The 55,839-nt window shown below is 70.9% G+C and carries 51 protein-coding genes (1 of these 51 only partly in view); 34 read left to right on the top strand and 17 right to left on the bottom strand.

What is annotated here, in order from left to right:
* On the bottom strand, positions 1–790 hold the 5' portion of the coding sequence (locus tag FV242_RS11545) for a phosphoserine transaminase (RefSeq protein ID WP_147939017.1). 377 nt of this gene lie to the left of the window's left edge; only the first 790 of its 1,167 coding nucleotides appear in the window; its start codon is at positions 788–790; its stop codon lies off the left edge, out of view.
* 353 nt (positions 791–1,143) lie between these two features.
* A complete protein-coding gene (trmD, locus tag FV242_RS11535; RefSeq protein WP_147939016.1) occupies positions 1,144–1,872 on the bottom strand; it encodes a tRNA (guanosine(37)-N1)-methyltransferase TrmD in 729 nt (242 codons plus the stop codon).
* Between the two features lie 74 nt (positions 1,873–1,946).
* Between trmD and FV242_RS11530 the strand changes: the two genes are divergently transcribed.
* Positions 1,947–2,684 (top strand): class I SAM-dependent methyltransferase, encoded by a 738-nt coding sequence (locus FV242_RS11530; RefSeq protein WP_147939015.1) that lies wholly within the window; start codon positions 1,947–1,949, stop codon positions 2,682–2,684.
* An 18-nt stretch (positions 2,685–2,702) separates the two neighbouring features.
* Here FV242_RS11530 and FV242_RS11525 read toward each other — a convergent pair whose 3' ends face one another.
* On the bottom strand, positions 2,703–3,509 hold the full coding sequence (locus tag FV242_RS11525) for an NAD(P)H-dependent oxidoreductase (protein ID WP_147939014.1): 807 nt from the start codon (positions 3,507–3,509) through the stop codon (positions 2,703–2,705).
* A 92-nt stretch (positions 3,510–3,601) separates the two neighbouring features.
* On the opposite strand from FV242_RS11525, the gene FV242_RS11520 reads away from it, so the two are divergent.
* Positions 3,602–4,522, top strand: coding sequence for a LysR family transcriptional regulator (locus FV242_RS11520; protein WP_147906389.1), 921 nt, complete (start codon positions 3,602–3,604; stop codon positions 4,520–4,522).
* 49 nt (positions 4,523–4,571) lie between these two features.
* Here FV242_RS11520 and rimM read toward each other — a convergent pair whose 3' ends face one another.
* From rimM to FV242_RS11495, 5 genes are read right to left on the bottom strand one after another with little or no spacing between them, the layout of a single operon-like run.
* Positions 4,572–5,267: a ribosome maturation factor RimM gene (gene rimM / locus FV242_RS11515; RefSeq protein WP_147939013.1), complete on the bottom strand. Its 696-nt coding sequence runs from the start codon at positions 5,265–5,267 to the stop codon at positions 4,572–4,574.
* 11 nt (positions 5,268–5,278) lie between these two features.
* Positions 5,279–5,641, bottom strand: coding sequence for a 30S ribosomal protein S16 (gene rpsP / locus FV242_RS11510; RefSeq protein WP_007559476.1), 363 nt, complete (start codon positions 5,639–5,641; stop codon positions 5,279–5,281).
* Between the two features lie 4 nt (positions 5,642–5,645).
* Positions 5,646–5,981, bottom strand: a complete 336-nt coding sequence (locus FV242_RS11505; RefSeq protein ID WP_147906391.1) for a chorismate mutase — start codon at positions 5,979–5,981, stop codon at positions 5,646–5,648.
* Positions 5,978–7,564 (bottom strand): signal recognition particle protein, encoded by a 1,587-nt coding sequence (ffh, locus tag FV242_RS11500; protein WP_147906392.1) that lies wholly within the window; start codon positions 7,562–7,564, stop codon positions 5,978–5,980. Before ffh ends, FV242_RS11505 begins: the two co-directional genes overlap by 4 nt.
* A gap of 18 nt (positions 7,565–7,582) precedes the next feature.
* The gene (locus FV242_RS11495; protein ID WP_147906393.1) at positions 7,583–7,810 is read right to left on the bottom strand and encodes a glutathione S-transferase; all 228 of its coding nucleotides are present in this window, start codon (positions 7,808–7,810) and stop codon (positions 7,583–7,585) included.
* Between the two features lie 299 nt (positions 7,811–8,109).
* Here FV242_RS11495 and FV242_RS11490 point away from each other — a divergent pair, with 299 nt between their 5' ends.
* From FV242_RS11490 to FV242_RS11455, 9 genes are all read left to right on the top strand, one after another.
* Positions 8,110–8,739, top strand: a complete 630-nt coding sequence (locus FV242_RS11490; protein WP_147939012.1) for an ATPase — start codon at positions 8,110–8,112, stop codon at positions 8,737–8,739.
* Between the two features lie 400 nt (positions 8,740–9,139).
* The gene (locus FV242_RS11485) at positions 9,140–10,165 is read left to right on the top strand and encodes an aromatic ring-hydroxylating dioxygenase subunit alpha (protein WP_147939027.1); all 1,026 of its coding nucleotides are present in this window, start codon (positions 9,140–9,142) and stop codon (positions 10,163–10,165) included.
* Positions 10,166–10,270: 105 nt separating this feature from the next.
* Positions 10,271–10,507, top strand: a complete 237-nt coding sequence (locus tag FV242_RS11480; RefSeq protein WP_147856934.1) for a hypothetical protein — start codon at positions 10,271–10,273, stop codon at positions 10,505–10,507.
* A gap of 76 nt (positions 10,508–10,583) precedes the next feature.
* Complete coding sequence (locus FV242_RS11475; protein WP_147906395.1) at positions 10,584–11,645, top strand: MBL fold metallo-hydrolase; 1,062 nt, start codon at positions 10,584–10,586, stop codon at positions 11,643–11,645.
* A gap of 132 nt (positions 11,646–11,777) precedes the next feature.
* The gene (locus FV242_RS11470) at positions 11,778–13,397 is read left to right on the top strand and encodes an ABC transporter substrate-binding protein (RefSeq protein WP_147939011.1); all 1,620 of its coding nucleotides are present in this window, start codon (positions 11,778–11,780) and stop codon (positions 13,395–13,397) included.
* A gap of 100 nt (positions 13,398–13,497) precedes the next feature.
* Positions 13,498–13,749 carry a hypothetical protein gene (locus FV242_RS11465; protein WP_147906397.1) on the top strand — a complete coding sequence of 84 codons (252 nt, stop codon included), beginning with the start codon at positions 13,498–13,500 and terminating at the stop codon, positions 13,747–13,749.
* Between the two features lie 183 nt (positions 13,750–13,932).
* Complete coding sequence (locus FV242_RS11460; protein ID WP_147906398.1) at positions 13,933–14,346, top strand: EF-hand domain-containing protein; 414 nt, start codon at positions 13,933–13,935, stop codon at positions 14,344–14,346.
* 98 nt (positions 14,347–14,444) lie between these two features.
* Entirely contained in the window at positions 14,445–14,597 is a 153-nt protein-coding gene (locus FV242_RS34490) for a hypothetical protein (RefSeq protein WP_187278395.1), read from the top strand.
* 109 nt (positions 14,598–14,706) lie between these two features.
* Positions 14,707–14,991 carry a hypothetical protein gene (locus tag FV242_RS11455; protein WP_147939010.1) on the top strand — a complete coding sequence of 95 codons (285 nt, stop codon included), beginning with the start codon at positions 14,707–14,709 and terminating at the stop codon, positions 14,989–14,991.
* Positions 14,992–15,033: 42 nt separating this feature from the next.
* Here the strand turns inward: FV242_RS11455 and pcaD are convergent, their stop codons facing one another.
* Positions 15,034–15,834: a 3-oxoadipate enol-lactonase gene (gene pcaD / locus FV242_RS11450; protein WP_147939009.1), complete on the bottom strand. Its 801-nt coding sequence runs from the start codon at positions 15,832–15,834 to the stop codon at positions 15,034–15,036.
* Between the two features lie 276 nt (positions 15,835–16,110).
* On the opposite strand from pcaD, the gene FV242_RS11445 reads away from it, so the two are divergent.
* Entirely contained in the window at positions 16,111–16,539 is a 429-nt protein-coding gene (locus tag FV242_RS11445; RefSeq protein WP_147939026.1) for a DUF1810 domain-containing protein, read from the top strand.
* Positions 16,540–16,543: 4 nt separating this feature from the next.
* On the opposite strand, the gene FV242_RS11440 is transcribed toward FV242_RS11445, so the two are convergent.
* Both FV242_RS11440 and FV242_RS11435 read right to left on the bottom strand, forming a co-directional pair.
* A complete protein-coding gene (locus FV242_RS11440) occupies positions 16,544–19,030 on the bottom strand; it encodes a PBP1A family penicillin-binding protein (protein ID WP_147939008.1) in 2,487 nt (828 codons plus the stop codon).
* Between the two features lie 143 nt (positions 19,031–19,173).
* Complete coding sequence (locus FV242_RS11435) at positions 19,174–19,833, bottom strand: HdeD family acid-resistance protein (protein ID WP_147939007.1); 660 nt, start codon at positions 19,831–19,833, stop codon at positions 19,174–19,176.
* A gap of 197 nt (positions 19,834–20,030) precedes the next feature.
* On the opposite strand from FV242_RS11435, the gene FV242_RS11430 reads away from it, so the two are divergent.
* Entirely contained in the window at positions 20,031–21,296 is a 1,266-nt protein-coding gene (locus tag FV242_RS11430; protein ID WP_147939006.1) for an HlyD family secretion protein, read from the top strand.
* On the opposite strand, the gene FV242_RS35420 is transcribed toward FV242_RS11430, so the two are convergent.
* On the bottom strand, positions 21,283–21,453 hold the full coding sequence (locus tag FV242_RS35420) for a hypothetical protein (protein ID WP_246692170.1): 171 nt from the start codon (positions 21,451–21,453) through the stop codon (positions 21,283–21,285). The two genes, FV242_RS11430 and FV242_RS35420, sit on opposite strands and share 14 nt — an antisense overlap.
* Here FV242_RS35420 and FV242_RS11425 point away from each other — a divergent pair.
* Positions 21,452–22,966 carry a DHA2 family efflux MFS transporter permease subunit gene (locus FV242_RS11425; protein WP_246692672.1) on the top strand — a complete coding sequence of 505 codons (1,515 nt, stop codon included), beginning with the start codon at positions 21,452–21,454 and terminating at the stop codon, positions 22,964–22,966. The genes FV242_RS35420 and FV242_RS11425 overlap by 2 nt on opposite strands.
* Before the next feature lie 12 nt (positions 22,967–22,978).
* Here FV242_RS11425 and FV242_RS11420 read toward each other — a convergent pair whose 3' ends face one another.
* Positions 22,979–24,253, bottom strand: a complete 1,275-nt coding sequence (locus FV242_RS11420; RefSeq protein WP_147939004.1) for a transglycosylase SLT domain-containing protein — start codon at positions 24,251–24,253, stop codon at positions 22,979–22,981.
* Between the two features lie 324 nt (positions 24,254–24,577).
* Between FV242_RS11420 and FV242_RS11415 the strand changes: the two genes are divergently transcribed.
* From FV242_RS11415 to FV242_RS11365, 11 genes are all read left to right on the top strand, one after another.
* Positions 24,578–25,768 carry an inositol-3-phosphate synthase gene (locus tag FV242_RS11415; protein ID WP_147906406.1) on the top strand — a complete coding sequence of 397 codons (1,191 nt, stop codon included), beginning with the start codon at positions 24,578–24,580 and terminating at the stop codon, positions 25,766–25,768.
* Positions 25,768–26,673 (top strand): HD domain-containing protein, encoded by a 906-nt coding sequence (locus FV242_RS11410; protein WP_147939003.1) that lies wholly within the window; start codon positions 25,768–25,770, stop codon positions 26,671–26,673. The genes FV242_RS11415 and FV242_RS11410 overlap by 1 nt, the downstream gene beginning before the upstream one ends.
* Positions 26,674–26,735: 62 nt before the next feature.
* A complete protein-coding gene (locus tag FV242_RS11405; protein ID WP_147939002.1) occupies positions 26,736–27,917 on the top strand; it encodes a bifunctional 2-polyprenyl-6-hydroxyphenol methylase/3-demethylubiquinol 3-O-methyltransferase UbiG in 1,182 nt (393 codons plus the stop codon).
* Positions 27,917–28,912, top strand: coding sequence for a Gfo/Idh/MocA family protein (locus tag FV242_RS11400; RefSeq protein WP_147939001.1), 996 nt, complete (start codon positions 27,917–27,919; stop codon positions 28,910–28,912). Before FV242_RS11405 ends, FV242_RS11400 begins: the two co-directional genes overlap by 1 nt.
* A 150-nt stretch (positions 28,913–29,062) precedes the next feature.
* Positions 29,063–30,664 carry a YcaO-like family protein gene (locus FV242_RS11395; RefSeq protein ID WP_147939000.1) on the top strand — a complete coding sequence of 534 codons (1,602 nt, stop codon included), beginning with the start codon at positions 29,063–29,065 and terminating at the stop codon, positions 30,662–30,664.
* Complete coding sequence (locus tag FV242_RS11390) at positions 30,661–31,533, top strand: sugar phosphate isomerase/epimerase (protein ID WP_147938999.1); 873 nt, start codon at positions 30,661–30,663, stop codon at positions 31,531–31,533. Before FV242_RS11395 ends, FV242_RS11390 begins: the two co-directional genes overlap by 4 nt.
* 148 nt (positions 31,534–31,681) lie before the next feature.
* Positions 31,682–32,920 carry a glycosyltransferase family 4 protein gene (locus FV242_RS11385; RefSeq protein WP_147906411.1) on the top strand — a complete coding sequence of 413 codons (1,239 nt, stop codon included), beginning with the start codon at positions 31,682–31,684 and terminating at the stop codon, positions 32,918–32,920.
* Between the two features lie 18 nt (positions 32,921–32,938).
* Positions 32,939–33,697, top strand: a complete 759-nt coding sequence (locus FV242_RS11380) for a PIG-L deacetylase family protein (RefSeq protein ID WP_147938998.1) — start codon at positions 32,939–32,941, stop codon at positions 33,695–33,697.
* Positions 33,687–34,316: a uracil-DNA glycosylase gene (locus FV242_RS11375; protein ID WP_147938997.1), complete on the top strand. Its 630-nt coding sequence runs from the start codon at positions 33,687–33,689 to the stop codon at positions 34,314–34,316. The genes FV242_RS11380 and FV242_RS11375 overlap by 11 nt, the downstream gene beginning before the upstream one ends.
* Before the next feature lie 151 nt (positions 34,317–34,467).
* A complete protein-coding gene (locus FV242_RS11370) occupies positions 34,468–35,556 on the top strand; it encodes a lysylphosphatidylglycerol synthase domain-containing protein (RefSeq protein WP_147906425.1) in 1,089 nt (362 codons plus the stop codon).
* 22 nt (positions 35,557–35,578) lie between these two features.
* Positions 35,579–36,853 carry an ATP-binding protein gene (locus FV242_RS11365; protein ID WP_147938996.1) on the top strand — a complete coding sequence of 425 codons (1,275 nt, stop codon included), beginning with the start codon at positions 35,579–35,581 and terminating at the stop codon, positions 36,851–36,853.
* Here the strand turns inward: FV242_RS11365 and FV242_RS11360 are convergent.
* Positions 36,835–37,446, bottom strand: coding sequence for a glutathione S-transferase family protein (locus FV242_RS11360; RefSeq protein ID WP_147938995.1), 612 nt, complete (start codon positions 37,444–37,446; stop codon positions 36,835–36,837). The genes FV242_RS11365 and FV242_RS11360 overlap by 19 nt on opposite strands.
* Before the next feature lie 194 nt (positions 37,447–37,640).
* Between FV242_RS11360 and FV242_RS11355 the strand changes: the two genes are divergently transcribed.
* From FV242_RS11355 to chrA, 4 genes are all read left to right on the top strand, one after another.
* Positions 37,641–40,160, top strand: coding sequence for a heavy metal translocating P-type ATPase (locus FV242_RS11355; protein WP_147938994.1), 2,520 nt, complete (start codon positions 37,641–37,643; stop codon positions 40,158–40,160).
* Entirely contained in the window at positions 40,157–40,633 is a 477-nt protein-coding gene (cueR, locus tag FV242_RS11350) for a Cu(I)-responsive transcriptional regulator (RefSeq protein WP_147938993.1), read from the top strand. The genes FV242_RS11355 and cueR overlap by 4 nt, the downstream gene beginning before the upstream one ends.
* A 500-nt stretch (positions 40,634–41,133) precedes the next feature.
* Complete coding sequence (locus FV242_RS11345) at positions 41,134–42,306, top strand: M20 aminoacylase family protein (protein ID WP_147938992.1); 1,173 nt, start codon at positions 41,134–41,136, stop codon at positions 42,304–42,306.
* Positions 42,307–42,389: 83 nt separating this feature from the next.
* Positions 42,390–43,685, top strand: coding sequence for a chromate efflux transporter (gene chrA / locus FV242_RS11340; RefSeq protein WP_246692670.1), 1,296 nt, complete (start codon positions 42,390–42,392; stop codon positions 43,683–43,685).
* A gap of 9 nt (positions 43,686–43,694) precedes the next feature.
* On the opposite strand, the gene FV242_RS11335 is transcribed toward chrA, so the two are convergent.
* Entirely contained in the window at positions 43,695–45,095 is a 1,401-nt protein-coding gene (locus FV242_RS11335; protein WP_147938990.1) for a M17 family metallopeptidase, read from the bottom strand.
* A 129-nt stretch (positions 45,096–45,224) separates the two neighbouring features.
* Here FV242_RS11335 and FV242_RS11330 point away from each other — a divergent pair, with 129 nt between their 5' ends.
* The 4 genes from FV242_RS11330 (at position 45,225) to FV242_RS11315 (ending at position 52,213) form a co-directional block, all read left to right on the top strand.
* Positions 45,225–46,046, top strand: a complete 822-nt coding sequence (locus FV242_RS11330; protein ID WP_147938989.1) for a CDC27 family protein — start codon at positions 45,225–45,227, stop codon at positions 46,044–46,046.
* 466 nt (positions 46,047–46,512) lie between these two features.
* Positions 46,513–49,212, top strand: a complete 2,700-nt coding sequence (gene acnA, locus FV242_RS11325) for an aconitate hydratase AcnA (protein ID WP_147938988.1) — start codon at positions 46,513–46,515, stop codon at positions 49,210–49,212.
* 166 nt (positions 49,213–49,378) lie between these two features.
* A complete protein-coding gene (locus FV242_RS11320) occupies positions 49,379–50,065 on the top strand; it encodes a metal ABC transporter permease (protein ID WP_147938987.1) in 687 nt (228 codons plus the stop codon).
* A gap of 450 nt (positions 50,066–50,515) precedes the next feature.
* Entirely contained in the window at positions 50,516–52,213 is a 1,698-nt protein-coding gene (locus FV242_RS11315; RefSeq protein WP_147938986.1) for a methyl-accepting chemotaxis protein, read from the top strand.
* Positions 52,214–52,237: 24 nt separating this feature from the next.
* Here the strand turns inward: FV242_RS11315 and FV242_RS11310 are convergent, their stop codons facing one another.
* Together FV242_RS11310 and FV242_RS11305 are read right to left on the bottom strand one after the other, a co-directional pair.
* Positions 52,238–52,900, bottom strand: coding sequence for a CoA transferase subunit B (locus FV242_RS11310; RefSeq protein ID WP_147907540.1), 663 nt, complete (start codon positions 52,898–52,900; stop codon positions 52,238–52,240).
* Between the two features lie 22 nt (positions 52,901–52,922).
* Positions 52,923–53,663, bottom strand: coding sequence for a CoA transferase subunit A (locus FV242_RS11305; RefSeq protein WP_147938985.1), 741 nt, complete (start codon positions 53,661–53,663; stop codon positions 52,923–52,925).
* Between the two features lie 311 nt (positions 53,664–53,974).
* On the opposite strand from FV242_RS11305, the gene FV242_RS11300 reads away from it, so the two are divergent.
* Positions 53,975–55,780: an AsmA-like C-terminal region-containing protein gene (locus tag FV242_RS11300; RefSeq protein ID WP_147938984.1), complete on the top strand. Its 1,806-nt coding sequence runs from the start codon at positions 53,975–53,977 to the stop codon at positions 55,778–55,780.
* Positions 55,781–55,839 lie beyond the last annotated feature (59 nt).

Genomic DNA, 55,839 nt, shown 5'->3' with positions numbered 1-55,839 from the left:
TCCGCACGGCCCAGTCGAGGGTGTCGAGGTAATCCTCTACCGCCAGCATCGAGGGCGTGTTGATCGTGTCGCCCTTGAAGATGCCCTCGATCAGCTTGCCGTCCTTCGTCAGTCGGAACACCTTCGGCAGCGGCCAGGCCGGGACGTGGCTCTCCAGCCGCTCGACCGCCCGGGGCGAGAGCACCAGCATGCCGTGCGCGGCTTCGCCGCCCATCACCTTCTGCCAGGAGAAGGTCACGACATCGAGCTTGTCCCAGGACAGCGGCTGCGCGAAGGCCGCCGAGGTGGCGTCGCAGATGGTCAGGCCCGCGCGGTCGGCGGCGATCCAGTCGCCGTTCGGGACCTTCACGCCGGCGGCGGTGCCGTTCCAGGTGAAGACCACGTCGTTATTCCTGGTGTCGATCGCCGACAGGTCCGGAAGCACGCCGTAGGGCGTCTGGTGGATCCTGGGCGCGATCTTAAGCTGCTTGAGCGCGTCGGTGACCCACTCCTTGCCGAAGGCCTCCCAGGCGGCGACCTCCACGGGCTTGGGCCCGAGCAGCGTCCACATCGCCATCTCGACGGCGCCGGTATCGGAGGCCGGCACGATGCCGATGCGGTAATCGGCGGGCACCTGCAGCACCGAGCGGGTCAGGTCGATGGCCCGGCCGAGCTTGGCCTTGCCGATGCTGGAGCGGTGCGAGCGGCCGAGCGCGGCACCGTCCAGGGCGGCCGGGCTCCAGCCCGGACGCTTGGCGCAGGGGCCGGACGAGAAGTGGGGAACGCGCGGGCGCCTGTCGGGTCGGCTCATCGTCGGATCCATCCTTGCAGATGGGCGCTCCTCGGCGGGGAGGAGTGTCCCGGAACCGCGCATGCGCCCAATCCGGGCCTCTGGCAAGCGCTTGTCCGGGTTGCAGTCTTCGGTGCGTGCCCCTGCCCGGGACAGGCTGTTCGGGCCTACGGAACCGTCGATTAATCTTGGGTCGTTAGCCTTAATGGCGTGCCGTGTTGCGTTCGAGGTACGCTGATGTCTTTCCACAGTACTGCAATAGTCTCGGCTTGGTCGGTTTTACTTATGGTTATCGGCGCGTTAGCGACCCGCCTCGCCCTCGCGGGCCGGCTCCGGTCCTCCGCCGTACAGCCCTTGCAGCTCGATCCGCTGGACTACGAGTGCGACGGGCCCGTGATCGATCTGGAACCCGCCTGAAGGTCCGGGCGCCGCTCGGCGGTGATGCGTTCGGCCTCCGCCCGCCGCCACCGGGCGATGGCTCCGTGATTGCCGCCCGACAGCACCTCCGGGATCGGCCGGCCTTCCCAATCGCGGGGCCTCGTGTAGTGCGGGTATTCCAGGAGCCCGCCCTCGAAGCTTTCCTCGACGCCCGATTGCGCCTTGCCCATCACACCGGGCAGGAGCCGGACGCAGGCGTCGAGCACCACAAGGGCGGCGATCTCGCCCCCGGACAGCACGTAATCGCCGATGGAGACCTCCTCCAGGCCGCGGCCGGCGATGACCCGCTCGTCGACGCCCTCGAACCGGCCGCAGACGATCAGCGCCCCGGGGCCGGCGGCGAGGTCCCGCACCCGGGCCTGGCTGAGCGGCCGGCCGCGGGGCGACATCAGCAGCCGGGGCCGCGAATCGTCCGCCCCGGTCGCGGCGTCGATGGCGGCGGCGAGCACGTCGCAGCGCAGCACCATCCCGGCGCCGCCGCCGGCCGGCGTGTCGTCCACCGAGCGGTGGCGGCCGAGCCCGTGCTCACGGATGTTGCGCGCCTCCAGGCTCCAGTCGCCCCGGGCGAGCGCGTCGCCAGACAGCGACACGCCGAGCGGGCCCGGGAACATCTCCGGGTAGAGAGTGAGGATCGTGGCCCGCCAGGGCGTTTCCGCGCGCGTCATGGCGCTTGATCGCGCGCCGGGTGCGGCACGGTCAACGGCCCGGGCACCGTTCGGTCCCCGGCGGGTTGTCGGCGATGATCCGGCGCACCCTTCTCCTCACGGCCCTCTTGGCGGGACCTGCCCTCCTGGCGGGACCGGCCCTCGCGGCCGGGCCCCTGGCGCCCCCGGGCGCCCCCGCCGGGGCGTTCCCCAAGCCCGACCGGCCCGTGGCCGAGATCGTGGCGCCGCAATGGTCGGCGGAGGCCGCGCGCGACAAGGCAGGCGAGTTCGAGGCTGTCGCCCGTGGGATGGGCATCGCCTCAGGCGAGACGGTGGCCGATATCGGCGCCGGCAGCGGCTATTACGTGGTGCGCCTGAGCCCGCGGGTCGGGCCCGGCGGCAAGGTCTTGGCCGAGGACGTGACCCCCGCCTATCTGGCGAGCCTCGAAAAGCGCGTGACGGCGCTCGACAACGTCACCGTCGTGCGCGGCGAGCCCCACGACCCGCGGCTGCCGCCCAACTCGGTCGATGCCGCCATCCTCGTGCACATGTACCACGAGATCGCCCAGCCCTTCGGCCTGCTGCACAACCTCGCCCCGGCGATGCGCCCGGGCGGCCGGGTCGGCATCGTGGACGCCGACGACATCCCGTCGCGGCACGGCACCCCGCCGGCGCTCCTGCGCTGCGAACTCGCCGCCGCCGGTTACCGCGAGACGGGGTTTCACCCCCTGAACGGCGGTGCCTACCTGGCGGTGTTCGCGGCCCCTGCGCCGGATGAGAGGCCGCGCCCGGAGACGATCCGCCCGTGCCGGGATGCCGCGACGCCGCGCTGAGCGGTCCGGATCGTGCGGTCAGGGCGTGTCGGCGGTGCCCGGCAGCGCCGTATCGAGGTGGGCCGCGAAACCGGTGAGATGCGGGACCAGGTCGGGCCGCAACTCCATGGAGGGGATCGCGTAAGCGCCGCCGTTCTGCCGCCGGAACGGGATGGGATCCGTGCTGAACAGCGCGCGCATCCGGGCCCGAAGGCTCTCCGCGGTGGCCGCGGAGCCGCTCTCGCTCATGCTGTCGGCCCGATACACGACGAAAGGCGGGAGCACGGCGTAGCCCGGGTAGAACAGCACGCCGTGCTGGATCGGGAACAGCAGGTCATCGATCGGCCCGTTGATCCCCCGGGGGCCGTAATGCGTCTCCCAGCCGCCGGCCGTCACCACCAGCATCGCGCGCTTGCCGGCGAGGGTGCCCTCGCCGTAACGGTCGCCCCAGCGGGTCTCGCTGTGCTCGCCCACCCCGTAGGCGAACCCATAGGCGTAGACCCGGTCGATCCATCCCTTCAGGATCGCCGGCATCGAAAACCACCAGAGCGGGAACGCCAGGATCAGCGCATCCGCCCAGAGCAGCTTGGCCTGTTCGGTGGTTACGTCGTCGGTCAGGGTCCCGGTGAGGAACGCCGCGCTGGATGCGGCCGGGACCCGCAGGCGCGCCGCGTCCGGCAGGATCGGGAAGTCGGCCCGATCGATGGCACTCTTCCAGCCCTCTGCGTAGAGGTCGGTGACGCGGACTTCGTGTCCGTCCGACTCCAGTTGGTCCACCGCCGCGCGGCGCAACGCGTTCGTCAGCGATGCCGGATCCGGATGGGCTGAGACGACGAGAATCTTCATGAGGCGGGCTCGCTGGGGAGGAAGAGCCGCGAAGCTAGAAGGCCGCCAGGCCATCCGGTAGACGGAACGGCGGGATAGGATCGTTCCGCACAATGGATCAATCGAGCGTCACGCTGGAGCGGATGCGGAGCTTCGTCCGCGTGGTCGAGCGTGGCAGCCTATCGGCCGTGGCGCGCGAGCAGGGCGTCGGTCAATCGACCGTCAGCCGGCACGTGGCCGAACTCGAAGCCGCCCTGGGCGCCAGCTTGCTGAACCGGACCACGCGGCGGGTCACCCTGACCGACGAGGGCACGCGTTTCCACGCCGAGGCGCGCACCATCCTGCGGATGGTCGAGGAGGCCGCGGACGGCGTCCGGAACGCGGGGGGCGGCCTGACCGGCACGGTGCGCGTGTCATGCACGGCGGCCCTGGGCGTTCGACACGTCTGCCGGGCGCTGTTCGCAGTCCAGGATCACTATCCGGGACTCAGCGTCGATCTCGGTTTGACCGACGAGCGGATCGACCTCGTGCGCGAGGCGACGGATGTCGCGATCCGGCTCGGCCCGCTGGCGGAGAGCAGCCTGCAGCGCAAGGCCGTCGGTCGCTCGCGCCGGATCCTGGTGGCGTCCCGGCGCTATCTCGCAGATCACGGCCGGCCCGAGAAACCGGACGACCTGGTGCGGCATTCAATCATCCGCATGAGCAACGTTGCCGGCAGCGACACGCTGTGCCTGTACGGGCCGGACGGCGCGACATCCCGCGTCCCAGTGGGCGGCCGCTTGCTGGTCGACCACGGCTTGGCCGCCCGCGAGGCCCTGGCGCAGGGGCGTGGCATCGCGGCCGCCCATATCTGGCTCGTGGACGATCTGCTGGCGGTGGGGGCGATCGAGCACGTCCTGCCGGACTACGCGCCCGCGCCGGTCCAACTCTCGATCCTGATCGTGCCGGGCCGCATCCGCATCCGGCGTATCCGTCTGGTGGTCGATGCCCTGGCGGCCGCGCTTGCCGAGCTTCCCGGAATCGACAGGCCCTAAGCGGGTGGCCGATCACGCACCGGCACCCAGCCTGAGCCTGTCAGAACACTCAGCCCGGATCGTCGGCCGGCTTCTCGCCCACCGGCGCGAAGAAATCCTCGGGCAGCACCACGGTTACCCGCCGCTGCGCGATGTCGAGGACCGGCACGAACGCCTTGGTGAAGGGCAGCAGCGCCGTGGCGCCGCCCGCGGCGGGCTTGAGCTCGAGCAGGTCGCCGCCACCGTAATTCGGAACCGCGACGACCGTGCCGACGACGTTGCCGGCCTCGTCCACCGCCGTGGTCCCCACGAGGTCGGCTGCATAGACCTCGTCGTCGTCGTCGGGCTCCGCGAGGCGGTCGCGGGGGATGAACAGGGCGACGCGGTTGAGCGTCTCGGCAGCGCTGCGGCTGCCGATATCCTTGACCCGGGCGATCAGGATGTCGGGGGAGGATCCCGGGGCGGTGCGCACGGCCGACAGGGTCAGCGTGCGATTGTCGGAGGTCATCAGCGGGCCGTAGCCGGCGATCGCCAACGGATCGCCGGTGTAGGATTTCAGGCGGATCTCGCCGTTGAGCCCGTGCGCGCGGCCGAACTCGCCCAGGAGGACGAGGTTCGGGTCGGGCGGCACGGGCGGGGCCACCGGCTTGGGGGCCGGTGCCTTGGGCGAGGTCGCGGCCTCGGGCGCGATTGCGCCGATAGCCGTGCCAGCGCGGCCACGGCGACCGCCGTCGCGGGAGGATGGACCAGCGGGGCGGCGTGCCATGGCCTCGAGCCTCAGGCCGCGGCGTCCTCGGCGGGCGCGGCGGCCTTCTCGGCGCGCTTGGTCGCGCGCTCCTTGGCCTTCTCGCCGGGCTCGGCCTTCTGCGGGTTGTTGCGCGTCGGGCGCTTGGCGAGGCCGGCCTGGTCGAGGAAGCGCAGGACCCGGTCGGTCGGCTGCGCGCCCTTGGCGAGCCAGCCCTGGATCTTCTCGGCGTCGAGCTGGATCCGGGCCGGATCGTCCTTGGCCTTCATCGGGTCGTAGGCGCCGACCTTGTCGATGAAGCGGCCATCGCGGGGGGCGCGGGCGTCGGCGACGACGATGCGGTAGTACGGACGCTTCTTGGCGCCACCGCGCGTGAGACGGATCTTCAGGGCCATTGTCTTAGGACTTTCTCTGTTCGTCGACCGACGGCGCATGGTTGGCCGCGATCGTCTGGTGGTGCCGGATGACCTCCTTGACCACGAAGGCCAGGAACTTCTCGGCGAAGTCGGGGTCGAGCTTGGCCTCGACCGCGAGTGTGCGGAGCCGGGCGACCTGACGCGCCTCCCGGTCCGGATCGGAAGGGGGGATCCCCTTTCGGGCCTTGAGCTCGCCGACCCGCTGCGTGCAGCGGAAGCGCTCGGCGAGCAGATGGATCAGCGCCGCATCGAAATTGTCGATGCTGTCGCGCAGGCGGGCGAGTTCGGGATCGACCGCTTGGGCAGCGAGGACGCTCATTTCTTCTTCCCCGGCATGAAGCCGCCGAGACCGGGCAGCTTCGGGCCGCCGAGGCCGGGAAGCCCCGGCATCTTCGGCATTCCACCCAGGCCGCCGCCCAGTCCGCCCCCGCCCAGGCCCGGCGGCATCGGCGGCAGCTTGCCGCCGAATTGCTTCTCGATCTGCGCGATCTGCTCGGGCGTCGGCTCGGGCATGCCCGGCGGAAGGCCTCCCGGCATGCCGCCGCCCATGCCACCGCCGCCGAGACCGAACATCGAGCCGAGGGCCTGCCCGATGCCGCGCTTGCCCGAGCCCATCGCCTTCATCATGTCGGCCATGGTCCGGTGCATCTTCAGGAGCTTGTTGATCTCCGAGACATCGACGCCGGAGCCCGCCGCGATGCGCTTCTTGCGGGAGTTCTTCAGCAGATCGGGGTTCTTCCGCTCGTGCGGGGTCATCGACGAGATGATCGCCCGCTGGCGCTTGAACATCTTCTCGTCGAGGTTGGCGCCCTCGACCTGCTTCTTCATGGCGCCCATGCCGGGCAGCATGCCCATCAGGCCGCCGATGCCGCCCATCTTCTCCATCTGGGCGAGTTGCATGGAGAGGTCCTCCAGGTCGAACTTGCCCTTGCGCATCTTCTCCGCGGTGCGGAGCGCCTGCTCGTGGTCGATGGTCTCGGCGGCCTTCTCGACCAGGGAGACGATGTCGCCCATGCCGAGGATGCGGTTGGCAACGCGGGCCGGGTGGAACTCCTCCAGCGCGTCGACCTTCTCGCCGGTGCCGACGAGCTTGATCGGCTTGCCGGTGACGGCGCGCATCGAGAGCGCCGCGCCGCCGCGGGAATCGCCGTCCATGCGGGTGAGCACGATGCCGGTGACGCCGAGCCGTTCGTCGAAGGCGCGGGCGGTGTTGACCGCGTCCTGGCCGGTCAGCGCGTCGGCGACCAGCAGCACCTCGTGGGGCCGCGTCGCGGCCTTCACCTCGGCCGCCTCGACCATCAGCGCCTCGTCGACCGTGGTGCGGCCGGCGGTGTCCAGCATCACCACGTCGAAGCCGCCGAGGCGGGCCGCCTCCATGGCGCGCTTGGCGATCTGCACCGCCGACTGGCCGGCCACGATCGGCAGGCTCTCGACGCCGACCTGCTTGGCCAGCACCGCGAGCTGCTCCATGGCGGCCGGGCGGCGGGTATCGAGGGAGGCCAGCAGGACGCGGCGCTTCTCGCGCTCGGACAGGCGCCGGGCGATCTTGGCGGTGGTGGTGGTCTTGCCCGAGCCCTGGAGGCCGACCATCAGGATCGGCACCGGCGCCGGGGCGTTGAGGTCGATCACCTCCGCATCCGTGCCGAGCATCGCCACCAGCTCGTCGTTGACGATCTTGACGACCATCTGGCCGGGGGTGACCGACTTGAGCACGACGGCGCCGACCGCCTTCTCCTTCACCCGGTCGGTGAAGCCGCGCACGACCTCCAGAGCCACGTCGGCTTCCAGCAGGGCGCGGCGGACCTCGCGCATCGCCGCGGTGACGTCGGCTTCGGTCAGGGCGCCCCGGCGGGTGAGCCCCGAGAGGATGCCGGACAGGCGGTCGGACAGGCCTTCGAACATGGTTTTTCCGACCCGCGCTTACTGTTCGAGACCGGCGCGCTCGACGCGGCGCGCCTGGAGGGCGGCCTCGAAGCTGCGCACGGCGCTCGCGAACTTGTCCCGGCACTCCGGATTGCAGAACCCGACCACCGCGCCGTTGTAGAGCGTCAGCGAGTCGGCCGAGATCGGCTTGCCCGACCACGGGCAGGTCTCGTTGATCGCATCCGCGATATTCAATGCGGCTGGGGTCACGGCGACTTGGGTCATGCGATAAGCCTCGACCGGCGGAGCCCGGCGAAGCGGATCGGCCCAACACAGATCGCGCCCGAGGGCGCGGACGCGCTGTCGGGCGTTGACCTCCAGCCTCAGGGGCCGGTCGGCTTCGTGTCGTGACGATCTGCTACGGATCGGAAGCGCGGGGTAGCGGCAGCCACCGCAAAAGTCAATTTTCGGTATCCCGCCCGCGAACCATCTCACGGTTGAGGGGACCGGGTGCCATTAACTTTTACGGATCGTTAAGCATGTTGCGACTCTGATCGGGCAGCACCCGTTCAGGACGACCGCCGATGTCGGAACCCGCCCGCACCCTGCCGCCGCACGAGACCGGCAGCCGCATCGCCCCCGGCCCCCTGCGGGACTGGCTGGCGACGATGAAGACCCACAGCCCCGCCGAGCAGCATGGCGACGACCGCCCGTATGAGGCTGAACCGGACGCCAAGGCCCCCCGGGCCGCCGAGGCGGCCTGGTCGCCGCGACTCGTGGCGCAGCCCGAGGCGCCCGGCGCGGTCGCGGAGGATGCGGACGTGTCCGAGCTGATGGCCGAGAACATGATGCTCAAGGCCAAGCTGAAGCTCGAGGCCGACCGCCAGACCGAGCTGCAGGCGATCCTGGCCGAGGAGATCCGGGCGCTGCGGGACCATATCCGCGAGGAGATCGGCTCGATCGAGGACCTGCGCGCCGAGCAGGAGGAGGTCCGCGCCGAGCGCGAGGAGTTCCGGAGCGAGCGCGAGCGGTTCCGTCAGGAGCGGGAACACATGCGGGCCGAGCGCGACCGCGCGGTCACGGAGCGCGACGGGCTGCGAGCCGAGCGTCACGCGATGGCGGCCGAGCGCGACGCCCTGCGCGAGGAGCGCGACCTGTGGCGCGCCCGGACCGAGGCCCTGGCCCAGCCGCTGTTCCAAGCCCCGAAGCGCTGAAGACACCCCTGAAAAGCCGAAGGGCCACCCGTGAGGGTGGCCCTTCCATTGCCGAACCGTCATGTCCGGCGGAACTGTCCCGAAATCGGGGCTCAGACGCGTCTTAGAGCGACGCGCCGGAGGCGACGGTCCAGGTCCGGTAAGCCGAGACTGACGGCTGATGACAATGAGACACTGGATCACCTCCTTTCGTTCGTTGCGGGTGATGCGAAGGTAGGTGGCCGGACCCGGCTTGTGAAGCCCCGTGGCTGCGCCCGTTTGTCCTCCCCGTGCGCCCGCTTTCCCGCTTCGGCTGCCGGGCGTATGACGAGCCCACCGAGGTCAGCCCGAACCGCCGTTGAACGCGCCCGTCACGCCCCTGCCGCGTCCGCCCGAGGATGCAGCCCTCGATCCCGAGGCCATGCGCCAGCCGCTCGGCAACGCGTGGTACTGCGTCGGCCAGTCCCGCAGCCTCGGCCGCACCGGGCTCCGCGCCGTGGAGCTGAACGGCGAGCAGATCGTGCTCGGCCGGGCCCCCGACGGGACCCCGTTCGCGCTGCGCGACCGCTGCCCGCATCGCGGCATGGCCCTGTCGAAGGGCCGCTTCGACGGCGACACCCTGATGTGCCCGTTCCACGGCTGGCGCTTCGGCACGGACGGGCGCTGCCGGGACGTCCCGACCCTGTCCGAGCACGACGCCGCCGATTTCTCCCGCATCCAGGTCCAGCGCTTCCCGGTACGGGAGAGCGCTGGGTTCCTGTGGGTGAACCCGCATCTCGGGCCCGCCTCCGGCGACGTGCCCGCGGTGCCGGAGCTGGATTTCGCGCCGGCCGGCTCCCTGGTCGTGGAACTCGTGGTCGAGGCGTCCTACGATCTCACCACGCTGAGTCTGGTCGATCCCGGCCATGTCGCCTTCGTGCACGACAGCTGGTGGTTCCGGCCCTCGAAGCAGCTGCGCGAGAAGGTCAAGACGTTCCAGCCGGTGCCTCACGGCTTCGTCATGACGAGCCACGCCACCACGACGAGCTCACCAGTCTACCGCCTGCTCGGCGGCGTGCCCGAGGTCGAGATCGAGTTCCGGCTGCCCGGGGTCCGGTTGGAGCGCATCCGCGCGGGTGACAAGCGGGTGGCCAACTACACCTTCGCCACGCCGCTCACGCCGGACCGGACGATGCTGACCAACGTCCTGGTGTGGAGCATGCCGGCGCTGAACCTGCTCAAGCCCATCGCGCGGCCGCTGATGCGGCAGTTCCTCACGCAGGACCAGGAGGTGCTTCAGCACGCGCAGGACGGCCTGGACCGTAAGCCGACCATGGTGCTGTTCGGACAGGGCGACCTGCCCTCGCAATGGTATTTCCGGCTCAAGCGCGAAGCCCTGGACTCGGCCCGCACCGGGCGCCCGTTCGAGAATCCCCTGGAACGGCGCGAGCTGCGCTGGCGGTCCTGATTTATAGAGCAGTTATTGGGCTCTATTCGGGGCGAGTAACGCTCTATTAACCACACTTTGCGCAATGATTTCCTAGACCTATTCCTCTCGAGACGCTGCGCGCCGATGCCCCGTTTCTACATCGACCTCCATGACGGTTCCCAGCCGGTCCGCGACGAGGTCGGCTTCGACCTGCCGGACCTGCCGGCCGCCCGCGCCAAGGTCACCCGGATCATGTCGGCGATCGCCCGCGACATGCTACCCGACGTGGAGCGCCAGGATTACGTCGCCTGCGTCCGCGATACGGTCGGCAAGGTCGTGTTCCGCGCCCGCCTGTCGCTCGCCGCCGAGGCCGTGGAGTGAGGCAAAAGCGGGCCTGAGGCTCCCCGTCGCGGTGGCCGGAGCTTGACCACGGCGCCGGGCCGGCCATTTCCCAACCATGAAACGGCGCAGCCTGCTCACGGTCGCGAGTGCGGCCACGGTGATGACGCTCGGCGGCGTCGGCTATGCCGCCCACCGCCGGGGCAAGAACCCCTATTATCGCGGCCCGGAATCGGACCATTTCGACGGCCTGCGCTTCTTTTTGCCGGACCAGGCCACCGACAAGTCGTTGCCGGACGTGCTGCGCTGGCAGGCCAAGCGGCAGCGCGAGCCCTGGCCGAAGAGCTACCCGAGCCCGTTCCCCGCGGACCGTCCGCCCGAGCGCAGCGGATCCTTGCGCGTCGTGCTGATCGGGCACGCGAGCTACCTGGTGCAGGTCGCCGGCCGCAACATCCTGATCGATCCGGTCTTCGCCCGGCGCGCCAGCCCGGTCCGGTTCGCCGGACCGAAGCGGGTCAACCCGCCCGGGATCGCGTTCGCCGACCTGCCCCCGATCGATGCGGTGCTGATCACCCACAACCATTACGATCATCTCGACGGGCCGAACCTCGCCCGGATCTGGCAGGCCCACCAGCCGCTGATCGTCGCGCCGCTGGGCAACGACACGATCCTGCGCAACTTCGACGACACGATGCACGTCGAGACCCGCGACTGGGGTGAGTCGGTGGATCTCGGCGACGGTCTCGCCGTCCACCTGGTGCCGGCCAACCACTGGTCGGCCCGCGGCGTGCAGGACCGGCGCATGGCGCTGTGGTGCGCCTTCGTGATCACCTCGGCCCAGGGCGTCCATTACCATGTGGGCGATACCGGCTTTGGCGACGGCGGGCTGTTCCGCGACATCCGCGCCCGGTTCGGGGCGCCCCGCCTCGCGACCCTGCCGATCGGTGCCTACGAGCCGCGCTGGTTCATGCAGGCGCAGCACGTAAACCCGGCCGAGGCCGTGGAGGCCTTCGCGCTGCTCGGGGCCGACCAGGCGCTCGGCCACCATTGGGGCACGTTCCAGCTCACCGACGAGGGCATCGAGCGGCCCGCTGAGGCTCTGGCGATGGCCCTGGAGGCGCACGGCATCGCTCCAGAGCGCTTCCTGGCGCTGCGGCCCGGGCAGGTCTGGGGAGCCTGAGGCGCAGAATACCGACCGCCGCCGCGCTGGGCACGATGCATGCAGGATACCGTATGCAGCCTGCCTGCGGCGCGTCTCGATGACGGGGGCGACCGCCGGCCGGCCGCGCGTCCCCTTCTGCCGAGAGACCCGATGGACCCGATCAAGCCGACACGCCGCTCGCTCATGGCCGGGGGCGCCGCCCTGGCTGCGCTCGGCACTGCGGGCCGGGCCGGCGCGCAGGGCGCGGCCGCCGGCAGCCTGACCTACGGCATCTCGATGACCGACCTCCCGCTCACGACCGGCCAGCCGGATCGCGGCGCCGGCGGCTACCAGTTCACCGGCCTGACCCTGTACGATCCCCTCGTCGCCTGGGATCTGGGCATTGCCGACCGGCCGGGCCGGATGGTCCCCGGTCTCGCCACCTCCTGGGCGGTCGACGCGGCGGATCCGAAGGTCTGGGTCTTCCACCTGCGCGAGGGCGTGGCGTTCCATGACGGCTCGGCCTTCGACGCCGACGCGGTGATCTGGAACTTCGACAAGGTGCTCAACAAGGAGGCACCGCATTTCGATCAGCGGCAGGCCGCCCAGGTACGCCCGCGGCTGCCGGGCGTCGCGAGCTACCGCAAGCTCGACGCGAAGACCGTCCAGGTGACGACCAAGAACCCCGACAGCCTGTTCCCCTACCAGATGCTGTGGTTCCTGATCTCCTCGCCCGCCCAGTACGAGGCGGTGGGGCGCGACTGGGCGAAGTTCGCGTTCCAGCCCTCGGGCACCGGCCCGTTCAAGATGGGCCAGCTGGTCCCGCGGGTCCGCCTCGAGCTCCTGCCGAACGCCGGCTACTGGAACCCGAAGCGGGTGCCCAAGCTCGCGAAGCTGACGCTGACCTGCGTGCCGGAGGACCTCGCCCGGGTGAACGCGCTGCTCTCCGGCAATGTCGACCTGATCGAGGCGCCGGCCCCCGACGCGGTGCCGCGCCTCAAGTCATCCGGCATGCGCGTCGTCGGCAACGACACGCCCCATGTCTGGAACTACCACCTGTCGATGCTGGAAGGCTCGCCCTGGCGGGACGTGCGCCTGCGCAAGGCCGCCAACCTCGCCATCGACCGCGACGGCGTGGTCCAGCTCCTGGGCGGCCTCGCCCAGCCGGCCGTGGGCCAGATGCAGACGTCGAGCCCGTGGTTCGGCAAGCCGAGCTTCCAGATCAGGACCGACGTCGAGGCGGCGCGCAAGCTCGTGGAGGAGGCCGGGTTCTCGGTGAAGAACCCGGCGAAGGCGACGATCATGATCCCCACCGGCGGGACGGGGCAGATGCTGTCCCTGCCGATCAACGAGTTCGTCCAGCAGAGCTGGGCCGAAGTCGGCATCCAGGTCGAGTTCAAGACCGTCGAGCTGGAGGTCGCCTACACGGCGTGGCGCCAGGGCGCGGCGGATCCGAGCCTCAAGGGCGTCACCGCCGGCAACATCGCCTACGTCACCTCGGATCCGTTCTACGCGATCCTGCGCTTCTACGATTCGAAGCAGATCGCCCCGAGCGGCGTGAACTGGAGCCACTACCGCAATCCCGAGGTCGACGCCCTCTGCGACAAGGTGAAGGCGAGCCTGGACCCCGAGGAGCAGAACAGGCTGCTGGCCCGCATCCACGAAATCGTCGTCGACGACGCGGTGCAGGTTTGGGTGGTGCACGATACCAACCCGCACGCTTTGTCACCGCGGGTGAAGAACTATGTTCAGGCGCAGCATTGGTTTCAGGACTTGTCGACGCTGGCCTGAGACAGCCGGGACCTCTGCGACGCCGCGGGAGATGCCTGGGCGAATCGGGAACAATCGTCGCGAGACTGTGTTGGGACCCCAACGCACGAAGGAGTGTCCCATGAAGACCCTGCTCGCCGGCGCCATCCTGGCCGCCTCCCTCGCGACTGTCGTCCCGGCTTCGGCCCAGCGCATCGATATCGGACCCGACGGTCCCAGCGTCGACCTGCGCTCGCGCGGTCAGCGGGAGCGGGATTTCCGCCGGGACGAATACCGCCGGGATCGTGACCGCGCCGATGACGACGACCGGATGTATCGTCGCCAGCGATTCGAGGACGACCGTCCGGCGGTTCGCCGCGGCTACGGTTACTGATTCGGGCTGTCCACAGCTTACGTGACTGAATGCTTTTTAAGGGGTCGGCCCAGGCCGACCCCTTTTTCGCGTCGTTCGTCACCCGGAAGACGTGCGACTGGCCTGCCCTGCCAATTTCGCACTTGCAGCATTGTCTGGGCGAGACTAGGAAGATCCCGCATCGAGTTTCGGGAGAATTTGGCAATGACGCTTCGGTTCATCAGTGGTTTCGCGGCTTTTGCCTTCGCCGTTTCCGGCCTCGCCGTCCCGGCCGCCCTCGCCAAGCCGGTGACGGGCGCCAGCGCCGTCAAGATGATCGACACCGACAACGACGGGACCGTCGACCTCAAGGAAGTCGAGGCCGTCGCCTCCGCGACCTTCGACCGCCTGGAGAAGGATGCCGACGGCACCCTCGACGCCAAGGAGCTGAAGGGTCGCCTGAGCAAGGCCGGCCTGAAGCAGGCCGATCCGGACAACGACGGTACCGTCGACAAGAAGGAATACCTCGCGGCCGTCGGCGAGCGCTTCAAGATGGCCGACCCGGACAACGACGGCACCCTCGACGCCAAGGAGCTGAACTCCAAGGCCGGCAAGGCGCTGCTCGCCCTCGTCAAGTAACGTTGCGTTAATACTGATTGCGCGCATCGAAGATGCCGGCGCCCCCGTGGATCTCTGCGCGGGGGCGTTCTTGCGTTCGAACCGGGAATGCCATGTGGATGGCCGGCAAGCTGGCGTCACTGCTATTACATCCCTCGGTTGTAATCACCTTCTTCTTTGATGATGTCGGGATCGACCTTTCCGACGGCGTAGCCTGCGACAATCCCGCTTTGAAACCGTTATGCCTGCAAGATGGGCAGGCGGACGGTTGACTGATCGCAACCTGTAGGTGCAGTTTGGAGGCGGTTGGGGGACCGAACCATGCGTAAGGACACGCCAGACGACGTCACGAGCCTCGAATTGCTTGCAGAGATGCGGGCCATGATCGACGCCGCGCGCCAGGTCATCGAAGGCTCGCAGGTCACCCGTGTCGGGCCGGTGGGCGAATCGGCGGCCGCTCCGGTGCCGACACACGGGGCAGACGCGCCGCACGATCCCGCGGACCTGCTCGGCGACATCAGCGACAGCCTGCTCGACGCCTATCAGTTCGCGAAACACGACGGCGATCCGCTGACCATCGCGCTGATCGAGAAGGTCCTGTTTCATGTCGGGCGCCGGCTCGCGCGGGGCATGACGCCCGCCGAGGCCGGCATTCCCTGCCACTGACGCCTCGTTCAAGGCGATGGCCGGCTTGAGGGTCGCCGGTCCTCAGGCGCTGCCGGCCTCGATGCGATCGAGGAACGCCCGCAGGTAGCATCCGGCGGCGTCGGCGCGCTCGACCGCCAGGAGGTGCGCCGCCCGCGGCAGTACCACGAGCTCGGCCTGGGCGATGCCGGCGCAGAGCGCCTCGGCCATGGCGGGGGGCGTCGATGGGTCGTCGCGCCCGGCCATCACCAGGGCCGGGGCCGCGATCGCGGACAGGGCGGGCCGAAGGTCCATCCGGCCGATGACGCCGCAGCACACCGCGTAGCCGACCGGATCGCAGGCGACGAAGCGCTCCCGCACGGCCCGCACGGCGCCGGGTGAGCGTTCGGCGAAGGCGGGGGTGAACCAGCGCGCCAGCGTCGCATCGACGAGCGCACCGGTCCCCTGCATCCGCGCCGTCTCGGCACGCTCGTCCCAGCTCTGCGTGCTTGGAAGATGCGCGGCCGTCGCCATCAGGGTCGCGCTCGTGCAGCGTTCCGGATCGGCGCTGGCCAGCGCCTGCACGATCATGCCGCCGAGCGAGAGCCCGACCAGATGGGCGCGGGCGATCCCGAGCGCGTCGAGGAGCCCCGCGAGATCGCCGGCCAGGTCCGCGATCTCGGTCGGCCGGTCGCACGTCTCGGAGCCGCCATGTCCGCGGGTATCGTAGCGCAGGGTCCGGAAACGGCCGGCGAGCGCCGGCAGCAGGGCGTCCCACATGTCCAGGGTGGCACCGAGCGAGTTCGAGAACGCAACCACGGGGGCGTCCTCGGGGCCCTCCAGGAGATAGCGGAACGCGAGTCCCCGGACGGTGATCTTCGGCATCAGACGTCTCCGTGTACGGTTGCATCCGGACCGGTGCCTCCCACCGGCCGACGGCACGTCCCGCCGAGATAGGTCGTCCGCCGGCAGCGATCAGCGCCCGTCCGGATAATCCGGCCGCCCGGGAGAGCGCGCCCGGCGTTCCAGTTCTCGATTATGAAGCCGGTGAGCGTGTCGAGCATCCGGTGCTACTGGCGCGATCCCCCGGCCGCGCGTCGGCCGCACGCATCCGGGCGCCCGCTACCGGGTTGGTGTGGTGCAGCCCGGAGCCGGATCATGATGGCCGAACCCTACGATCTCGACCGTTTCGTCGCCGCCCAGGAGGGCGTCTACGACCGGGCCCTCGCAGAATTGCGGGCCGGGGAGAAGCGCAGCCATTGGATGTGGTTCATCTTCCCGCAGATCGCCGGCCTGGGCTCCAGCCCGATGGCGCAACGCTACGCGATCGGCACCCTGGACGAAGCGCGGGCCTACGGCGCGCATCCGGTGCTCGGCGCGCGGCTGCGCGCCTGCACGACGGCGGTGAACGGCGTCACCGGCCGCACGGCCCACGCGATCTTCGGCTCCCCGGACGACATGAAATTCCGCTCCAGCATGACCCTGTTCGCGCGCGCCGCGCCGGAGGCGCCGGGTTTCGACGCGGCCCTGGCGCGGTATTTCAACGGCGAGCCCGACCCGCGGACGCTCGCCAAGCTCGGGCACCCTTGAGCGGTCACCGGCCCCATAGGCCGACGCGCTCCGCCCGGGCCTGCTCCTCGGCGCCGAGGAGGTCGGGGGGCGCATCGTCCGAGGCCCGGGCGCCGCCCGCGGTGAGGATCAGGGCGGCGAGGTCGTCGCCCTCGATCCGGCAGCGGCCGGCGGCATCCTCGGACACGCTGCAGACCACCTCGCGGCGACGCAGGTACTTGGCGAGCTGCCGGGCGAGATGCCCGCGCTCGCCCACGACGCCGAGGAGGCGCACGGTCCGCCCACGCAGCGACAGGGTCCCGGTGTCGATTACCTCGGGCACGCCCCGGATCTCGCTGGACGCGACAGGGATCGGCTGAGGGGCCGGCTGCGGCGCCGACGCGACGGCCGGGGCCGGCTCGGCCCGTTCCGCCGACGGGCGCGGACGGTTCTTGGCGAGCTGGGCGGAGGCCCGCTGGATGAAATCGTGGAAGATCCCGGCCGGCATCTCGCCGCCGAACATCCGGTTCATCGGGCTGTCGTCGTCGTTGCCGATCCAGACCCCGACCACGAGGTCCGGGGTCATGCCGACGAACCAGGCGTCGCGGAAATCCTGGCTGGTGCCGGTCTTGCCGCCGATGATCTGGCCCGGCACCCGCGCCGCCCGGCCGGTCCCGGAATCGACCACCGCCTGGAGCGAATCAAGCATCATCTGGCGCGGCTCCTGCGCCAGGGTGGCGGCCGGCGCCGGCTCGGCCCGGACGTAGAGCGGCTGCGGGCCCGCCCCGCGAATCGCGTGGATGCCGAAGCTCGCGAGCGGCGCGCGGCCGGACAGCACCGAGCCGTAGGCGCGGGTCATCTCCAGCAGGCTGACGGTGCCGGAGCCGAGGACGAGGCTCGGCACGTTCGGCAGCTCGGACTGGATCCCCAGCTTGCGGGCGGTGGCGATCACCGCCGGGATGCCGACATCCTGCCCGAGCTGGGCCGCCACTGTGTTGATCGATAGCGCGAAGGCGGTCCGCAGCGGCACAGGGCCGCGATAGCGCCCGTCGTCGTTCTCGGGCTCCCAGTCGCCGATGCGCACTGGGCGGTCGTCCATCACGCTCTCGGGCGTCAGGCCCTGCTCGTAGGCGGTCAGATAGACCAGGAGCTTGAACAGCGAGCCCGGCTGGCGCTTGGCCTGGACCGCGCGGTTGAACTGGCTGTCCTCGTAGTCCCGGCCACCCACCATCGCGAGGATCGCGCCGGCCTTCGACAGCACCACCATGGCGGCCTGGCCGACCTTGCGCTTGGCGCCGTCCTTGTCGAGGCGCCGGGCGACGACGCCCTCCGCGAGGCTCTGCAGGTCGAGGTTGAGGGTGGAGCGCACGGTCATGTCGCCGTCGGTGCCGGCGAGCCGCTTCACGTCGCCGGCGATCATGTCGAGGAAGTAGTTGGTGCCGGGCGGCGCCTCGGGCGGAGACTTCAGCGTGACGCTCTGCTTGCGCGCGGCGTCGGCCTCCTTCTGCGTGATCGCCCCGGTCTCGACCATGGCCTGGAGCACCACGTCGGCGCGCTCCTTCGCGCCGCCGAGGTTGCGGGTCGGGGCGAGCTGCGAGGGCGCCCGCACCAGCCCGGCCAGCATGGCCGCCTCGGGCAGGGTCAGCGCCTTGGCGGGCTTGCCGAAATAGCGCCGGGCGGCCGCGTCCGCCCCGTAGGCGCCGGCCCCGAAATAGGCGGTGTCGAGGTAGCCGAGCAGGATCTCGTCCTTACTCATGGTCGTCTCGACCCGCAGCGCGAGGAACGCCTCCTGGACCTTGCGCCAGAGCGTCTTCTCCTGGTTGAGCGAGGTCAGGCGGACATATTGCTGCGTGATCGTCGAGCCGCCCTCGCGCACCCCGCCACCCGCGGCGTTGCGCCAGGCGGCGCGGGCGAGCCCGCGCAGGTCGATGCCCCAATGGCTGTAGAACCGGCGATCCTCGATCGCGACGATCGCCTCGGCGAGGTTCGCGGGCAGGTCGGCGGCGGTGAGCTTCTGGCCGCGGAAGCTGCCCCGGGTGGCGAAGACCCGGCCGTCATCGGCCTCGACGGTGATCGCCCGCTGGCCGGTATCGACGATCGCCCCGCCCAGCGGCGGAAGGGTCACCAGGGCGGCCAGCAGGTAGACCGCCAGCGCCAGGGCCGGCAGCAGGATCGCGGCCCCGGCGGCGAGCAGAACGGGCCGGCGCCGCAGGCGGGCGAAGCGGCGGGCGAAGCGGCCGTGACCTGCCACGACGCGCGGTACCGTGTCCGCCGCAGCGGGCCGATCGGCCGCGACGGGCTGCGCGCGGTCACGTCGACGGGTCAGGGCGCCGGCGATGCGCGAGAAACCAGAACGCCCGGCTTGCAGGACGACGCGTCCGGCGGCGGCGATCAGGATCCACAGGTGGCGGAAAAGGTCGCGCGCGGCGCGTCCGGCCTCGCGGGCCGCCCGGCGCGGGTCCGACGTGTCGGCCCCGGGATCCCGCGCGGGGCCCGGATCGGTCGGTGCGCGCTCCGGCGCGTCTGGCGTCATCGCGATGCGTGTTCCGGGACCGGACCGTCCGGTCGAGGCCGCGTTCTAAGCTGCATTCGGGTGCGTGTCCCGCCGACAAACGAACGAGATCCGGTCGCGGCGACCGAGGCGCCGCGACCGTGTGCCCCGCGCAACGCAAACCGCTACCGCCCGGCGACCGGTCCGGCCATCCCGTGGCGGCTGCGTAGCTTCACCGCGAGGATCAGCAGGAGCACGCCGAACGCGAACGTGTAGGCGCCGATCCACCAAGTCAGGACCAGGGCGGACATGCCGGGCTCCAGGATCAGCGCGATGCCGAACAGGATCGAGACCAGGCCGCCGAGCCCCAGCCACCAGCGCCCGTAATGCAGGTGCAGCCTGAACGCGGCCGCGATCATCAGGCCGCCGGTCACGAGCGCCCAGGCGGCGAGGAGCAGCACGAACGCCCAGACCGCGGCGGCCGGCACCAGCACGGCAGCCACGCCCACGACGACGTCGACGATGCCCTCGATCAACAGGAAGCCCCAGCGCTCGTGCCGCTGCGCCGCCCGCACCGCGCCGACGATGGCGAAGAGTCCGTCGACCAGCATGTAGGCGGCAAACAGGAACACCAGCGACAGCACGAAGGCCTGCGGCGCCGCGAAGGCGACGATCCCGAACAGGATCGCGACGACGCCGCGCAGGGCGATAAGCCACCAGTTCCGGGCGAGCACCGTGCTCATGGCGTCCAGCCGGGCGGTGCCGGTGAGGGGGATGCCCGAAGACGACGTCGCGGTCGAGCCGACGCCGGATCCCGGTGGTCTCGGGGACGGGGTGCTGGTCATGGCGGAACTCCGAAGCGCGTCGGGCGCATGCCCGGCCGACCCGCCCGCTGAACGCTGCACTGCGACAAGCGTTCCTGATCGCGGCCGCCGCCGGGCCGGAACCTTGCCGCGGCCGCCGGCTTTTGCTGACCGAGGCGGGCACGAACAGAGCCCGGCCGCCGTAGGGTGGCCGGCCGATCCCGTGGTGATGAGACGCCATGTTTGACGATCCGCGGCAGGCAGCCGAGTCCGCGTCCCATCCGCTGCCGGCCGAAAGCCGGCCCGAGCCGCCCGCTCGCGACATCCTGGACCTCGGCCGCAACGACACGCCCGAGACCGCGCGCAAGCCGTCCCAGGACGACGACCGCCGTGCGCCCGAGGCGGACGCCGACCAGGATGGCGACCAGGAGGACGGTGGCTCCGAGGACGGTGAGCAGGACGAAGACGAACGGCGCCCGAGCGTCCTGCGGCGTCATCCGGTGGCGTTCATCCTCGGAGGCCTCGCGGTGGTCGCGCTCGGCGTTGCCGTGTTCTTCTACTGGTTGCTGTACATGCACCCCTACGAGAGCACCGACGACGCGTTCGTCGATGCCCGCAGCATCTCGGTCCAGCCGAAGGTCGGCGGCTATCTCGTCGCGGTGCCGGTTACCGACAACCAGCACGTCGATGCCGGGCAGATGCTGTTCCAGATCGACCAGCGCGACTACCAGATCGCCCTCGAGCAGGCCAAGGCGCAGGTCGTGGCCGACGAGGCGGCGATCAAGAACATCGATGCCCAGGTTCAGGCCCAGTACGCCAACATCGACGTGTCGAAGGCTCAGGTCGCCACCGCCGAGGCGGCGCTGAAGTTCGCTCAGGAGGATGCGGCCCGGTACAAGGATCTGGCGGAGCGCGGATCGGGCTCGGTCCAGCAATCCCAGTCGGCCACCTCGACGCTGCAACAGCGCCAGGCCTCCGTGCAGAGCGCCAATGCGAGCGTCGTCGCGGCGCAGAAGCAGATCGGCTCGCTCCAGGCCCAGAAGGCCTCGACGGAGGCGCAGCTCGCCCGCGACAAGGCGCAGGTCGAGCAGGCCGAGCTGAACCTCGGCTACACGACGATCCAGGCCGTTCAGCCCGGGCGCGTGGTCCGTCTGACCGGCGGCATCGGAGCCTACGCGCAGGCCGGCCAGAGCCTGTCGATGTTCGTGCCGGACGACATCTGGGTGACGGCGAACTACAAGGAGACGCAGATCGCCGACATGCGTCCCGGCCAGCCGGCGGACCTCGCGATCGACGCCTATCCGAGCCGCAAGATCCACGGCACCGTGGCCTCCGTCCAGCCGGGTTCGGGCACTGCCTTCAGCCTGCTGCCGGCCCAGAACGCCACCGGCAACTACGTGAAGGTCACGCAGCGCATCCCAGTGAAGATCGTGGTGAAAGACTGGCCGACGGACGTGTCGATCGGTCCGGGGATGTCGGTCGTGCCCACCGTCACGGTCCGGTGACCGCGATGGCCGGAACCGGCCGGGCCTCCGGAGGCAGATCGCCTGCCGGCAAACCCTCAGCGGGAAAGGCGTCCGCGGGGAAGGCATCCGCTGCAAAGGCGCCCGGCGGCCACAATCCCTGGCTGATCGCCGGCGTGGTGGCGCTGGCGACGTTCATGGAGGTGCTCGACACCACCATCGCCAACGTCGCCCTGCGCTACATCTCAGGCGGCCTCGCGGTCGGGCCCGACGAGGCGGCCTGGGTGGTGACGAGCTACCTGGTGGCCAACGCGATCACGCTGACGGCGTCGAGCTTTCTGGCCAAGCGCTACGGCCGCAAGGCGTTCTTCATGTGGTCGGTGGCCCTGTTCACCATCGCGTCGATCCTGTGCGGATTCGCCTGGAGCCTCGAATCGCTGCTGCTGTTCCGGGTGCTGCAGGGGCTGGGTGGCGGCGGCATGGCGCCGCTGGCGCAGTCGATCCTCGCCGATTCGTTCCCGCCCGAGAAGCGCGGGCAGGCCTTCGCCCTCTACGGCGTGGCCATCGTGGTCGCGCCCGTGATCGGCCCGACGCTGGGCGGCTGGCTGTCGGACAACGCCTCCTGGCACTGGTGCTTCCTGATCAACGGGCCGATCGGCATGATCGCGCTCGGGCTGATGTACTGGCTGATCGAGGACAGCGAGGCGGCCAAGAAGGAGCGCCGCGCCCTGGTGCGCAAGGGCATCCGGTTCGACCTCGTCGGCTTCCTGCTGGTGGCCGTGTTCCTCGGCTCGCTCGAGGTCATCCTCGACGAGGGGCAGCGGAAGGACTGGTTCGGCACCTCGACGCTGATGAACGTCTCCGGCGTCCTCATGGTCGTCTCGTTCGTCGCCATGATCCCGTGGCTCCTGAACCACAAGAACCCGGCGGTGGACCTGCGCCTGATCGGCAACCGCCAGTTCGGCTCCTGCTTCCTGGTGATGATGTTCACCGGGGCGATCCTGATCTCGACCACGCAGTTCATCCCGCAGATCACGCAGGAATATTACGGCTACACCGCCACCCTGTCGGGCCTCGTCCTCGGCCCGGGCGGCATGGTCACGGTGGTGATGATGTTCCTCACCGGCCGGGCCTCGGCCTACGTGCAGCCGAAATGGCTGATCGCCGCTGGCATGACCATCGTGGCGCTGGGAATGTACGACCTGACGCGCCTCAACGGCACGACCACCTTCTCGTTCTTCGCGTGGTCGCGGGTCTATATCGGCATCGGCCTGCCGATGGTGTTCCTGTCGATCACCTCGGCCTCCTACGAGGGCCTGCGCAAGGACCAGACCGACCAGGCCTCGGCCCTGATCAACGTCGCCCGGAACGTCGGCGGCTCCATGGGCGTCTCGCTCGCCCAGAACGTGCTGGCCTACCGCAGCCAGTTCCACCAGAGCCGGCTGGTCGAGAGCGTCAACCCGACGGCGCCGGGCTACCAGGAGACCATGCGGCAGGCGACGCAGTACTTCTCCGAGCACGGCTATGCCGGCGTCGAGGCCCAGAGCCAGGCGACAGCCTGGATCGGCACCGTGCTCCAGACCGAAGTCGCCTACTGGGCCTATATCGATGTGTTCTGGGTGCTGGGCTTGGTCGCCGCCTGCGCGGTGCCCCTCGCGCTGAGCCTGAAATCGGTCAAGCTCGGCGGTGGCGCAGCGGCAGGCGGGCACTGACCGTCGATGGCGTCAGACGCCGTCCGGCGGCAGAGCCTCCGTCACCTCGACGCGGCGGTTGTCCGGCGACGGGCCGGCCTCGTTGGCGGCGGTCTCGGTCTGGGCCGGCGCCCTGTCGACGGCCCCCGCCACCGCGGCGACGCCCTGGTAGCGGGTCAGGCGGCGGTCGATCATGTCGTCGATCCGGCCGTGCAGCTCCGCGACCGTCAGGCTGCGGCGCTTGCCGCCGGACTTCTCGGTGAACAGGCTGCGGTTGGCCCGGGCGGCGCTGCGGAACTCGCGTCCCGCCACCTCGTCGGGCTTTTCCGAGGAGAGCGACAGGAAGCGCCCGGCGCTGGCGCTGCCCAGGAAGTGGGCGAGGTACAGCTCCGTGGTGGTGAGTGCCCGGCCGACCCGCGCCTCGATCCGCTCGCGGTCGCGCTTGATCAGCTCGGCCGCCATCAGGGCGGCGATCCGGGGATCGTTGCGCAGGCCGAGCACCCGGGCCCGCATGGGGCTCGTGACGGTGATCGCGGAGCCGCGGCCCTTCACGGCGGCGGCCTCTTCGTCGAGACCGTAGCGGGCGCCGTAATCGCGGATCATCTCCAGCCAGGTGCGGGCGACGAACTGGAACAGGCCCTGCGCCGAGGAGGTCCCGGCCTTGGCCTCCGTGTCGAAGCTCGATTCCTTGTCGGCGAGGGCCATCATGTAGACTGGGTCGACCCCGGCCTCGTCGGAGGCCTTCACGATCGTGTCGACCACCTTGCGCGGCACGCTGCGCTCGCCGAACCGGACGGAATCCTCGCCCTGCTCCTGGATGACCCGTGGCAGGCTCGCGAGGTCGTCTTGGATCAGCGCGGCGGTCGCCGGCTCCTGGTCCTCGACGGGGAGCCCGGTCCAGGCGGCCGCGCCCTCGGCCGGCGCCGCGTCCGGGAATCCGGCCCGCAGGCCCTCGTCCGGCGCGCCGTCCCGCATCCAGCCGGTGCGGCCGTCGGCGGCGAGCGTCTGGGCGGTGCGCGGGCTAATATCGATCCGGTCATGGGCCTGCGCGGCGGGCGCGAAGAAGGCCGGCGCGAAGGCCGCCTGCGGCAGGCCGAACCCGGAAACGACGCCCAGAGCAAGGGTCCCGGTGAAGCGCCGGAGGCCGTTGCGGCCCATGCGGCGAAGTGCCCGGTGCTGGGTCCCATCCTGCTGCCGCGGCAGCCAGGCCACGGCCTCATTCTCAAAACGGCTCGTGCAGTCGGACGTATTCGGCACGAGTCGGCTCACGTCGTCGGCGCAACGCGCCGGCTCCGGGAAAACCCCCATCACTGGTCCTCTTCCAGATTGTCCCTTGCGTCGGCCCGGCGTCTGGCGGCCGGGCTCTTCGAAGCGGCGGCCCTATCGGCGCCTGCCGTGACCAGAATGGGACGGCTCCGTGATTCAAGCGTGGCACGGTCAACGAAGGGTTAACCCTGCTTTTTCAGGCCGCCTTAACGCCGTGATCCGGCCGTGCTTGGCGGTCTCGAGGCGCAAAGTTGTCGCATTCGACTTGGAACGGGCCACGGTCGAGCCAGTTAAATATCGCCCCGGGGGGCTCAACTACTCATTCCCCAGACGCGACGCGCGTCCCCACAAGGACACTATTTCCCGATGAGCATGCAGACCGGTCGCCGCGTCGGCGTCGCGTTCGTTGGCATGGGTGGCGCCGTTGCCACCACTGCCATCGCCGGCATCGAAATGATCAAATCCGGATCGAACCGGCTTGACGGGCTGCCGCTCGCCGGCCTCTCCGTCGCGGGCATGGTGGACTACAAGGACCTCGTGTTCGCCGGCTGGGACCTGAACGGCGACGACCTCGCTTCGGCTGCGACCGGTCACGGCGTGCTGTCGAAGGACGACATCGAGAACGGCGCCCAGGTCCTGAAGGGCATCACGCCCTGGCCGGCGGTGGGCAGTGCGAAGTTCTGCAAGAACATCGACGGGCAGAACCGCATCGTCGCCAAGGACCATCGCGAGGCGGTCTCGGTGATCGCCAACGACCTGCGCCGCTTCCAGAAGGAGAGCAACCTCGACGAGGTGGTCGTCGTGAACCTCGCCTCCACGGAGCGCTGGCCGGACCTCAACGACCCGACCCTGAACTCCACCGCCGCCTTCGAGAAGGGCCTGGATTCGAGCGACGAGGCGATCTCGCCGGCGATGCTCTACGCCTACGCGGCGATCAAGAGCGGGATCCCGTACGCCAACTTCACCCCGAGCATCGCGGCCGACGTGCCGGCCCTGCTCGGCTTGGCGACGGAGATGAACGTCCCGGTGGCCGGCAAGGACGGCAAGACCGGCCAGACCATGATGAAGACGGTGCTGGCTCCCGCCTTCAAGGCCCGCGCCCTCCACGTCGACGGCTGGTTCTCGACCAATATCCTGGGCAACCGCGACGGCCTCGCCCTGAACGACCCGAACTCGCTGCAGTCGAAGCTCAACACCAAGGGTACGGTGCTCGACTCGATCCTCGGCTACCCGGTCGAGGACCACCTCGTGCACATCCACTACTATCGCCCCCGCGGCGACGACAAGGAAGCCTGGGACAACATCGACGTCACCGGCTTCATGGGCCAGCGGATGCAGATCAAGGTCAACTTCCTCTGTAAGGACTCGATCCTGGCGGCGCCGCTCGTGATCGAGATTGCCCGTGTGCTCGATTTGGCGAAGAAGCGCGGCGACGGCGGCGTGCAGGAGCAACTCTCGACCTTCTTCAAGGCCCCGATGGTGAAGAACGGCCGCGGACCGGAGCATGCCTTCGGCAAGCAGGAAGCGATGCTTCTCGACTGGCTCGGCGTCCACTAATGTCCGGTGCGGCGGCGCCGGCCGCGCTGCGCGAACTCTTCGTCGAGATGAACGACCTCAAGCGCGTCCGCTCCGCGGGCCGCGAGGGGTCGATCGCGGAGCGGTTGTTCGCACAGGGGTGGGGCCTTCTCACGGGTGGGGCCTCGCCCGACGATGTCGCCCTCGACATCGCCGCGACGACGCTCGCCGCGACGCGGCTCTGCGACCTCGACGCCGCCTTCCTGTCGGCGGCGGGTCTCTCCGATGCCGCGGCCTCCGCGGTGTTGGTCGCGGGCTTCGACGCCGTGACCGGCGACCTCGATACCGACCTGCGGGATCGGTTGCGCACCCGGCTCGCGCCGCGCCCGCCGGGCCTGCCTGGGCCTTTGCCGTCCTTCGTGGCGGCCTTGGCCCGCCAGCCGCGAGCGGGCGTGACCTGCCCCGGCCGCGCCCGGATCCTGCTGGAACCGCCGGAGAACCACGCCGAGCATTGCTTGATCGTGGCCGTCTACGGCGTCTGCCTCAGTCCGTTCTACCGAGCCGATCCCGGCACCGTGTTCTTGGCCGCGATGGCGCACCATTTCCACAACGCCGCGATGCCGGATGCCGGCTTCACCGGCGAGGTGCTGCTCGGCGACCATCTCGGCCCGATCATGGCCGTGACCACCGGCTGGGCGATGTCCGAGCTCGACGGGCCCCTGCGGGGGCATGTCGAGCGGGCGCGCGCGGTCCTGCCGGACGACGCCACCGCGGAGGGCCGTGCCTTCCATGCGGCCGACTGCGTCGACCGGGTGCTCCAGATCGCCCAGCATCTGCGGGGTGCCTCGACCACGATGGCGGCGGTGCTCGATGAGTGGGAGCTCGTCCATGCCGGGCCGGTGAAGGGGTTCCACGATCGTGTCCTGCGCGACATGCGCATCCCATAGGACCGATCTCGCGTTGTCCGTCAGACCCGGTCGCCCATCTGACGGGGCGGTCTCGAGAGCCCATGATCCCGTTCGAACTCCGATCGCCGCAGACCGGCAACCCCCTGAAGTCCGATGCGCCGCACGCCCTGCGCGACGCCGGCACCGGCGCGCGCTGGCCCGTCATCGACGGCATCCCATACCTGCGGGTCGGCCGCGAGGCGCTGGTCGAGCGTGTCCTGGCCCATCTCGACGCGGGCGAGCCCGACGAAGCCCTGGCCGCCCTGCTGGTCGATCAGGACGATTGGTGGAACGGCCCTCCAGCCGACCCGGCCGGGATCATCCGGCTGATTAAGGGCCGGCGCGACGCGACCCTCCGGGACGCGGTCGACTGGCTTGGCTGGGGCCGGGTCGGCGACTATTTCCTGCATCGCTGGACCGACCCGACCTTCCTGGCCGGCCTGACGCTGCTTGAAGCCCATTGGAACGAGCCGCGCTGCGTCTTCGAATTCGCCTGCGGCATCGGCCATTACCTGCGGGAACTCGAGCGCCGCGGCTGCAAGACCGCCGGCGCCGACGTGGTCTTCGCCAAGCTCTGGGTCGCACGCCACTGGGTCGTGGGGCCGAAGGCGCAACTCGTCTGCTTCGACGCCGGCTCGCCGCACTGGCCGATTCCCGGCGCGCCGGTCGATCTCGTGGCCTGCAACGACGCGTTCTACTTCCTCGACGATAAGGCGGCCCTGCTCGAGAACCTGCGGCTGAATGCCGGGGACGACGGCTGGCTCGCGCTCAGTCACATCCACAACAGCGACTGCCCGGGCTTCTCCGCCGGCCGGGCCGTCACCGCCGAGGAGATCGCCGAGCTGTTCCCGGACGCCCTCGTGTACGACGATGCCGAGTTGACCCGCGCCCTGGTCGAGGCCCGGGCGCCGGTTCCGCAGGAGCCCGCGGCATTGCGGAGCTGCGAGGCGTTCTCGGTGGTGGCCGGCCCCGGTATGCGTCCGGCTCCGCGCGCGGTGGTGGACGGTCTGACCCTGCCGAAGGCCGGCACCGTCGTGCGGCTCAACCCGCTATATCGGCCGGGTGGGGACGGCTACGCGATCCGCTGGCCCTCCGAGCGCTACGAGGCGGAATACGCTCCTCGCGCCACCTACCCGATGCGATCGCCGGGACCCGCGCAGACCACGTTCGACGGCCGCATCGACGGGTTCGAGACGCAGCGGGTCCGCGCCCGCGAATTCGTCGATCTGCCGGAGCGCTGGTGATGGACGCGGTTGGCTGGGGCATCGTCGGCTACGGCTGGGTCGCCCGCGACTACATGGCCCCGGGCATCCGTGCCGCCGGGCACCGGCTCGTGGCCGTGTGCGATCCCGATCCGCTGAGTCGTGCAGCGGCCGAGCGCGCGGGTGCCCGCTCCCATTCCGATCTGGCTGGCCTCCTGGCCGAGCCTGAGGTCGAGTCGGTCTACGTGGCGACACCGAACCACCTGCATCGCGGTGCCGTCGAGGCACTGGCCGCCGCCGGCAAGGCGATCCTGTGCGAGAAGCCCATGGCGGCGACGCTCGACGACGCGGACGCCATCGTGCGGGCTGTCGGGGACCGCAAAATCTTTTACGGGACGGCGTTCGACCAGCGGCACCATCCGGCCCACCGGGCGATTCGTGCTCAGGTCGAGGCCGGGCGACTCGGCACCGTCACGACGGTGCGGATCGTCTACGCCTGCTGGCTCGGGCGCGACTGGTCGGAGGCCGGCCAGCCGAACTGGCGGATCGACGCCGCCCAGGCCGGCGGCGGCGCCCTCATGGACCTCGCGCCCCACGGGCTTGACCTCGTGGATTTCCTGCTCGGCGAGCCGATCGCGGATCTCGCGGCCCTGACCCAGACCCGCGCCCAGGACTATTCGGTCGATGACGGTGCCCTGCTGATCGGCCGCACCGCCGGCGGCGCGCTGGCGAGCCTGCACGTGGCCTACAATTGCCCCGACGCGCTCCCGCGCCGGCGCCTGGAGATCGTCGGCACCAAGGGCATGCTCGTCGCCGAGAACACGATGGGCCAGACGGCAGGCGGCACGCTGTTGTTCATCGACGGCGTGACCGGGCGTTCCGAACCGCAGGCCTTCGATGCCGACACCTCGCCCTTCGCCGAACAGGTCCGCGCCTTCGGCTCGGCGCTGCGCCGGCCCGAGGAGCGGACTGCATGGTCGGCTCCGCGCGATCTCCACACGATGCGGCTCGTCGCCCGCGCCTATGGGCAGGGGTAGGCGCGCACCTTGAGGATGAGCAACCGCTGAGCCGAAGCCCGGATGTCCCACCCGGCCCCTTATCCTTCGAGGCCGCCTCGCGCCACGTCGGGATGAGGGGAGGGGGCACGCGGTACGAGGCGATCCGAGACGACCAGACGGGAACACGACTTGACCAACCCAGACGCCATCCACGACCAGGACGACCGCGCCCGCCACGACCGGATCAAGGCGCCGCGGCCCTACCGTTTCGGGGCCAAGAGGCCGATCGAGGGGCTGCCCGCGGCCCTGCCCGACCCGGTCAAGGCCTATCTGGACGTCCTGCCTGAGGGCCGCGTGGTCGGCTTCCCCCTGGCGCCGCTGGATCGCACCGGCGTCCCGGTCTGGTTCGTCGCCCTGTTCCTCGACGACCCGTTCTTCGTCGGCGCGATGCCGTCCGGCATCGGCTACGGCGCCACCGACGAGGAAGCGCTGATCGGGGCCGTCGCCGAGATTGCCGAGAACCTGATGCCGTCGCTGGCGGTGCTGCCGCGGGCCAAGGAGCGGGCGAGCTACACCGACCTCGCCCGCGTCTACGGCGCCGCCTCGGTGGCCGACCCGCTGACCCTCTGCCTGCCCGCGGGCTCCCCGGTCGGCCGCGACACGGTGCTCGAATGGACGCCGACGGTCCGGCACGCCACCGGCGAGATCGTGCTGATGCCGCTCGATGTGGCCGCCACCGATTATTTCGAGCTGTCCGAGGGCTACAAGCCTTTCACCAATCTGATCACCAACGGCCTCGGCGCCGGACCCGACGTGCCCTTCGCGCTGGGTCACGGCGTCCTGGAGCTGCTCCAGCGCGACGGCAACGGCCTGTTGTTCCGGGCGCTCGACCAGGGCGTGATGCTCGACCTCGACGGGATCGGGCCGGAGAACGCCGCGATGCTGGCCCGCCTCAAGGAGCTGGGCATCCGGGCGCTGCCGAAATTCGCCACGGACCAGTTCGGCCTCACCAACCTCTACGTCGTCGGCTACGACGAGGATCCGGCCCGCACCCCGGCGCCGATCGCGCTCTCGGCCTGCGGCGAGGCCTGCGATCCGGACCGGGAGCGGGCGCTGCGCAAGGCCCTGCTGGAGTTCCAAGCGGCGCGGGTGCGCAAGACCTTCGGGCATGGCCCCCTCGACATGGCCGCCACCGTGACCCCGCCCGGCTACGTCGATGCGTTCATCCAGAAGGCGCTGCCGAGCCTCGATCTCGAGGAGAGCCGCGCCCTTCAGGCGATGCTCGAATGGATCGAGATGCCGGCCGCCGGCCTCCGGGACGTGCTGGCCGACACCGTCTACAGCCAGCGGGGCACCAAGCGGTTCGCGGATCTGCCCTCCACCCCGGCCCCGGACGGCCATGCCCGGGGCAAGATCGCCTGCGACCGGCTGCTGGAGGCGGGGTTCGACGTGCTCTACGTCGATTGCTCGCCGCTCGGCGGCAGCGTCGGCGTGGTCAAGGCGATCGTGCCGGGGCTCGAAGTCGAGACCATGAGCTACTACCGCATCGGCGAGCGCAACACGCGCAAGCTGATCGAGCGCGACCACCCGCTGATCCGGTTCGGCACCGAGAGCGAGACCCTGCGCCCGGTGCGCCTGACCCCGGAGGCGTTGGAGCGGTTCGGCGGCCAGCCGCTGTTCGATACCGCCCTCGCCGAGCAGATCGTCGGCCGGCACTATCCGCTTTACCGCGAACCGGAATCGCACCACGCGCCGTTCCGGCTCGCTCAGAAGACCGGGAGAGCGGCGTGACCCTGCGCTTCGCCTACAACACCAACGGCGCCGCCAACCATCGCCTCGACGACGCGCTGCACCTGATTAAGGCCGCGGGCTACGACGGCGTGGCCCTGACGCTGGACATCCACCACCTCGATCCGTTCGCCGAGACCTGGGCCGCGGAGGCCGGCCGGGTCGCGAGCCTGCTGGAACGGCTGGAGCTGGCCTGCGTCATCGAGACCGGCGCCCGCTTTCTGCTCGACCCCAATGCCAAGCACGAGCCGACCCTGGTGACCGCCGACGCCGCCGGGCGCGCCCGGCGGGTCGGCTTCCTCAAGCGCGCGGTGGAGATCGGTGCGATCCTGTCCGCCGAGGCGGTCTCGTTCTGGGCGGGCGTGCCCAAGCCCGGCGTGGAGCACGGCGAAGCCCGGCGCTGGCTGGCGGAGGGGCTGCACGAGGTCGCGGCCTTCGCCACCGAGGCCGGGATCGTGCCGTGCCTGGAGCCCGAGCCCGGCATGTTGATCGAGACGCTGGACGATTACGCGGCCCTCGACGTCCCCGGGCTTAAGCTCGCCCTGGACACCGGCCACTGCCTCGTCACCGGCGAGCGCGAGCCGGCCGCGGCCGTCCGCGAGTTCGCCGACTGCACCGGCACCGTGGCGATCGAGGACATGAAGCGCGGCAGCCATATCCACCTGCCCTTCGGCGAGGGCGATATGGACGTGCCCAGCGTGCTGGAAGCGCTGGAGGCGGTCGGCTTCGGCAAGCTGGTCTGCGTCGAGCTCTCTCGGGAGAGCCACCGGGCCGACGTGATGATCCCGCAAGCGCTGGACTACCTCCGCGCCTGCCGGCGGCCTGGCCCGGTCCTCGCCAGCGAACAAGAGACCCGCCGGCAATGGCCGTGACCGGACGAGCGCACCTCTCCTCCCAAATGCGGGGAGGAGCTGGAGGTGGGGGTCGCGCAGGATGGAGCGCCACGGTGCCGACTGCGCCACTCCCACCCCTACCCCTCCCCGCACGGGGAAGGGGACCCTCGCCCTTCGGTGTCGCCCGATGAAAATCCTCTTCCTCAGCCGCCGCTACTTCCCGGCGATTTCGGGCATGAGCGTCTACGCGCAGAACCTGCTGCGCGAGCTGGTCGGCGCCGGCCACGACGTGACGATGATCTCGCAATACCGGGGCGATGCCTTCGGGACCCGCGTCTATGGCGGCGGCCCGCCGCCACCCGTGCCGGGGGTGCGGGTGATCGGCCTGGAGCAGCTCGGCGAGCAGCAGGCGGGCGATTTCGAGCGCGACATCGCCACCATGGTCGAGGCGATCGAGCGGGAGCATGCGCGTACGCCCTTCGATGTGCTGCACGCGCAGTACGGCTATCCCACCGGCTGGGCGGTCCTGCTCGCCGCCCGAAAGCTCGGGGTGCCGAGCGTGGTCTCGATCCAGGGCGGCGACGGCCACTGGGTCGGCTCCTGCTGCGAGACCCACCGGGTGGCGATGTGCGAGGTCCTGGCCCACGCCAACGCCCTGCTGATCGGCGGCGCGTCCTTCGTGGACGAGGTCTGCGAGCGCCTCGGCTCCGATCCGGCCCGGTTCACGATCGTGCCCGGCGCGGTCGACACCGACCGCTTCGCGCAAGGGACGCCCGACGGCCTGCCGGCGCCGCATGCCGGTCCGATCCGGCTGTTCTACCACGGCCGGGTCGACCGCCGGAAAGGCGTGCTCGACTTCATCAACGCCCTGGCGATCCTGCGCGCGCAGGGCACGCCGTTCGCCGCCACGATCTCGGGTATCGGGCCGGACGTGGATCCCGCCCAGGCGCTGGCCACGGACCTCGCCTTCGCGCCGCGGGACATCGCCTTCACCGGCTATGCCGAGTACGGCCACGTGCCGGACCTCTACCGCCGGGCCGACGTGTTCGTCTCGCCGACCTACGCCGAGGGGTTCTCCAACACGATCCTGGAGGCGATGGCGGCGGGGCTCGCGGTGGTCTCCTGCCACGCGGTCGGGGTCTCGGACTGCCTGCGCGACGGCGAGAACGGCCTGATGGTCGATCCGGGCGACGTTCAGGCGCTCGCCGCCGCACTGACCCGGGTCGTCACCGACGCCGAGCTGCGCCGCGGCCTGGCCACGGCCGGCCTCGAGGAATGCCGCCGGGTCTATTCCTGGAGCGCCGTCGGCCGGCAGATCATGGAGGTGTACGGACGCGTTCAACATGAGCGCCCGGCCACGGATTTCTCCATCGACCTGCCCGACGATCCCACCTGCCGCTTCCGCGCCGAGCCGCACCTCCTCTGACGCAGGAAGCCCCGCCGCGTGCCGATAGCCCTCGCCCTCTCGCCCCATCTCGACGATGCGGCCTTCTCCTGCGGCGGACTGCTCGCGAGCCTCGCCCGAGAGGGCTGGCACGTGGTAATGGCGACGCTGTTCACCGGCAGCGTCGCCGACCCGACGGGGTTCGCGCTGGCCTGCCAGCTGGACAAGGGCCTGTCGGCCGCCATCGACTACATGGCCCTGCGCCGGGCCGAGGACATCCAGGCCGCGGCCGCGCTCGGGATCGCGCCGCCCCGGCACCTGCCGTTCCGCGAGGCGCCGCACCGGGGCTACGGCTCCGCGCCGGAGCTGTTCTCCGAGACCCGCGTCGAGGACGCCATCGCGGCCGACCTGGCGCCGGCGCTGGCGGCGCTGATCGCCGCGGAACGGCCCGATCTCGTCCTCGCCCCGCAGGCTATCGGCGGCCATGTCGACCATGTCCAGGCCGTCCGTGCCCTGCGCGGCCTCGACGGGCTGCCCCCGATCCTGTGGTGGCGCGACTTCCCCTACACGGTCCGCGAGGCCGCACCCCGGGAGCCCCTGGCCGCGCTGTTCGCCGGGTTGCCGGCGCACCGGATGTCGCTCGATCCAGAGGCCCAGGCGCGCAAGCGCGCCGCCTGCGCGGCCTATGGCAGCCAGATCGGGTTCCAATTCGGCGGACCGGCCGGCCTCGACGCGCGGCTCGCCCGGGAGGAGGGGATCGAGCGCTTTCGCCTCACCGGCCGCCTCGCCGCGCCGATCCCCGGTCTCGATGCCGCCTGAGCCGCAGGCGCCGAAATCCCTCGCCGACCCGGCTGCGCTCGCGGCCCGCCGGGCCCTGATCGACGCGCCCCACATCGCCCCGATCCGCGCGCTGGCCGACCGGATCGTCGCCGAGCGGGGCGCGCCGGTCCCGGTGCCCGATCCCCTGGATGGCGGCGTCGCGGCCAGGATGCTGCTGCTCCTGGAAACGCCGGGGCCGGCCGTGCTGCGCACCGGCTTCGTCACCCGCGACAGCGCGAACGGCACCGCCGCCAACCTGTTCCGCTTCCTGCGGGAGGCCGGCATCGCGCGGGCGGACACCCTGATCTGGAACGCGGTGCCCTGGCTGATCCACGAGGCGGGCGCCCTCAACCGGGCCCCGCGCCGGGCGGAGGTCGCGGCGGCCGCGCCCTATCTGGCGCCGCTGTTGGACCTGCTGCCCGGGCTCGCCGTGGCGGTGCTGGCCGGGCGCACCGCCGGCGGGACGGCGCCGGCGATCGCGGCCCTGCGTCCGGGCCTGCCGCTGATCGCGGTCCCCCACCCGAGCCCGACCTATGTCTGCACCGCCCCGGAGGTGCCCGCGTGGATCCGGCGGGGCCTCTCCGAGGCCGCGGCGATCCTGTGCCGCGCCGCGCGGTGAGGATCGGATCCCCATCGGATCCCGGCCTTCCCTGGCCTTGGGCGCCGGTTCGGCCTACATGGCGAGGCAACGGGCCGCGGTCCGGGATCATCCGGTACGGGCGCAGGCCTTCGGCCGGGCCGCGCAGCCGGAAGGGCGGACGCCGAACGGCATGAACTTTCAGGGACAGCACCGGGGACCGGCAGAGCCGGTCGAGCCGGTCAAGCACGACGCTGTCGCGGACAAGCCGCGCAAGAGCTGGAGCAGCCGGTATGCCTGGATCGGCACGGCCGCCAGCATCGTGCTGTTCGCGGTCTCGCTGGGCGTGCTGTGGAAGCTCGTCCAGAGCGTGAGCTGGGCGGAGGTGCGGGCGGCGGTGACGGCGGCGACCGGCGAGCAGCTCGGCCTCGCCTTCCTGTTCGTCGGGATCAGCTACCTGTTCCTAACGGGCTACGACGCGCTGGCCCTGCGCCAGCTCCGAATCAAGGTGCCGTACCGGATCACCGCGCTCGCCTCGTTCACCAGCTACGCGGTGAGCTTCACCCTCGGCTTCCCGCTGCTGACCGCCGGCACGATCCGCTACTGGATCTACGCCCGGCAGGGCCTGTCCACAGCCAAGATCGCCGCGCTCACGGTCATCGCGGGCTTCACCTTCTGGCTCGGCATGGGCGTGGTGCTGGGCCTGAGCCTGATCATCGAGGCCGGGCAGCTCGCCGGGCTCGCCTTCACGTCGATTCGGATCAACCAGGGCGTCGGCCTCGTGGCCCTGGGCCTGGTACTGGGCTACCTAGCCTGGGTCTCGGCCAAGAAGCGCAGCATCACGGTCAAGCAGTGGCGGCTGGAACTGCCGGGCGCCTCGGTCTCGATCGGCCAGATGATCGTCGGGATCGGCGACGTCTGCGCGGCGGCGGCGGTGCTCTACGTGCTGCTGCCGCAGGGGATGACGCTGGGCTTCACCACGTTCCTGGCGATCTACGTGCTGGCCGCGATGCTGGGCATCGCCTCCAACGCCCCCGGGGGCATCGGGGTGTTCGAGGCCACCATTCTGCTCGCCCTGTCGAGCCTGCCGCGCAACGAGGTGTTGACCTCGCTGCTGCTGTTCCGGGGCTGCTACTACGTCGTGCCGTTCGTCGTCGCCCTGGCGATGCTCGGCCTCTACGAGATCGTGAAGCGGGCCGGCGGCGCGCGCGATCCGGGGCCGCCGGAAGGCACGGCCGGCCCATCCGGCCGCCCCTGGCCCGACGACACCGAGTCCCGGTAATTCCACCGGACCGCTGTCGACCATGACCGACCGCCCGCGCAGTTCCCAGGCCTGGACGGGCGCCGCAATCGCGGCCGGCCTGTTCGCCGTCGCCCTGGCGCTGTCTGGCCGGCTCGACCTTCCGCTGATCCTGGCCGGCCTCGGCTCGGTCTGCCTGGGCGGCTGGCTCGGGGGGCGCGGCCCGGAAGCCCCGGTGCCGCGGCCGGCGGCGACGGCCCAGCGCCACGCGATCGCCGAGGCGCTGCTGGCCCACGTGCCCGATCCGGTCATCCTGGTGGACCGCCGCACCCTGGTGGTGGAGGCCAACCCGGCGGCCCGGGCGCTGCTGCCGGCCCTGCTCCAGGCCCGGCCCCTGTCCTTCGCGCTGCGCAGTCCGGAGGTCCTCGACGGGGTCGAGGCGGTGCTGAGTTCCGGCATGCCCCGCCGGGTCCCCCTGTCGACCCGGGTGCCCCTGGAGCGGACCTTCGAGGTCCAGATCGGCGCCCTGCCGATGCCCGATGGGTCGGGGGTCAGCGCGGTTCTGTTCCTGCGCGATCTCACCTCGGCCCGGCGCCTCGAGGCGATGCGGGTCGATTTCGTGGCCAATGCCAGCCACGAGCTGCGCACGCCGCTCGCCACCCTGATCGGCTTCATCGAGACCCTGCAGGGCCCGGCCCGCGAGGACACGCAGGCCCGCGAACGATTCCTCGAGATCATGCGCGTCCAGGCGCTGCGCATGACCCGGCTGATCGACGACCTGCTGTCGCTGTCGCGGATCGAGCTGCGCGAGCACGTGGCCCCTACCACCGTGGTCGATCTCGGGGCGCTGGCCCGGCAGATGGTCGACGCGCAGGGGCCGCCCGCCGAGGCGCGGGGCGCCACGGTGCGGTTCGCGGACGGCGACGGCCCCTATCCCGTGCCCGGTGATGCCGACGAGCTGGCCCGGGTGATCGAGAACCTGATCGAGAACGCCGTGAAGTACGGCGGCGGCCATGTCGGCGTCGCCTTGAGCCGCGAGGATGATACCCGGCTCGGCCGGCGGATCGTGCTGTCCGTGACGGATGACGGCCCGGGGATCCCGCCCGAGCACATCCCGCGCCTGACCGAGCGCTTCTACCGGGTCGACGTCGCCTCCAGCCGCGCCCGGGGCGGGACGGGGCTCGGCCTCGCCATCGTGAAGCACAGCCTCAACCGCCACCGCGGTCGCCTCGCCATCGACAGCACGGTCGGCCGGGGGACGGTCGTGCGCGTCAGCCTGCCGGAATACGGCGGCGACGCGGAGGTGGCCCGCGTCGCCGATCAGGCCGGGCCGGCATAGGGGCCGATCCCGAGCCCGGCCTCGACCCGCGGGATCCAGGCGCGGATGGCCGGGTAGGCGGCCAAGTCGAAGCCGCCCTCGTGGGCCATGCGGGTGTAGGCGACCAGCGCCACGTCGGCGAGCGTCAGCGCATCGCCGGCCATGAAGGCCGCGCGTTCGAGCGTCGCCTGCATCAGCCGAAGCGCGTCAGTGCCGCGTTCCGCGAGCTTCGGATCGAGCGCGTCCGGTGCGCGCTTCAGGTAATGAAGCTGATACCGGCGGACCGCGATGTAGGGCTCGTGGCTGTACTGCTCCCAGAACATCCATTGCAGCATGCGGGCGCGGTCGCGGGCCGCCTCGGGCACGAGCGTCGAGCCTTCCGCGAGGTAGACGATGATCGCGTTGGATTCCGACAGGGTCTCGCCATCGGGAAACACGACGAGCGGGACACGGCCGGCGGGGTTCAGCGTTAGGAACGCCGGATCGCGTGTGCCGCCACCCGGGACGTCGATGGTGCGCCAGATCGACGGGATGCCGAGACGATCGGCCACCCATTTGACCTTGAGGCAGTTGCCGGAACCCGGATCCCCGTAGAGCGTCAGCGGTTCGGTCATCGGCGGCCTCGCAGGGCTGGGTCAAATCGTTCGCAGAGCGCCGCGGGATGCGGGCAACGGCTGGACCCGGGCGCATCTCCCTCTCCCGCCGGTCGCAAACCGATGGCCGCACAGTGTCGGCCCGATCCCGATTCGGCAATGCGATCCAGGAGGCCCTTGACCTTCCCATGATGGGAAGCCCCATCTGAGGCGGCATGGATGCTTCGATCGGAACCGCCCCCGTGCCCGAACACGTCTCCCTGAGCTTCCCCGTCGATGGGATGTCCTGCGCGTCCTGCGTCGGGCGGGTCGAGCGCGCCCTGAAGGCGTTGCCCGGTGCCCGCGACGTGGCGGTCAATCTCGCCACCAACCGCGCCAGCCTCGTCCTCGGCGGCCGCGCGGGTCCGGCCGACGCCGCGGCCGCGCTGGCGGATGCCGGCTACCCGATCCCGGAGACCGAGAGCCGGATCGCCGTCGCGGGGATGTCCTGCGCGTCCTGCGTCGGACGGGTCGAGCGCGCGCTCGCCGCCCTGCCGGGGGTGAGCGGCGCCAGCGTCAACCTGGTCACCGGCCAGGCCGCGATCCGCCATCCGGAGGGCGTGGTCTCCGTCGGCGACCTCGTCGCGGCCGTGGCCACGGCGGGCTACGAAGCCCGGCCCCTCGACGACGGGCCGCGAACCGATCCCACGACCCGGCAGCAGGCCGAGGGCCGCGCGCTCCGCCGCGACCTCGCCGCGGCGGCTTTGCTGTCCGCCCCCGTGGTCGTCCTCGACATGGGCGGCCACATGGGCGGCCACGTCCTGCCCGGCTTCCATGCCAGCCAGGCCACGGCCCTGGTCCAGGCCGCCCTGGCGACCCTGGTGCTCGCCTGGCCCGGCCGCCGCTTCTTCCTGCGGGGCGTGCCGGGCCTGCTGCGCGGCCATCCCGACATGAACGCCCTGGTCGCCCTCGGGGCGGGGGCCGCCTACCTCTACTCCCTGGTCTCGGCCCTGACCCCAGGCCTGCTGCCCGCGGGCGCGGCGCATCTCTACTTCGAGGCCAGCGTGCTGATCGTCACGCTGATCCTGCTCGGGCGGAATCTGGAGGCCGGCGCCCGGGGCCGGACCGGTCAGGCGATCACGCGGCTGATGGATCTGGCGCCCAAGACCGCCCGGGTGATCCGCGACGGGTCGGAGGTCGAGGTGCCGCTCGGGGAACTCCGCATCGGCGCCGTGGTCCGCGTCAGACCCGGCGAGCGGGTCGCGGCCGACGGCGTGGTTGTGTCCGGCACGAGCCACGTCGACGAGAGCATGGTGACGGGGGAGCCCGTGCCCGTGCGGAAGGGGCAGGGGGACCGGATGGTCGGCGGGACCCTGAACGGGCGCGGCAGCCTCGACCTCCGGGTCGACGCGGTCGGCGGCGCCACCGTGCTGGCGCAGATCGCCGCCATGGTGGAGCGGGCCCAGGGCGGCAAGCTGCCGATCCAGGCGCTGGTCGATCGCGTCACCGGGCGCTTCGTGCCGGCGGTGATCGGGATCGCGCTCGCGACGTTCCTGGGCTGGCTGATCCTGGCCCCGGCCCCCGCCCTCGGGCCGGCCCTGGTCAACGCCGTCGCAGTGCTGATCATCGCCTGCCCCTGCGCCATGGGGCTGGCCACGCCCACCGCCATCATGGTCGGGACCGGGCGGGCGGCGGGCCGGGGCATCCTGTTCCGCGACGGCGCGGCGCTGCAACGGCTGCGCGACGTGCGCGTCGTCGCCCTGGACAAGACCGGCACCCTCACCGAGGGCCGCCCGCGGGTCACCGATCTTCTCGTGACCTCGGGTTTCGCGGAGGACGAGGCACTGGCCCTCGCGGCCGGCCTGGAGAGCCGGTCCGAGCATCCTCTGGCCGGCGCCGTGGTGGCGGCCGCCCGCGCCCGGGGCCTGGACGACAGGCTCGAGCCCGAGCGCTTCGAGGCGGTGGAGGGGTTTGGCGTGTCCGGACAGGTCGCGGGCCGAAGCGTGGCTCTCGGCACGCCGCGCTACCTCGACCGGCTCGGCATCGCCCTGGACCCGGACCTCGCCGCCCGCGCCGGACAGCTGGCGGAGGACGGCAAGAGCCCGATCCACCTCGCCCTCGACGGTCGCCATGCCGGGCTGCTGGCCGTGGCCGACCCGGTGAAGCCGGGCGCCTGCGAGGCCGTGGCGGCGCTGACGGCGCAGGGGCTCGTCGTGGCGATGGTGACGGGCGACGACCCGCGCACAGCCGCCGGGGTCGCCAAAAGCCTCGGCCTCGACGAGGTGGCCGCTGGGATCCTGCCCGGGGGCAAGGTCGAAACGGTCGAGAGATTGCGGGCGGCGCATGGGCCCGTAGCCTTCGTCGGCGACGGCATCAACGACGCCCCGGCGCTGGCCGAGGCCGATGTCGGCCTCGCCATTGGCACCGGTACCGACATCGCCGTCGAGAGCGCCGACGTGGTGCTGATGTCGGGGGAGCCGCAGGCGCTGGTGGAGGCGCTCGCCCTGTCCCGGGCGGTGATGGCCAATATCCGCCAGAACCTGTTCTGGGCCTTCGCCTACAACGCGGCCCTGATCCCCGTGGCCGCGGGCCTGCTTGTGCCGTTCGGGGGGCCGGCCTTGTCGCCGGTCCTGGCCGCGGGCGCGATGGCGTTCTCGAGCGTCTTCGTGCTCGGCAACGCCCTGCGGCTGCGCCGGGCCGGGGGCCGTGCCGCGCCCGCCGCCGAAGCATCCGCACCAGTGCCGAGGCCGGCATGAGCGCGGGACCCATCACCATCGGCGAGGCGGCCCGGCGCACCGGCGTCTCGGCCAAGATGATCCGCTGGTACGAGGCGACCGGCCTGCTGCCGCCCGCGACCCGCTCCAAGGCGGGCTACCGCCACTACGACGACGCGGACCTGCACACCCTGCGGTTCGTCCGCCGCGCCCGCGACCTCGGCTTCAGCGTCGAGGCCATCGCGGACCTGCTGGCGCTCTGGCGCGACCGCGCCCGGCCGAGCGCCGGCGTGAAGGCGATCGCCGAGGAGCAGATCGCCGACCTGCGCCGCCGGATCGGCGAGCTGGAGGGCATGGCCCGGACTCTGGAGCGCCTCGCCGAGAGCTGCTGCGGCGACGCGCGGCCCGATTGCCCGATCCTCGATGACCTCGCCACGGAGGATGGGCCGCGCTTAACTCGAACATCGAGTCGCGGTCTGGGTCAGCGGAGACCTGTGCGGAGGGTGTGTGAATGACGGGTTTAATACCGGAGGTGGACGCTCGGCGTAAGCTTGTCGCCAACGAGCAGGCGAAGCCGACGGCGACTTATATCAATGGCTTGTCCATCGCTGTCTTCGCTGTCGGCGGCCTCTCGCCCTTCATCACGGCCCCTGGTATCGTCACGGAGCAACATGGCTTCCTTGTCGGCGCTCTCATTCTGCTCGGCGTTTGCTCGTTGTCGAGTAGTACCCCACATCTGGTGGCACGATCCCGTCTCGGGAATCTGGACCCATGACGACATTTCAGTTCGTAAGTTTCCTCGCTGTTCCGCTTGCGGGGCTTGCCCTTGGATTTGGCATGTTGTGGCTGACCGGCAAGGCGCATTGAGCAGTCGAACAACGTCCAAAATCATCGATCCAAGGCGGTTCGGAGTTTCGCGCGACAAGCGCGGCCGTTGACGCCGCGTCTGGCCCCGGCTTTGCTGGAACGGCCCAGTCTCTCGCCGAGACCTCAAGGCCACGAAAGCCCCGGACCCATGCCCGCCCTCGAACGGATCCGCGCCTTCGCCGACACGATGACCGCGTGGCGGCACGATCTCCACGCCCACCCGGAGCTGCTCTACGACGTGGAGCGGACGGCGGGGTTCGTGGCGGACCAGCTCCGGGCCTTCGGCTGCGACACGGTGGAGACCGGCATCGGCCGGACCGGCGTGGTCGGGGTGATCCGCGGCAACGGCCGGAGCTCGAACCGCGCCATCGGGCTGCGCGCCGACATGGACGCCCTTCCGATCCAGGAGGTCCGGGACCTGCCCTACCGCTCCACGGTGCCGGGCACGATGCACGCCTGCGGCCATGACGGGCACACCACGATGCTGCTCGGGGCGGCCAAGTACCTCGCCGAGACCCGGGACTTCGACGGCGCCGCGGTGCTGATCTTCCAGCCGGCCGAGGAGGGCGGCGGCGGCGGAGAGGCGATGGTCGAGGACGGCCTGATGGAGCGGTTCGGGATCGAATCGGTCTACGGGATGCACAACATCCCCGGCATGGCGGTCGGCACTTTCGCGATCCGGCCGGGGCCGATCATGGCGTCCACCGACCGCTTCACCCTGACCATCGAGGGGCGGGGCGGCCACGCGGCGCTGCCGCAGAACGCCGTCGACAGCGTGCTGGTGGCGAGCCACGTGATCATCGCCCTGCAGAGCATCGTCGCGCGCAACCTCGATCCACTCGAATCCGCCGTGGTCTCGGTCTGCGCGCTCGAGGCCGGCGAGGCGTTCAACGTGCTGCCGCAGAGCGTGACCATGCGGGGCACCCTGCGCACGCTGTCCCAGGCGGTGCGCAGCCAGGTCAAGGCACGGATCGAAACCCTGGTGACCGAGGTCTCCGGGGCCTTCGGCGCCACCGGCGTGGTCGAATACGGGTCGAGCTACCCGGTCACCGAGAACCACCCGGCCGAAACGGAGTTCATGGCCGGCGTGGCCGAGGCGCTGGTCGGCGTGGAGAATGTCGACCGGACCGTCGCGCCGATGATGACGGCGGAGGACTTCTCCTACATGCTCGGCCGCCGCCCCGGCGCCTACATGTTCATCGGTAACGGCGACAGTGCCTCGCTCCACCACCCGCACTACGATTTCAACGATTCCGCGACCCCGTACGGGGCGTCGCTGTGGGCGCGCCTGATCGAGGCGGCGCTGCCCCGGACGGTTTGACCGGCGGCGTGACGGACGGCGCGGGCCCGGCGGGCCCGGACCCTATCCCGCTCCCGACCCTGCGGCAGGCCGTCCCGGTCTGGATGCGGGTGGCGGCCCTGTCGTTCGGCGGCCCCGCCGGGCAGATCGCCGTGATGCACCGCATCCTGGTGGACGAGCGGCGCTGGATCTCCGAGCGGCGCTTCCTGCACGGGCTCGGCTTCTGCACGCTCCTGCCCGGCCCGGAGGCGCAGCAACTCGCGACCTATATCGGCTGGCTGATGCACGGCCCCGCCGGCGGCCTCGTCGCGGGCGGGCTGTTCGTGCTGCCGGGGTTGCTCGCCCTGATGGGCCTGAGCTGGCTCTACGTTCTGTACGGCGCGGTCGACCTCGTCGCCGGACTGTTCTTCGGGCTCAAGGCGGCGGTGCTCGCCATCGTGCTGCACGCGCTCTGGCGCCTCGGCGGCCGGGCTTTGCGCGGACGGGCGGATCGGCTCATCGCGGCGGCCGCCTTCGTGGCGATCTTCGTCCTGGCGGTGCCGTTCCCTCTGGTCGTGGTCGCGGCGGGCGCCCTCGGCCTCGTGCTGGGACGCAGGCCCGCGCCGGCCTCCGCCGAAACCGAGGCGGGCGATGAGGGCGGGTTCCTGATCGGCCAGGCGATGTTGTCGCGCGAGCGTGCGGGGCCGGAGGAATCCCTGCGCGTCGCCGCCCTGTGGCTGGCGATCTGGCTCCTGCCGGTGGCCGCCCTGCTGCTCCTGCCCGGGCCGCCCCCGGTCTTCGGGCAGGTGGCCGTATTCTTTGCCAAGATGGCGGTCGTGACCTTCGGGGGGGCCTACGCGGCGCTCGCCTACGTCGCCCAGCAGGCGGTGGAGCATTACGGCTGGCTGCGGCCCGGTGAGATGCTCGACGGGCTGGGGCTCGCCGAGACCACCCCGGGGCCGCTGATCATGGTGCTCCAGTTCGTCGGTTTCCTGGCCGGCTATCGGGCGCCCGGCACCCTGCCGCCGCTGCTGGCGGGAACGCTGGCCGGGCTGCTGACGACCTGGGTCACCTTCGCGCCATGCTTCCTCTGGATCTTCGCCGGGGCACCGCTGATCGGGCGCCTGCGCGGCAGCCGCCTGCTGGCCGGCGCGCTGTCGGCGATCACAGCCGCGGTGGCGGGGGTGATCCTCAACCTCGCGGTCTGGTTCGGGCTGCGGACGCTGTTTTCCGAGGTCCGGTCGGTGCCGCTCGGGCCGCTGCGCCTCGACCTGCCCGTGCCCGCCAGCCTCGATCCCGCCGCCCTGGTGCTGACGCTGGCGGCGGTGCTGGCGGTGTTCCGGTTCGGCCTCGGGGCGCTGCCGACCCTGGCGCTGTGTGCCGGGGCCGGGATGCTGCTGCGGCTGTCGGGCTTGGCCTGACCGGCGCGGTCAGGCCCCGTAGCGGGCCTTGAGCAGCGCGTAGGTCAGCCGGGCGGTCTGGACCTCGCCGCCCTCCGGCCGTCCCGGCTTGGTCGCGGGGTTCCAGCCGTAGAGGTCGAAATGGCCGTGCGCCTTGGTCTTCGGGGCGAAGCGGCGCAGGAACAAGGCCGCGGTGATCGCCCCGGCGAACGGGCCGCCCGAGACGTTGTTGAGGTCGGCGACCTTGGAGTCGAGCAGGCTCGCGTAGGGGGCGTGGAGCGGCATCCGCCAGATCGGGTCGATCGCGCGCCGCCCCGCCTCCGAGACGGAGGCCGCCAGGGCCTCGTCCTCGGTGAAGAACGCCGGCAGATCCGGCCCGAGCGCCACCCGGGCGGCGCCCGTCAGGGTCGAGAAGTCGAGGATCAGCGCGGGCTCCTCGGCGTCTGCGAGCGCCAGCGCGTCGGCCAGGATCAGCCGCCCCTCCGCGTCGGTGTTGCCGATCTCGACGCTCAAGCCCGCCCGGCTGGGCAGCACGTCGCTGGGGCGGAAGGCGTTGCCCGAGACCGCGTTCTCCACCGCCGGGATCAGCACGCGCAGGCGGACCCGCAGGCCCCCGCCCATGATCATGTCGGCGGCCGCCAGCGCCACCGCGGCACCGCCCATGTCCTTCTTCATCAGCAGCATCGCGGCGGAGGGTTTTATGTCGAGCCCGCCGGTGTCGAAGGCGACGCCCTTGCCGACCAGGGTCACCCGCGGCGCGTCCGCCGGTCCCCAGGTCAGGTCGATCAGGCGTGGCGCCCGGGGCGAGGCGACCCCGACGGCGTGGATCAGGGGGAATTCCCGCGCGAGCGCCTCGCCTTGCGTCACGTCGATCGACGCCCCGTGGCGCTCGGCCAGCGACCGGGCGGCGGCCTCGATCTCGGCGGGTCCGAGATCGTTGGCGGGGGTGTTGATCAGGTCGCGGCCCATCGCCACCGCGGCGGCGACCCGCGCGACCTCGGCCCCGTCGATCCCGGCCGGCGCCGCCAGCCGCGCCTTCGTCCCCCCGGAGGTCCGGTACCGGCCGAAGCGGTAGCTGCCCATCAGCCAGGCCAGCGCGGCCTCGGCCGGGTCGGGGGCGTTCTCCAGGCGAAACGTCTTGTCTGGAAGCAGGGCGGGTAGCTTGCCGGCGATCAGTCGGTCATAGGTGGCCGCCTCCGGATCGCCGAGGCCGAACAGCACCCGCGCGAGACCACCGTCCGGGCCCGGCAGCAGCGCCAGGCTCCCGGCCTTCGGCTTGAAGCCGATTGTTTGCGCGAAACGCCTGTGCGCCGGTTCCAGGGCCGCTTCGGCCTCGCTCCAGGACGCCGTCGTCACCAGGGTGACCGGAACGGACGGCGTGTCGGCGGGCAGCAGGGCGGCGTGCGTCGCGGGGATGTCGGCCTGGGTCATGTGCCTCTCGTGCGGCGGTCGGGCCGGCAGCGGCTTAACCGGTGGTTAGGGTTAACGCTCTATCACCGGCCGGCCGGGAGGGTGAAGCGTGGGTCGGAGCCCGCCCGGCCAGTGCCGGCGGAGCGCACCATGATGACGGCCCCGATCCGGGTCACCACGACCCTGGCTTCCACCCGCGGCCTCGCCGCCGCGGCCATCGTGGCGCTGGGCCTCGCCGGCTGCAACACCCGTTCCCCCGAGACCACCGGCTCGATCGGCGATGTCACCGTTCGGTCGGTCGCGCCGCGCCAGGAGGTCGCCTCACGCCAGGATCTCGACGGGCTGGCCGAACGCTTCAACGTCAATCCGGGCGACGGACGCGCGGCCCTTGCGTATGCCCGCGCCCTCCGGTCGAACGACCAGGCGGCCCAGGCCTCCGCGGTGCTGCAGCAGGCGGCCCTGCGCAACCCGCGCGACACCTTCATCCTCGGCGCCTACGGCAAGTCGCTGGTGGAGGCCGGTCGCTACCGCGAGGCGATCGACGTCCTCGCCAACGCCCATTCCCCGGCCTCGCCCGACTGGCGCATCCTGTCGGCGCAGGGCTCGGCCTCCGCGCAACTCGGTGAGCAGGCCCGGGCCCAGAGCTTCTACGAGGCCGCGCTCAAGATCCGGCCGAACGAGCCGTCGCTGCTGTCGAATCTCGGCCTGTCCTACGCGCTGTCGCGCAACCTCGACCAGGCCGAGCAGACCCTGCGGCTCGCCGCCGACCAACCCGGAGCCGACGCCCGCGTCCGCGCGAACCTCGCCCTCGTGCTCGGCCTGAAAGGCCGATTCGCCGACGCCGAGACCGTCCTGCGCCGGGACATGGGTCCCGATGAGGCCGCCTCCAACGTGGCGTCCCTGCGCAAGCTCGCCGCTCAGCCGAATCGGTTCAAGGCGTTGTCGGGGGCTCCGACGCCGGAGCGGGGGTGACGGCTATCCCGCGACGGTGACCGTCCGGAGCTGCCGCGCGCCTTCCGGATCCCGCTGCGGGCTATGATGCTTCCGGTTCGCCGACGCATGAGGGCATCCGTCGGGCCCAGGCGGGTTTCCCCCTCCCACAGAAGGGGAGGGGAGGTCCGTGCGGCTGCCGTCCCGCTTCCCGGCACGATGCGCGCCTTCCCCCGGGATGCTGCGGCACGGAACCCGCTCCGGCGCCCGACAGGGTAGCGCGGCTGTCATCGCAACCCGGTAGCGGCCAGATTCGAAAAGTTCTATATCGGGATCTGGCTGCGCCGCGCGGCTCCACGGGCGTCCAAATCGCCCCCGCGCATCGTCCTGCCCGGGCACTCCCGGGGCGGCGCGCGCCCGTCGGGCGCTACACAGGCCGAACACAGACTTCGTAGCGCAGGTTTTGCCTGCGCGTGTTCGACAACCCGCAGCGAGGATTGAACCAGCCGTGCCATCACTCGACAGCTACAAGGCCCGCCAGACGCTCGAAGCCGGCGGCAAGACCTACACCTACTACTCGATCCCCGAGGCCGAGAAGAACGGCCTCGCCTCCGCCACGGCGCTGCCCTTCTCCATGAAGGTGCTGCTGGAGAACCTGCTGCGCTTCGAGGATGACCGCTCCGTCCGCAAGGCCGACATCGCCGCGACGGTCGGCTGGCTCGCCGAGAAGGGCAAGGCCGAGGTCGAGATCGCCTTTCGGCCCGCCCGGGTGCTGATGCAGGACTTCACCGGCGTCCCGGCCGTGGTCGATCTGGCGGCCATGCGCGACGCCATGGTGGCGCTCGGCGGCGACCCGCAAAAGATCAACCCGCTGGTGCCGGTGGATCTGGTCATCGACCACTCGGTGATCGTCGACGAGTTCGGCACCCCCAAGGCGCTGGCCGACAACGTCGCGCTGGAATACTCGCGCAACGGCGAGCGCTACACCTTCCTGAAGTGGGGCCAATCGGCCTTCGACAACTTCTCCGTGGTCCCCCCGGGCACCGGCATCTGCCACCAGGTAAACCTGGAATACCTGGCCCAGACCGTCTGGACGAAGTCCGAGGACGGGGCCGAGATCGCCTATCCCGATTCGCTGGTCGGCACCGATTCGCACACCACCATGGTCAACGGCATGGCGGTGCTGGGCTGGGGCGTCGGCGGCATCGAGGCCGAAGCGGCCATGCTCGGCCAGCCGCTCTCGATGCTGATCCCCGAGGTCGTGGGCTTCAAGCTGTCGGGCAAGCTGCCCGAGGGCACCACCGCCACCGACCTGGTGCTCACCGTCACCCAGATGCTGCGCAAGAAGGGCGTGGTCGGCAAGTTCGTGGAGTTCTACGGCCCCGGCCTCGACGACATGGCGGTCGCCGACCGGGCCACGATCTCCAACATGGCCCCCGAATACGGCGCCACCTGCGGCTTCTTCCCGATCGACCGGCGCACCATCGACTTCCTGAAAGTCACCGGCCGCGCCGACGACCGGATCGCCCTGGTGGAGGCCTACGCCAAGGCGCAGGGCATGTGGCGCGACGCGAACACGCCCGACCCGGTCTTCACCGATTCGCTGCAGCTCGACATGGGCGAGGTCCGGCCTTCGCTGGCCGGCCCGAAGCGCCCGCAGGACCGGGTGCTGCTCGACGCCGCCAAGCCGGGCTTCGCGGCCTCGATGGAGACCGAGTTCAAGAAGGCCGCCGACCTCGCCAGCCGCTACGCGGTCGAGGGCACGAACTTCGACATCGGGCACGGCGACGTGGTGATCGCGGCGATCACCAGCTGCACCAACACGTCGAACCCCTCCGTGATGATCGGCGCGGGCCTGCTCGCCCGCAACGCCGTCGCCAAGGGCCTGCGCTCCAAGCCGTGGGTGAAGACCTCGCTCGCCCCCGGCTCGCAGGTCGTCGGCGAGTATCTCGAGAAGTCCGGCCTGCAGGAGCCCCTCGACGCGCTGGGCTTCAACCTCGTCGGCTTCGGCTGCACCACCTGCATCGGCAATTCCGGGCCGCTGCCGGAGGCGATCTCCAAGGCGATCAACGACAACGACATCGTGGCCGCCGCGGTGCTCTCGGGCAACCGCAACTTCGAGGGCCGGGTGAACCCCGACGTGCGGGCGAACTACCTCGCCTCGCCGCCGCTCGTCGTCGCCTACGCGCTCGCCGGCTCGATGCAGATCGACATCACCACCGAGCCGCTGGGCCACGGCTCCGACGGCAAGCCGGTCTACCTGCGGGACATCTGGCCGTCGTCCGCGGAGGTGCAGCAGTTCATCGAGGAGAACATCACCTCGGAGCTGTTCAAGCGCCGCTACGCCGACGTGTTCGGTGGCGACCAGAACTGGAAGGACGTCGAGGTCACCGAGGCCGAGACCTTCGCGTGGAACCCCGGCTCCACCTACGTGCAGAACCCCCCTTACTTCGTCGGCATGGAGAAGACGCCCAAGCCCGTGGAGGACATCGAGGACGCCCGCATCCTCGGGCTCTTCCTCGACTCGATCACCACCGACCACATCTCGCCCGCGGGCAACATCCGGGCGGCCTCGCCGGCCGGCGAGTACCTGCAGGCCCACCAGGTCCGGGTGCAGGACTTCAACCAGTACGGCACAAGGCGCGGCAACCACGAGGTGATGATGCGGGGCACCTTCGCCAACATCCGCATCAAGAACCAGATGGTCCGGGATCCGTCCGGCACCGTGGTCGAGGGTGGCTGGACGCTGTTCCAGCCGTCCGGCGAGAAGATGTTCATCTACGACGCGGCGCAGAGATACGCCGAGAGCGGCACGCCGCTCGTCGTCTTCGCCGGCAAGGAGTACGGCACCGGCTCGTCGCGCGATTGGGCGGCCAAGGGCACGAAGCTGCTCGGCATCCGCGCCGTGGTGGCCGAGAGCTTCGAGCGCATCCACCGCTCGAACCTCGTCGGCATGGGCATCGTCCCGCTGGTGTTCCAGGGCGAGACCTCCTGGGCGTCGCTCGGCCTGAAGGGCGACGAGACCGTCACCATCAAGGGCCTGTCGGGTGAGCTGAAGCCGCGCCAGACCCTGGTTGCGGCGATCACCGCGGCCGACGGGTCGAAGATGGAGGTGCCGCTCACCTGCCGGATCGATACGCTCGACGAGCTGGAATACTTCCGCAACGGCGGCATCCTGCCCTACGTGCTGCGCTCGCTCGCGGCCTGATCCACGACGGGCGGCGTCCGCGCCGCCCACTCGGTCTTTCAGAGGCGGCGCCCCCGGGGCGCCGCCTTCTTTTTGGCTTGGATGAGCACGTTTCGTTTGCGCACAACCTTGTTTGACGCGGCCAGCGCCCCATAACCCGGCTCCTGAAGCCAGGATGGGACCCCCGATGAAGCATCTCAGCAAGACCCTCGCCGCCGCCGGATTGACGGCCCTCCTGTCGAGCGCGGCCTTCGCCGCCCAGGTCGAGCGCGTCCGCGGCACCATCGACAAGGCCGAGGGCACCACCCTCACGATCAAGACCGAGGACGGCAAGTCCGAGACCGTGGATGTCGGCGGCGCGAAGTTCGCCTGGGTGGTCCCGTCGAGCCTCGATGCGATCAAGGACGGCGTCTTCATCGGCACCGCCACCAAGGGCGAGAACCCGATGACCGCACTCGAAGTCGTGCTGTTCCCCGAGTCGATGCGCGGCACCGGCGAGGGCCATTACGGCTGGGACACGATCACCGACCAGACCGGCGGCGCCGGCTCGAAGGTGAAGAGCGCCATGACCAACGGCACCGTGAAAGCCGAGACCGCCAACGCCCCCAAGGTGAAGAGCGCGATGACCAACGGCACCGTGAAGGCCGACAAGGCGGCGTCGGGCGGTGAGCGCACCCTGACGGTGAGCTACGGCAAGGACGGGTCCAAGGAGATCGTGGTGCCGGCCTCGGCGCCGATCGTCGCCTTCGAGCCGGCCGACAAGGCGATCCTGGCCCCCGGCTCCAAGGTTTTCGCAGTCGTCGCCAAGGACGGCGCCAAGGCCGAGGGCAAGCTCGTGGCGGTCGGCAAGGACGGCCTGACCCCGCCGATGTAAGGTTTGGGAGTCTCGCGCGCCGCGGTCGGCACGGCTGGCTGCGGCGCGCGGGTTGTTCATCGACGCGGGCGTTCTCTTGGTTCCCGGGGCATGGCCGGCCGCGCGGAGGGTTCTGTGGCAACGCTCGCTGTCGCGGGACACCGGCGGCGATCGCACACATCGTCGGCACGAAGCGGCGTTGCGCACCAGCGAGAGATTTGTCGCCCACGCGCTGAGGCTGGCGACAGCTCCGAACCGCGCTGGATTTGTCGACAACCGACGAAGAATAATATTATTAGGGTGTGGAACCGTTTTTCATAGAAAAATATGTGAGAACGGATTGGTGAGATCTACGAAATATCTACTATGACGCCCGTATCTACGCCGTGGTCCAGGCTATTTTGGCCGTTGATGTTTTCGCGATGATACGAGATATCCTGGATCGAGTTTTCAAGATGCGGGATCGGCACGATGAAATTGTTGCGTGACGCAAAAATTCTCGTGAAATTTGCCATTCCGCTCGTCATCGTGGCTTTGGCCGCCGGAGGATTGATCGTCTACGCGCGTGCGAGTCTGATCGCCCAATCGGCCCAGACCCGGCAGATCGTCGATGTCCAGGCCAACCGCCTCGCGATGATCCTCGGCCTCCAGATCGATTTCGGTGAGATCGCCGTCCAGGCGCGCAACCTCGTCCTCGAAACGCGCGAGTCGCAGATGGCGGGGTACCAGACCCTCATCAAGCAGAACACGGCGCACGCGTTCAGCTTGCTCGATGCCCTGATGCAGATGGCCGACACGCCCGCGCGGCGCTCGGCCGGGGAGACATTGCGGCAGATCCTGACGGCGTTCGGTGCGGTGGTCGACCGGGTCGCCGCGAGCGCGGAGCGCGGGGAGGCCGAAGCCGCCAGCGCCATCCTGCTGGCCGAGGGCAATCCGCTCCGGGCCAAGCTGGTGGAGATGATACAGGCTCGGGTCGATGTCCTGAAAGGCGACCTTCAACGGGAGCGGGACGAGTCCGAGGAGGTGGCCTCCCGGGCGACCCTTCTCCTGGTCGCGGCGGCAACAATCGGCCTTGCCGTCGCCATCGGGGCGGGCGTCGCCGTGGTCGTTCTCGGCGTGACGGCCCCGCTCAAACGGCTGGTCCAGACCCTCGAGCGCATGGGGCGCGGAGAGACCGACAGCGAGATCCTCGAGGCCGCCCGCGGCGACGAAATCGGTGCCGTCGGGCGCGCCGTGGAAGGGATCAAGCGCTTGGTCGCCGCGGAGGCTGCCGAGCAGGCCGAGATCCGGCGTCGCGCCGATCAGGCAGCCTCGTCCGAGCGCAGGCGTGCCCGTGCCGAGCTGGCCGACAGCTTCGAGCAGACCATGGTCGGCATCGTCGACACCGTCTCGACATCGGCGAGCGCGCTGCAGACAGCCGCCCAGGACATGACCGACACCGCCAGCCTGGCGGCGATGCAGGCCGCCACCGTCGCCTCGGCGGCCGAGGAGGCGGCCGGGAACGTCCAGACGGTCGCGGCCGCCGCGGAACAGCTCGGAACCTCGGTGCAGGAGATCGGACGTCAGGTCACGGGCTCGGCCGGGCTCACCCGGATCGCGGCCCAGGAGGCCGGGCAGACCACCAAGCTGGTTCAGGCCCTGAGCCAGACCTCGGCGAAGATCGGCGAGATGGTCGGGCTGATCGCCGACATCGCCAACCGGACCAACCTGCTGGCGCTCAACGCCACCATCGAGGCGGCGCGCGCCGGCGAGGCGGGGCGGGGCTTCGCCGTGGTGGCGACGGAGGTCAAGGCGCTCGCCGGCCAGACCGCCCGGGTCACGGACGAGATCACCGGCCAGGTCGGCGCGATCAGGGCCGTGACCGAGAATGCCGTGGCGGCCATCGGTGGGATCACCAGCCGCATCGGCGAGATCGACGGCGTCACCGCCAGCATCGCGGCCGCGGTCGAGCAGCATTGTGCCGCGACCCAGGAGATCGTCCGCAACGTCTCCGAGGCCGCGCTGGGGACCGGTGCGGTCACGAGCAACATCGTCGGCGTCGCGGATGCGTCCGAGCGGACCGGGGCGGCCGCGACCCAGGTCCTGGGGGCGGCCGCCACGCTCTCGGACCAGTCCGGGCGCCTGAACGCCGAGGTGTCCCGCTTCCTCGCTGGAATCCGGGCCGCCTGAGGCGGACCCGGTGTCTGGCAGCCGTCAGCCCGCGAGGGCGACGGTGTAGTCGGCTTCGGTCTTCGCGCGGATCTCGTCCTCGGTGACGCCGTCGGCGAGCTCGATCAGTTTCATGCCGCCGTCGCCCTTCTTGTCGATCTCGAACACCCCGAGATCGGTGATCACGAGGTCGACCACCTGGGTTCCGGTGAGCGGCAGGTCGCAGGCCTTGAGCAGCTTTGCGCTTTCGGTGCCGTCCTTGTTCTTGGCGACGTGCTCCATCACCACGATGACGCGCTTCACCCCGGCGACGAGGTCCATCGCGCCGCCCATCCCCTTCACCATCTTGCCGGGGATCATCCAGTTGGCGAGGTCGCCGTTGCCGGCCACCTGCATGGCGCCGAGGATCGACAGGTTGATGTGCCCGCCCCGGATCATCCCGAAGGAATCCGCCGACGAGAAGTAGCTCGTGGTCGGCAGCGCCGTGATCGTCTGCTTGCCGGCGTTGATCAGGTCCGGGTCTTCCTCGCCCTCGTACGGGAAGGGGCCCATGCCGAGCATGCCGTTCTCGGATTGCAGCTGCACCGACATGCCGTCGGGGATGTAGTTCGACACCAGCGTGGGGATGCCGATGCCGAGGTTCACGTAGAAGCCGTCTTCCAGTTCCTTGGCGGCGCGCGCCGCCATCTGCTCGCGGGTCCAGGCCATCGTTCTATTCCCTTTCCCTCGACTAGTGGGGGCCGCCGCCGGCGGCGGCCGCCGGCGTGCTGTCGCCGCGCTTGCGCGTGGTGCGCTGCTCGATCCGCTTCTCGCGCGCGCCGACGTCGATGATCCGCTTCACGAAGATGCCGGGGGTGTGGATCGTGTCCGGGTCGATGGTGCCCGGCTGCACGAGGTGCTCCACCTGCGCCACCGTCATCGTGGCCGCCGTGGCCATCATCGGGTTGAAGTTGCGGGCGGTCATCCGGTAGCGGAGGTTGCCCTCGGTATCGCCGGTATGGGCGTGCACGATGGCGAGGTCCGCGAACAGCCCGCGCTCCATCACGTAGTGCTCGCCGTCGAACTCCCGCACCTCCTTGCCCTCGGCGACCTTGGTGCCGACGCCGGTCTTGGTGAAGAAGGCCGGAATGCCGGCGCCGCCCGCGCGGATGCGCTCGGCCAGGGTCCCCTGCGGGTTGAACTCGATCTCCAACTCGCCTCCGAGATACTGCCGGGCGAACTCCTTGTTCTCGCCGACATAGGACGAGATCATCTTGCGCACCTGCCGGGTGTCCAGGAGCTTGCCCAGGCCGACCCCGTCGATGCCGGCATTGTTCGACACGATGGTCAGGCCCTTGACGCCCGAGGCGCGCACCGCCTCGATCAGCTCGTCGGGGATGCCGCAGAGGCCGAACCCGCCGCACATGACCATCATGTCGTCGCGCAGCAGGCCGGCCAAGGCCGCGGTGGGATCCGTGTAGACCTTCTTCATCGAACCGTCCTTTTCTCGTCCGGTCTGGCCCGGTCGAAATCTTGGGAACTACGTTTCCTCGGCCCGCTGTCCCCGATTCCGCGGCCGAAATCCAGTGCCGGTGCACACGGCCCGCATGGTGTCCGGGGCGATCCGTAACCCGCGAGCCTGGGGAGAGCGGGGTCGCCGGGCGGGGCCCCCGCAGACAAGGCGTCCCGAGCGCGCTATGAGGTTAACGCAACGAGCAGACCCTACCGGGCCGCGACGGCTTGAGGGGGCTGGCGCCGCACCCGGCCCCTGGCCGCGCCTGCGGCTCGCCCATCCGGAGCATGATGTCGCCGCGCCGCCCCATCTTCGTTGCCGCCCTTGGATGCCTGGTCCTCGCAGGGCTCGGCCTGCAGGACTGGTCGGTCGACGGCGGCCGGGCGATGACCTTCGCGGGTTCCGCACTCGATGAGTACGGCCTCGCGCTGACCGCCGAGGGGCCCGCGCACCTCACGCTCCTCCCGATTCCCCGCCTCAGCCTCGAGCGTGTCCGCCTCGCTGCCGGATCCGCCGGGTCGACGCTTGCGGAGGGCGGCCGCCTGACGATCGAGCTCGATCCGATCGGCCTGCTCGCCGGCCGCGCCGCCCTTGGCGGGTTGCGGCTCGACGCGGCGCGCCTGTCGCCGGATGCCGCCGCCTGGCGCGAGCCACTGGCGCGGCTGGCCGGACGGATGCGGGCGGGCGCGACCCAGCACCCGCGCCGGATCGCCCTCAACGGCGCCCGGGTCGGCGACGGCACGGACGCCCGGGACATCGACATCGATCTCGCCTGGCCGTTTTGGAGCGCGACCGCCGAGGCCCATGCCAGCATGACCTGGCGGGGCGTGCCGACACGGATCGCCCTGGCCCACATGCTGCCGGCCTATATCGCGCAGGGCCTGCGCACGCCGTTCACGGCGACGGTGACTTGGCCGGATGGCAGCCTGGCGGCCGAGGGGACGGCAGGACCGCCATCCGACGGCGGCGGCCTGCCGGTCCTGGCCGGGCGCGCCCGGTTCGAGAGCCGTGCGCTCCCCAGGACCCTGGCCTGGCTCGGGCGCGACGCACCGCTCGCCGCCCTCGCCGGCACCTTCTCGCTCGACGGACGGTTCGAGACCGGGGACAGGTCGGTGTCGTGGCCGAGCCTGCGAGTGGGGCTCGGCGACGACGTCCTGGATGGGGCCGGCGCCGTGACTCTCGGGGCGGAGCCCGAGCCGCGCCTCTCGGTCCAGGCCACCCTGGCGGCCGAGACGCTCAACCTGTCGCCGCTTCTCGCCGACCTGATCCGGCTGTTCCAGGCCGAGCCGGCCTCCCTGGCGCTGGGACCACTGACCGGTGGCGATCTCGACCTGCGCCTCTCCGCGGCCGAGGGCCGCGTCGGGCCGGTCCTGGCACAGGACCTCGCCGCCAGCATCCTGGTGCGGGACGCGGCCGTGGAGGTCGCGGTGAACCGGGCGCGCGTGCAGGACGGCATGCTCAAGGGGCGCGTGACCCTGGCGAGCGCCGCGGATCCGGCCGAGACCGACGTGCGGATGCAGGGTAGCCTCGACCGGGTCGATATCGGTTCCCTGCTGGGCGAGATCGGCGCGGGACGCTGGCTGAGCGGCCCGCTGCAGGGCCAGTTCAGCCTGGAGGGTAGCGCCCGCGACAGCGGCTCCCTGCTCGCCAGCCTCGGCGGCCGCGCGACCCTCTCGGTCGATGGCGGTGCGATCACGGGGCTCGACCTGGCGGAGCTCGTCCACCGCAACGGTGCGGTGCCCACCGGGGCGCTGGCGCGCCGGAACGGCCGGACCGCCTTCGAGCGTGCCGCGATCACCCTGCGCTTCTCCGACGGGATCGGCGAGTTCGCCGAATCCGGCCTGCGGGGCCCGAGCGTCGGGGCGAGCCTGCAGGGTCAGGTGTCGCTGCCGGGCCGGCGGATCGCGGCCCGGGGCGACTTGGCGCTGCGACCGCTGGCCGACCTCCCGGGCCGCGGGCTGCTGTTCGAGGTGACGGGTCCGTTGGATGCCCCCACGGCGCAGATCGTGTCTCAAGGCGAGGCGATGCTGTCCGATCCCTTCAAGGTGCCGGCCGCCCTCGGGCTGAGCGGTGCCGCCCGCGCCTACGCACCCTGACCCCGATCTCCGCGCCTGCCGCCCGACCCTGAGCTCCGGCCCCGAACCCCTCCGTGACC

The organism is Methylobacterium sp. WL64, from assembly GCF_008039945.1.
Taxonomy (GTDB): domain Bacteria; phylum Pseudomonadota; class Alphaproteobacteria; order Rhizobiales; family Beijerinckiaceae; genus Methylobacterium.
This window is presented reverse-complemented; position numbering and strand designations above follow the sequence as displayed.

What these genes read in the sequence shown, in the direction of transcription:
- trmD (WP_147939016.1), bottom strand. Translation starts at nt 1,872, where the DNA reads ATGACGCGCGCGGAAACGCCCTGGCGGGCCACGATCCTCACTCTCTAC.
- FV242_RS11530 (WP_147939015.1), top strand. Translation starts at nt 1,947, where the DNA reads ATGATCCGGCGCACCCTTCTCCTCACGGCCCTCTTGGCGGGACCTGCC.
- FV242_RS11525 (WP_147939014.1), bottom strand. Translation starts at nt 3,509, where the DNA reads ATGAAGATTCTCGTCGTCTCAGCCCATCCGGATCCGGCATCGCTGACG.
- FV242_RS11520 (WP_147906389.1), top strand. Translation starts at nt 3,602, where the DNA reads ATGGATCAATCGAGCGTCACGCTGGAGCGGATGCGGAGCTTCGTCCGC.
- rimM (WP_147939013.1), bottom strand. Translation starts at nt 5,267, where the DNA reads ATGGCACGCCGCCCCGCTGGTCCATCCTCCCGCGACGGCGGTCGCCGT.
- rpsP (WP_007559476.1), bottom strand. Translation starts at nt 5,641, where the DNA reads ATGGCCCTGAAGATCCGTCTCACGCGCGGTGGCGCCAAGAAGCGTCCG.
- FV242_RS11505 (WP_147906391.1), bottom strand. Translation starts at nt 5,981, where the DNA reads ATGAGCGTCCTCGCTGCCCAAGCGGTCGATCCCGAACTCGCCCGCCTG.
- ffh (WP_147906392.1), bottom strand. Translation starts at nt 7,564, where the DNA reads ATGTTCGAAGGCCTGTCCGACCGCCTGTCCGGCATCCTCTCGGGGCTC.
- FV242_RS11495 (WP_147906393.1), bottom strand. Translation starts at nt 7,810, where the DNA reads ATGACCCAAGTCGCCGTGACCCCAGCCGCATTGAATATCGCGGATGCG.
- FV242_RS11490 (WP_147939012.1), top strand. Translation starts at nt 8,110, where the DNA reads ATGTCGGAACCCGCCCGCACCCTGCCGCCGCACGAGACCGGCAGCCGC.
- FV242_RS11485 (WP_147939027.1), top strand. Translation starts at nt 9,140, where the DNA reads ATGCGCCAGCCGCTCGGCAACGCGTGGTACTGCGTCGGCCAGTCCCGC.
- FV242_RS11480 (WP_147856934.1), top strand. Translation starts at nt 10,271, where the DNA reads ATGCCCCGTTTCTACATCGACCTCCATGACGGTTCCCAGCCGGTCCGC.
- FV242_RS11475 (WP_147906395.1), top strand. Translation starts at nt 10,584, where the DNA reads ATGAAACGGCGCAGCCTGCTCACGGTCGCGAGTGCGGCCACGGTGATG.
- FV242_RS11470 (WP_147939011.1), top strand. Translation starts at nt 11,778, where the DNA reads ATGGACCCGATCAAGCCGACACGCCGCTCGCTCATGGCCGGGGGCGCC.
- FV242_RS11465 (WP_147906397.1), top strand. Translation starts at nt 13,498, where the DNA reads ATGAAGACCCTGCTCGCCGGCGCCATCCTGGCCGCCTCCCTCGCGACT.
- FV242_RS11460 (WP_147906398.1), top strand. Translation starts at nt 13,933, where the DNA reads ATGACGCTTCGGTTCATCAGTGGTTTCGCGGCTTTTGCCTTCGCCGTT.
- FV242_RS34490 (WP_187278395.1), top strand. Translation starts at nt 14,445, where the DNA reads ATGGCCGGCAAGCTGGCGTCACTGCTATTACATCCCTCGGTTGTAATC.
- FV242_RS11455 (WP_147939010.1), top strand. Translation starts at nt 14,707, where the DNA reads ATGATCGACGCCGCGCGCCAGGTCATCGAAGGCTCGCAGGTCACCCGT.
- pcaD (WP_147939009.1), bottom strand. Translation starts at nt 15,834, where the DNA reads ATGCCGAAGATCACCGTCCGGGGACTCGCGTTCCGCTATCTCCTGGAG.
- FV242_RS11445 (WP_147939026.1), top strand. Translation starts at nt 16,111, where the DNA reads ATGGCCGAACCCTACGATCTCGACCGTTTCGTCGCCGCCCAGGAGGGC.
- FV242_RS11440 (WP_147939008.1), bottom strand. Translation starts at nt 19,030, where the DNA reads ATGACGCCAGACGCGCCGGAGCGCGCACCGACCGATCCGGGCCCCGCG.
- FV242_RS11435 (WP_147939007.1), bottom strand. Translation starts at nt 19,833, where the DNA reads ATGACCAGCACCCCGTCCCCGAGACCACCGGGATCCGGCGTCGGCTCG.
- FV242_RS11430 (WP_147939006.1), top strand. Translation starts at nt 20,031, where the DNA reads ATGTTTGACGATCCGCGGCAGGCAGCCGAGTCCGCGTCCCATCCGCTG.
- FV242_RS11425 (WP_246692672.1), top strand. Translation starts at nt 21,452, where the DNA reads ATGGAGGTGCTCGACACCACCATCGCCAACGTCGCCCTGCGCTACATC.
- FV242_RS35420 (WP_246692170.1), bottom strand. Translation starts at nt 21,453, where the DNA reads ATGAACGTCGCCAGCGCCACCACGCCGGCGATCAGCCAGGGATTGTGG.
- FV242_RS11420 (WP_147939004.1), bottom strand. Translation starts at nt 24,253, where the DNA reads ATGGGGGTTTTCCCGGAGCCGGCGCGTTGCGCCGACGACGTGAGCCGA.
- FV242_RS11415 (WP_147906406.1), top strand. Translation starts at nt 24,578, where the DNA reads ATGAGCATGCAGACCGGTCGCCGCGTCGGCGTCGCGTTCGTTGGCATG.
- FV242_RS11410 (WP_147939003.1), top strand. Translation starts at nt 25,768, where the DNA reads ATGTCCGGTGCGGCGGCGCCGGCCGCGCTGCGCGAACTCTTCGTCGAG.
- FV242_RS11405 (WP_147939002.1), top strand. Translation starts at nt 26,736, where the DNA reads ATGATCCCGTTCGAACTCCGATCGCCGCAGACCGGCAACCCCCTGAAG.
- FV242_RS11400 (WP_147939001.1), top strand. Translation starts at nt 27,917, where the DNA reads ATGGACGCGGTTGGCTGGGGCATCGTCGGCTACGGCTGGGTCGCCCGC.
- FV242_RS11385 (WP_147906411.1), top strand. Translation starts at nt 31,682, where the DNA reads ATGAAAATCCTCTTCCTCAGCCGCCGCTACTTCCCGGCGATTTCGGGC.
- FV242_RS11375 (WP_147938997.1), top strand. Translation starts at nt 33,687, where the DNA reads ATGCCGCCTGAGCCGCAGGCGCCGAAATCCCTCGCCGACCCGGCTGCG.
- FV242_RS11370 (WP_147906425.1), top strand. Translation starts at nt 34,468, where the DNA reads ATGAACTTTCAGGGACAGCACCGGGGACCGGCAGAGCCGGTCGAGCCG.
- FV242_RS11365 (WP_147938996.1), top strand. Translation starts at nt 35,579, where the DNA reads ATGACCGACCGCCCGCGCAGTTCCCAGGCCTGGACGGGCGCCGCAATC.
- FV242_RS11360 (WP_147938995.1), bottom strand. Translation starts at nt 37,446, where the DNA reads ATGACCGAACCGCTGACGCTCTACGGGGATCCGGGTTCCGGCAACTGC.
- FV242_RS11355 (WP_147938994.1), top strand. Translation starts at nt 37,641, where the DNA reads ATGGATGCTTCGATCGGAACCGCCCCCGTGCCCGAACACGTCTCCCTG.
- cueR (WP_147938993.1), top strand. Translation starts at nt 40,157, where the DNA reads ATGAGCGCGGGACCCATCACCATCGGCGAGGCGGCCCGGCGCACCGGC.
- FV242_RS11345 (WP_147938992.1), top strand. Translation starts at nt 41,134, where the DNA reads ATGCCCGCCCTCGAACGGATCCGCGCCTTCGCCGACACGATGACCGCG.
- chrA (WP_246692670.1), top strand. Translation starts at nt 42,390, where the DNA reads ATGCGGGTGGCGGCCCTGTCGTTCGGCGGCCCCGCCGGGCAGATCGCC.
- FV242_RS11335 (WP_147938990.1), bottom strand. Translation starts at nt 45,095, where the DNA reads ATGACCCAGGCCGACATCCCCGCGACGCACGCCGCCCTGCTGCCCGCC.
- FV242_RS11330 (WP_147938989.1), top strand. Translation starts at nt 45,225, where the DNA reads ATGATGACGGCCCCGATCCGGGTCACCACGACCCTGGCTTCCACCCGC.
- FV242_RS11320 (WP_147938987.1), top strand. Translation starts at nt 49,379, where the DNA reads ATGAAGCATCTCAGCAAGACCCTCGCCGCCGCCGGATTGACGGCCCTC.
- FV242_RS11315 (WP_147938986.1), top strand. Translation starts at nt 50,516, where the DNA reads ATGAAATTGTTGCGTGACGCAAAAATTCTCGTGAAATTTGCCATTCCG.
- FV242_RS11310 (WP_147907540.1), bottom strand. Translation starts at nt 52,900, where the DNA reads ATGGCCTGGACCCGCGAGCAGATGGCGGCGCGCGCCGCCAAGGAACTG.
- FV242_RS11305 (WP_147938985.1), bottom strand. Translation starts at nt 53,663, where the DNA reads ATGAAGAAGGTCTACACGGATCCCACCGCGGCCTTGGCCGGCCTGCTG.
- FV242_RS11300 (WP_147938984.1), top strand. Translation starts at nt 53,975, where the DNA reads ATGTCGCCGCGCCGCCCCATCTTCGTTGCCGCCCTTGGATGCCTGGTC.